The 54308-nt window shown below is 43.4% G+C and carries 72 protein-coding genes and 3 pseudogenes (1 of these 75 running past the window's edge); 12 read left to right on the top strand and 63 right to left on the bottom strand.

Annotated elements, in window-relative coordinates:
• Positions 1 to 305 precede the first annotated feature (305 nt).
• The 4 genes from artM to artP all read right to left on the bottom strand — a co-directional run bounded on the left by artM (position 306) and on the right by artP (position 3241).
• On the bottom strand, positions 306 to 974 hold the full coding sequence (gene artM / locus BCV39_RS18730) for an arginine ABC transporter permease ArtM (RefSeq protein ID WP_102431859.1): 669 nt from the start codon (positions 972 to 974) through the stop codon (positions 306 to 308).
• Complete coding sequence (artQ, locus tag BCV39_RS18735) at positions 971 to 1657, bottom strand: arginine ABC transporter permease ArtQ (RefSeq protein WP_017061822.1); 687 nt, start codon at positions 1655 to 1657, stop codon at positions 971 to 973. Before artQ ends, artM begins: the two co-directional genes overlap by 4 nt.
• A 3-nt stretch (positions 1658 to 1660) precedes the next feature.
• Entirely contained in the window at positions 1661 to 2392 is a 732-nt protein-coding gene (locus tag BCV39_RS18740; protein WP_102431858.1) for a lysine/arginine/ornithine ABC transporter substrate-binding protein, read from the bottom strand.
• 120 nt (positions 2393 to 2512) lie between these two features.
• Complete coding sequence (artP, locus tag BCV39_RS18745) at positions 2513 to 3241, bottom strand: arginine ABC transporter ATP-binding protein ArtP (RefSeq protein ID WP_048658777.1); 729 nt, start codon at positions 3239 to 3241, stop codon at positions 2513 to 2515.
• A gap of 597 nt (positions 3242 to 3838) precedes the next feature.
• Here artP and BCV39_RS18750 point away from each other — a divergent pair.
• Both BCV39_RS18750 and BCV39_RS18755 read left to right on the top strand, forming a co-directional pair.
• Complete coding sequence (locus BCV39_RS18750) at positions 3839 to 5662, top strand: ABC transporter ATP-binding protein/permease (RefSeq protein ID WP_102431857.1); 1824 nt, start codon at positions 3839 to 3841, stop codon at positions 5660 to 5662.
• A 180-nt stretch (positions 5663 to 5842) separates the two neighbouring features.
• The gene (locus BCV39_RS18755; RefSeq protein WP_048664989.1) at positions 5843 to 6307 is read left to right on the top strand and encodes an acyl-CoA thioesterase; all 465 of its coding nucleotides are present in this window, start codon (positions 5843 to 5845) and stop codon (positions 6305 to 6307) included.
• A 131-nt stretch (positions 6308 to 6438) separates the two neighbouring features.
• Here the strand turns inward: BCV39_RS18755 and BCV39_RS18760 are convergent, their stop codons facing one another.
• The gene (locus BCV39_RS18760) at positions 6439 to 8694 is read right to left on the bottom strand and encodes a peptidase U32 family protein (RefSeq protein ID WP_102431856.1); all 2256 of its coding nucleotides are present in this window, start codon (positions 8692 to 8694) and stop codon (positions 6439 to 6441) included.
• Between the two features lie 104 nt (positions 8695 to 8798).
• Between BCV39_RS18760 and BCV39_RS18765 the strand changes: the two genes are divergently transcribed.
• Complete coding sequence (locus BCV39_RS18765) at positions 8799 to 9461, top strand: glutathione S-transferase (protein WP_102431855.1); 663 nt, start codon at positions 8799 to 8801, stop codon at positions 9459 to 9461.
• A 179-nt stretch (positions 9462 to 9640) separates the two neighbouring features.
• On the opposite strand, the gene BCV39_RS18770 is transcribed toward BCV39_RS18765, so the two are convergent.
• From BCV39_RS18770 to BCV39_RS18780, 3 genes are read right to left on the bottom strand one after another with little or no spacing between them, the layout of a single operon-like run.
• A complete protein-coding gene (locus BCV39_RS18770) occupies positions 9641 to 10090 on the bottom strand; it encodes a GyrI-like domain-containing protein (protein ID WP_102431854.1) in 450 nt (149 codons plus the stop codon).
• Positions 10091 to 10150: 60 nt separating this feature from the next.
• Positions 10151 to 10384 carry a hypothetical protein gene (locus tag BCV39_RS18775; RefSeq protein ID WP_102266822.1) on the bottom strand — a complete coding sequence of 78 codons (234 nt, stop codon included), beginning with the start codon at positions 10382 to 10384 and terminating at the stop codon, positions 10151 to 10153.
• 8 nt (positions 10385 to 10392) lie between these two features.
• Positions 10393 to 10644, bottom strand: a complete 252-nt coding sequence (locus tag BCV39_RS18780) for a Rho-binding antiterminator (RefSeq protein ID WP_048658678.1) — start codon at positions 10642 to 10644, stop codon at positions 10393 to 10395.
• A 205-nt stretch (positions 10645 to 10849) separates the two neighbouring features.
• On the opposite strand from BCV39_RS18780, the gene BCV39_RS18785 reads away from it, so the two are divergent.
• Entirely contained in the window at positions 10850 to 11215 is a 366-nt protein-coding gene (locus BCV39_RS18785; protein WP_102431853.1) for a cytochrome c, read from the top strand.
• A 78-nt stretch (positions 11216 to 11293) separates the two neighbouring features.
• On the opposite strand, the gene catB is transcribed toward BCV39_RS18785, so the two are convergent.
• The 4 genes from catB to BCV39_RS18805 form a co-directional block, all read right to left on the bottom strand.
• Entirely contained in the window at positions 11294 to 11920 is a 627-nt protein-coding gene (gene catB, locus BCV39_RS18790) for a type B chloramphenicol O-acetyltransferase (protein ID WP_102431852.1), read from the bottom strand.
• Between the two features lie 105 nt (positions 11921 to 12025).
• Positions 12026 to 12757 (bottom strand): SDR family oxidoreductase, encoded by a 732-nt coding sequence (locus BCV39_RS18795; protein WP_102431851.1) that lies wholly within the window; start codon positions 12755 to 12757, stop codon positions 12026 to 12028.
• An 89-nt stretch (positions 12758 to 12846) separates the two neighbouring features.
• Positions 12847 to 13239, bottom strand: coding sequence for a nuclear transport factor 2 family protein (locus BCV39_RS18800; RefSeq protein ID WP_102431850.1), 393 nt, complete (start codon positions 13237 to 13239; stop codon positions 12847 to 12849).
• A 36-nt stretch (positions 13240 to 13275) separates the two neighbouring features.
• Positions 13276 to 13992, bottom strand: coding sequence for an HAD family hydrolase (locus tag BCV39_RS18805; RefSeq protein WP_102431849.1), 717 nt, complete (start codon positions 13990 to 13992; stop codon positions 13276 to 13278).
• A gap of 255 nt (positions 13993 to 14247) precedes the next feature.
• Between BCV39_RS18805 and BCV39_RS18810 the strand changes: the two genes are divergently transcribed.
• Complete coding sequence (locus tag BCV39_RS18810; protein ID WP_048658672.1) at positions 14248 to 14580, top strand: PBPRA1643 family SWIM/SEC-C metal-binding motif protein; 333 nt, start codon at positions 14248 to 14250, stop codon at positions 14578 to 14580.
• Between the two features lie 96 nt (positions 14581 to 14676).
• Here the strand turns inward: BCV39_RS18810 and BCV39_RS23400 are convergent, their stop codons facing one another.
• From BCV39_RS23400 to BCV39_RS23220, 37 genes and pseudogenes are all read right to left on the bottom strand, one after another.
• Positions 14677 to 14901 (bottom strand): hypothetical protein, encoded by a 225-nt coding sequence (locus tag BCV39_RS23400; protein ID WP_048658671.1) that lies wholly within the window; start codon positions 14899 to 14901, stop codon positions 14677 to 14679.
• A 134-nt stretch (positions 14902 to 15035) separates the two neighbouring features.
• On the bottom strand, positions 15036 to 15548 hold the full coding sequence (locus BCV39_RS18820) for an adenylate kinase (RefSeq protein WP_102431848.1): 513 nt from the start codon (positions 15546 to 15548) through the stop codon (positions 15036 to 15038).
• A gap of 261 nt (positions 15549 to 15809) precedes the next feature.
• Complete coding sequence (locus BCV39_RS18825; RefSeq protein WP_102431847.1) at positions 15810 to 16274, bottom strand: DUF302 domain-containing protein; 465 nt, start codon at positions 16272 to 16274, stop codon at positions 15810 to 15812.
• Between the two features lie 151 nt (positions 16275 to 16425).
• Entirely contained in the window at positions 16426 to 17430 is a 1005-nt protein-coding gene (locus tag BCV39_RS18830; RefSeq protein ID WP_102431846.1) for a S66 peptidase family protein, read from the bottom strand.
• Positions 17431 to 17533: 103 nt separating this feature from the next.
• Entirely contained in the window at positions 17534 to 17791 is a 258-nt protein-coding gene (locus tag BCV39_RS18835) for a hypothetical protein (protein ID WP_102431845.1), read from the bottom strand.
• A gap of 161 nt (positions 17792 to 17952) precedes the next feature.
• The gene (locus BCV39_RS18840; RefSeq protein WP_102431844.1) at positions 17953 to 18345 is read right to left on the bottom strand and encodes a hypothetical protein; all 393 of its coding nucleotides are present in this window, start codon (positions 18343 to 18345) and stop codon (positions 17953 to 17955) included.
• Between the two features lie 67 nt (positions 18346 to 18412).
• The gene (locus tag BCV39_RS18845; RefSeq protein WP_008217743.1) at positions 18413 to 18826 is read right to left on the bottom strand and encodes a GNAT family N-acetyltransferase; all 414 of its coding nucleotides are present in this window, start codon (positions 18824 to 18826) and stop codon (positions 18413 to 18415) included.
• A gap of 168 nt (positions 18827 to 18994) precedes the next feature.
• Positions 18995 to 19576, bottom strand: a complete 582-nt coding sequence (locus BCV39_RS18850) for an HD domain-containing protein (protein ID WP_102431843.1) — start codon at positions 19574 to 19576, stop codon at positions 18995 to 18997.
• A 44-nt stretch (positions 19577 to 19620) separates the two neighbouring features.
• A complete protein-coding gene (locus tag BCV39_RS18855; RefSeq protein WP_102431842.1) occupies positions 19621 to 20037 on the bottom strand; it encodes a VOC family protein in 417 nt (138 codons plus the stop codon).
• A gap of 93 nt (positions 20038 to 20130) precedes the next feature.
• On the bottom strand, positions 20131 to 20475 hold the full coding sequence (locus BCV39_RS18860; protein ID WP_102431841.1) for a hydroxylase: 345 nt from the start codon (positions 20473 to 20475) through the stop codon (positions 20131 to 20133).
• Positions 20476 to 20521: 46 nt separating this feature from the next.
• Entirely contained in the window at positions 20522 to 20995 is a 474-nt protein-coding gene (locus BCV39_RS18865; RefSeq protein ID WP_102431840.1) for a GNAT family N-acetyltransferase, read from the bottom strand.
• A gap of 10 nt (positions 20996 to 21005) precedes the next feature.
• The gene (locus tag BCV39_RS18870; RefSeq protein WP_102431839.1) at positions 21006 to 21398 is read right to left on the bottom strand and encodes a VOC family protein; all 393 of its coding nucleotides are present in this window, start codon (positions 21396 to 21398) and stop codon (positions 21006 to 21008) included.
• 27 nt (positions 21399 to 21425) lie between these two features.
• On the bottom strand, positions 21426 to 21965 hold the full coding sequence (locus tag BCV39_RS18875) for a GNAT family N-acetyltransferase (RefSeq protein ID WP_102431838.1): 540 nt from the start codon (positions 21963 to 21965) through the stop codon (positions 21426 to 21428).
• 122 nt (positions 21966 to 22087) lie between these two features.
• Complete coding sequence (locus tag BCV39_RS18880) at positions 22088 to 22444, bottom strand: hypothetical protein (RefSeq protein ID WP_102431837.1); 357 nt, start codon at positions 22442 to 22444, stop codon at positions 22088 to 22090.
• A 71-nt stretch (positions 22445 to 22515) separates the two neighbouring features.
• Positions 22516 to 22851: a 5-carboxymethyl-2-hydroxymuconate isomerase gene (locus BCV39_RS18885; RefSeq protein ID WP_102431836.1), complete on the bottom strand. Its 336-nt coding sequence runs from the start codon at positions 22849 to 22851 to the stop codon at positions 22516 to 22518.
• A gap of 63 nt (positions 22852 to 22914) precedes the next feature.
• A complete protein-coding gene (locus BCV39_RS18890; RefSeq protein ID WP_102431835.1) occupies positions 22915 to 23349 on the bottom strand; it encodes a GNAT family N-acetyltransferase in 435 nt (144 codons plus the stop codon).
• Between the two features lie 45 nt (positions 23350 to 23394).
• Positions 23395 to 23811: a GNAT family N-acetyltransferase gene (locus tag BCV39_RS18895; RefSeq protein WP_102431834.1), complete on the bottom strand. Its 417-nt coding sequence runs from the start codon at positions 23809 to 23811 to the stop codon at positions 23395 to 23397.
• 445 nt (positions 23812 to 24256) lie between these two features.
• Positions 24257 to 25012: a riboflavin synthase subunit alpha gene (locus BCV39_RS18905; protein WP_102431833.1), complete on the bottom strand. Its 756-nt coding sequence runs from the start codon at positions 25010 to 25012 to the stop codon at positions 24257 to 24259.
• 102 nt (positions 25013 to 25114) lie between these two features.
• The gene (locus BCV39_RS18910) at positions 25115 to 25546 is read right to left on the bottom strand and encodes an NUDIX domain-containing protein (protein WP_102431832.1); all 432 of its coding nucleotides are present in this window, start codon (positions 25544 to 25546) and stop codon (positions 25115 to 25117) included.
• Positions 25547 to 25551: 5 nt separating this feature from the next.
• On the bottom strand, positions 25552 to 26160 hold the full coding sequence (locus BCV39_RS18915; protein WP_102431862.1) for a pyridoxamine 5'-phosphate oxidase family protein: 609 nt from the start codon (positions 26158 to 26160) through the stop codon (positions 25552 to 25554).
• Between the two features lie 47 nt (positions 26161 to 26207).
• Positions 26208 to 26597, bottom strand: a complete 390-nt coding sequence (locus BCV39_RS18920; RefSeq protein WP_102431861.1) for an HIT family protein — start codon at positions 26595 to 26597, stop codon at positions 26208 to 26210.
• Positions 26598 to 26659: 62 nt separating this feature from the next.
• On the bottom strand, positions 26660 to 27145 hold the full coding sequence (locus tag BCV39_RS18925; protein WP_102431831.1) for a GNAT family N-acetyltransferase: 486 nt from the start codon (positions 27143 to 27145) through the stop codon (positions 26660 to 26662).
• 615 nt (positions 27146 to 27760) lie between these two features.
• The gene (locus BCV39_RS18930; protein ID WP_198591303.1) at positions 27761 to 28219 is read right to left on the bottom strand and encodes a GNAT family N-acetyltransferase; all 459 of its coding nucleotides are present in this window, start codon (positions 28217 to 28219) and stop codon (positions 27761 to 27763) included.
• A gap of 28 nt (positions 28220 to 28247) precedes the next feature.
• Positions 28248 to 28759: pseudogene (locus tag BCV39_RS18935) on the bottom strand (DinB family protein).
• 192 nt (positions 28760 to 28951) lie between these two features.
• The gene (locus BCV39_RS18940; protein WP_102431829.1) at positions 28952 to 29707 is read right to left on the bottom strand and encodes an isocitrate lyase/phosphoenolpyruvate mutase family protein; all 756 of its coding nucleotides are present in this window, start codon (positions 29705 to 29707) and stop codon (positions 28952 to 28954) included.
• Positions 29708 to 29932: 225 nt separating this feature from the next.
• Positions 29933 to 30202 (bottom strand): annotated as a pseudogene (locus BCV39_RS23405) (aldehyde-activating protein); the annotation flags it as partial.
• Between the two features lie 127 nt (positions 30203 to 30329).
• Positions 30330 to 30806 (bottom strand): hypothetical protein, encoded by a 477-nt coding sequence (locus tag BCV39_RS18950; RefSeq protein ID WP_102431828.1) that lies wholly within the window; start codon positions 30804 to 30806, stop codon positions 30330 to 30332.
• Positions 30807 to 30904: 98 nt separating this feature from the next.
• Positions 30905 to 31117, bottom strand: a pseudogene (locus tag BCV39_RS18955) (glutathione S-transferase N-terminal domain-containing protein); the annotation flags it as partial.
• 47 nt (positions 31118 to 31164) lie between these two features.
• The gene (locus tag BCV39_RS18960) at positions 31165 to 32010 is read right to left on the bottom strand and encodes an MBL fold metallo-hydrolase (RefSeq protein ID WP_102431827.1); all 846 of its coding nucleotides are present in this window, start codon (positions 32008 to 32010) and stop codon (positions 31165 to 31167) included.
• A gap of 18 nt (positions 32011 to 32028) precedes the next feature.
• Positions 32029 to 32517, bottom strand: a complete 489-nt coding sequence (locus BCV39_RS18965) for a GNAT family N-acetyltransferase (protein WP_083702743.1) — start codon at positions 32515 to 32517, stop codon at positions 32029 to 32031.
• A gap of 62 nt (positions 32518 to 32579) precedes the next feature.
• The gene (locus tag BCV39_RS18970; RefSeq protein ID WP_102431826.1) at positions 32580 to 33212 is read right to left on the bottom strand and encodes an RraA family protein; all 633 of its coding nucleotides are present in this window, start codon (positions 33210 to 33212) and stop codon (positions 32580 to 32582) included.
• Positions 33213 to 33214: 2 nt separating this feature from the next.
• Positions 33215 to 33628, bottom strand: a complete 414-nt coding sequence (locus BCV39_RS18975) for a GFA family protein (RefSeq protein ID WP_102431825.1) — start codon at positions 33626 to 33628, stop codon at positions 33215 to 33217.
• 76 nt (positions 33629 to 33704) lie between these two features.
• Entirely contained in the window at positions 33705 to 33839 is a 135-nt protein-coding gene (locus BCV39_RS23445; protein ID WP_102431824.1) for a hypothetical protein, read from the bottom strand.
• A gap of 264 nt (positions 33840 to 34103) precedes the next feature.
• A complete protein-coding gene (locus BCV39_RS18985) occupies positions 34104 to 34712 on the bottom strand; it encodes a sugar O-acetyltransferase (RefSeq protein ID WP_102431823.1) in 609 nt (202 codons plus the stop codon).
• Between the two features lie 96 nt (positions 34713 to 34808).
• Positions 34809 to 35183, bottom strand: coding sequence for a VOC family protein (locus tag BCV39_RS18990; RefSeq protein ID WP_102431822.1), 375 nt, complete (start codon positions 35181 to 35183; stop codon positions 34809 to 34811).
• Between the two features lie 78 nt (positions 35184 to 35261).
• Positions 35262 to 35978 (bottom strand): pseudouridine synthase, encoded by a 717-nt coding sequence (locus BCV39_RS18995; RefSeq protein ID WP_347230994.1) that lies wholly within the window; start codon positions 35976 to 35978, stop codon positions 35262 to 35264.
• Entirely contained in the window at positions 35960 to 36121 is a 162-nt protein-coding gene (locus BCV39_RS23220) for a hypothetical protein (protein ID WP_048664948.1), read from the bottom strand. The genes BCV39_RS18995 and BCV39_RS23220 overlap by 19 nt, the downstream gene beginning before the upstream one ends.
• Before the next feature lie 209 nt (positions 36122 to 36330).
• On the opposite strand from BCV39_RS23220, the gene BCV39_RS19000 reads away from it, so the two are divergent.
• Positions 36331 to 36732, top strand: a complete 402-nt coding sequence (locus tag BCV39_RS19000; protein ID WP_017065706.1) for a YkgJ family cysteine cluster protein — start codon at positions 36331 to 36333, stop codon at positions 36730 to 36732.
• A gap of 53 nt (positions 36733 to 36785) precedes the next feature.
• Here BCV39_RS19000 and BCV39_RS19005 read toward each other — a convergent pair whose 3' ends face one another.
• The 7 genes from BCV39_RS19005 to glpT all read right to left on the bottom strand — a co-directional run bounded on the left by BCV39_RS19005 (position 36786) and on the right by glpT (position 42705).
• Complete coding sequence (locus tag BCV39_RS19005) at positions 36786 to 37187, bottom strand: NUDIX domain-containing protein (protein ID WP_102431820.1); 402 nt, start codon at positions 37185 to 37187, stop codon at positions 36786 to 36788.
• A 228-nt stretch (positions 37188 to 37415) separates the two neighbouring features.
• Complete coding sequence (locus BCV39_RS19010; RefSeq protein ID WP_102431819.1) at positions 37416 to 37796, bottom strand: STAS/SEC14 domain-containing protein; 381 nt, start codon at positions 37794 to 37796, stop codon at positions 37416 to 37418.
• 112 nt (positions 37797 to 37908) lie between these two features.
• A complete protein-coding gene (locus tag BCV39_RS19015; RefSeq protein WP_102431818.1) occupies positions 37909 to 38421 on the bottom strand; it encodes an HAD family hydrolase in 513 nt (170 codons plus the stop codon).
• Positions 38422 to 38449: 28 nt separating this feature from the next.
• Positions 38450 to 39394, bottom strand: coding sequence for a D-2-hydroxyacid dehydrogenase family protein (locus BCV39_RS19020; RefSeq protein WP_102431817.1), 945 nt, complete (start codon positions 39392 to 39394; stop codon positions 38450 to 38452).
• A gap of 96 nt (positions 39395 to 39490) precedes the next feature.
• Positions 39491 to 39955 carry an ASCH domain-containing protein gene (locus BCV39_RS19025; protein WP_102431816.1) on the bottom strand — a complete coding sequence of 155 codons (465 nt, stop codon included), beginning with the start codon at positions 39953 to 39955 and terminating at the stop codon, positions 39491 to 39493.
• Positions 39956 to 40198: 243 nt separating this feature from the next.
• Positions 40199 to 41254 carry a glycerophosphodiester phosphodiesterase gene (gene glpQ, locus BCV39_RS19030; RefSeq protein WP_102431815.1) on the bottom strand — a complete coding sequence of 352 codons (1056 nt, stop codon included), beginning with the start codon at positions 41252 to 41254 and terminating at the stop codon, positions 40199 to 40201.
• 77 nt (positions 41255 to 41331) lie between these two features.
• Entirely contained in the window at positions 41332 to 42705 is a 1374-nt protein-coding gene (glpT, locus tag BCV39_RS19035) for a glycerol-3-phosphate transporter (protein ID WP_052878355.1), read from the bottom strand.
• Positions 42706 to 43260: 555 nt separating this feature from the next.
• Between glpT and BCV39_RS19040 the strand changes: the two genes are divergently transcribed.
• Positions 43261 to 43983 carry a membrane lipoprotein lipid attachment site-containing protein gene (locus BCV39_RS19040; RefSeq protein WP_102431814.1) on the top strand — a complete coding sequence of 241 codons (723 nt, stop codon included), beginning with the start codon at positions 43261 to 43263 and terminating at the stop codon, positions 43981 to 43983.
• A 178-nt stretch (positions 43984 to 44161) separates the two neighbouring features.
• On the top strand, positions 44162 to 44662 hold the full coding sequence (locus tag BCV39_RS19045; protein WP_102431813.1) for a hypothetical protein: 501 nt from the start codon (positions 44162 to 44164) through the stop codon (positions 44660 to 44662).
• A gap of 145 nt (positions 44663 to 44807) precedes the next feature.
• Here the strand turns inward: BCV39_RS19045 and BCV39_RS19050 are convergent, their stop codons facing one another.
• The 4 genes from BCV39_RS19050 to BCV39_RS19060 all read right to left on the bottom strand — a co-directional run bounded on the left by BCV39_RS19050 (position 44808) and on the right by BCV39_RS19060 (position 47092).
• Entirely contained in the window at positions 44808 to 45062 is a 255-nt protein-coding gene (locus BCV39_RS19050) for a DUF3297 family protein (protein WP_017059204.1), read from the bottom strand.
• Positions 45063 to 45303: 241 nt separating this feature from the next.
• The gene (locus BCV39_RS19055; protein ID WP_102431812.1) at positions 45304 to 45738 is read right to left on the bottom strand and encodes a GNAT family N-acetyltransferase; all 435 of its coding nucleotides are present in this window, start codon (positions 45736 to 45738) and stop codon (positions 45304 to 45306) included.
• Between the two features lie 65 nt (positions 45739 to 45803).
• Entirely contained in the window at positions 45804 to 45938 is a 135-nt protein-coding gene (locus tag BCV39_RS23450) for a hypothetical protein (RefSeq protein ID WP_017059202.1), read from the bottom strand.
• Positions 45939 to 45961: 23 nt separating this feature from the next.
• A complete protein-coding gene (locus tag BCV39_RS19060) occupies positions 45962 to 47092 on the bottom strand; it encodes a PcfJ domain-containing protein (protein ID WP_102431811.1) in 1131 nt (376 codons plus the stop codon).
• Positions 47093 to 47327: 235 nt separating this feature from the next.
• Between BCV39_RS19060 and BCV39_RS19065 the strand changes: the two genes are divergently transcribed.
• The 4 genes from BCV39_RS19065 (at position 47328) to BCV39_RS19080 (ending at position 51615) form a co-directional block, all read left to right on the top strand.
• A complete protein-coding gene (locus BCV39_RS19065) occupies positions 47328 to 47750 on the top strand; it encodes a universal stress protein (RefSeq protein ID WP_048658633.1) in 423 nt (140 codons plus the stop codon).
• 192 nt (positions 47751 to 47942) lie between these two features.
• Positions 47943 to 49319 (top strand): DASH family cryptochrome, encoded by a 1377-nt coding sequence (locus BCV39_RS19070; RefSeq protein WP_102431810.1) that lies wholly within the window; start codon positions 47943 to 47945, stop codon positions 49317 to 49319.
• On the top strand, positions 49316 to 50875 hold the full coding sequence (locus BCV39_RS19075) for a cryptochrome/photolyase family protein (RefSeq protein ID WP_102431809.1): 1560 nt from the start codon (positions 49316 to 49318) through the stop codon (positions 50873 to 50875). The genes BCV39_RS19070 and BCV39_RS19075 overlap by 4 nt, the downstream gene beginning before the upstream one ends.
• Positions 50875 to 51615, top strand: a complete 741-nt coding sequence (locus BCV39_RS19080; protein WP_102431808.1) for an SDR family oxidoreductase — start codon at positions 50875 to 50877, stop codon at positions 51613 to 51615. The genes BCV39_RS19075 and BCV39_RS19080 overlap by 1 nt, the downstream gene beginning before the upstream one ends.
• Before the next feature lie 150 nt (positions 51616 to 51765).
• Here BCV39_RS19080 and BCV39_RS19085 read toward each other — a convergent pair whose 3' ends face one another.
• The 3 genes from BCV39_RS19085 to BCV39_RS19095 all read right to left on the bottom strand — a co-directional run.
• Positions 51766 to 52650 carry a PA4780 family RIO1-like protein kinase gene (locus BCV39_RS19085; RefSeq protein WP_102431860.1) on the bottom strand — a complete coding sequence of 295 codons (885 nt, stop codon included), beginning with the start codon at positions 52648 to 52650 and terminating at the stop codon, positions 51766 to 51768.
• 161 nt (positions 52651 to 52811) lie between these two features.
• Positions 52812 to 52946 (bottom strand): DUF2256 domain-containing protein, encoded by a 135-nt coding sequence (locus BCV39_RS19090; RefSeq protein WP_080967357.1) that lies wholly within the window; start codon positions 52944 to 52946, stop codon positions 52812 to 52814.
• A gap of 240 nt (positions 52947 to 53186) precedes the next feature.
• On the bottom strand, positions 53187 to 54308 hold the 3' end of the coding sequence (locus BCV39_RS19095) for an AAA family ATPase (RefSeq protein WP_102431807.1). It continues 2595 nt past the right edge of the window; 1122 of the gene's 3717 nt are visible here — the last part of the coding sequence; its start codon lies off the right edge, out of view — the gene reads right to left on this strand; the stop codon is at positions 53187 to 53189.

Here is a 54308-nt window from a genome sequence, read left to right on the forward strand (position 1 = left end):
CGGCTTAGTTCAACAGCTATTAGACCGAAAAATTCTGCATTTAAATATAGAATCTTTCTATCTAGTTTCATATGCACGGCAATGTACCACGATTAATCACAGCATTTCAGTGACTTAAAACATAGATAAACCCATTGAATGACAAAATGCAGAATATTCCCATATAGTATGAATTTCGTAAAAACCCCGAATGGCTGGATATAAAAACAGTACTCGTGTACGTACCCCAAAAACAAAAAAGCCTGCCATTTATGAGAACATAAATGGCAGGCTTTATACGTTAGTTAAGCTTGTGAGTAGCTAGCTTACGCGGCTTCGAATGCGAGGGCTTTTTTCTCTACCTGACGGAAGATCAGCGTTAGTATGCCGTTCACTGCTAAGTAAAATGCGCCAGCAATGCCGAACACGGTGAGCGTGTCGTAGGTTTGGCCGTTGATACGCTGAGCGTAGCCCATCAAATCCATGATGGTGATGGTGCTTGCCAGTGACGTACCTTTGAAGACTAGAATCACTTCGTTCGAATAAGCTGGAACAGCACGGCGCAAAGCGTATGGCAGTAACACTTTAAGCGTTGCGATTTTGTCCATGCCTAGCGCGCGACATGCTTCCCACTGCCCTGCTGGAATCGCGTTGAACGCACCTCTGAACAGTAGCGTGCTGTATGCGGCGGTGTTCAAAGCTAATGCTAGCATCGCACAGAACCAAGGCTGGCTTAACCAAGCCCACATGAAGCTTTCACGAATCCAATCGAACTGACCCGGGCCGTAATACACCAAGAAGATCTGCACCAATAATGGTGTGCCAGTGAACAGCGTGATGATGCCGCGAGTGAACCAGTGAATGGCTGGTATTCTTAGGATTAGCGTAACCGTCATCAGCAATGACAAGATACAACCAACAAGCAGTGAAGCGCCTGTGAGTTGAATACTGGTCGCTAAGCCTTCAAGCATTTGAGAGAGGTATTGTTGATTCATGCCATTGCCCCTTTGTTACCCAAACCTTGAATAGAGAACTTACCATCAATCACTTTTACTAGTCTTTGTGTGATTAAAGTGATGACCAAGTAGATTGCTGCTGCTGTCGCGTACCAAGTAAATGCTTCGTGCGTTGCCGCTGATGTTAGTTGTGCTTGTTTCAGCAAATCTGTTACACCAATCAGCGAAACTAACGCTGTGTCTTTCAATAACACTAACCATTGGTTGGTTAATCCTGGCAGTGCGTGTCTTACCGCTTGAGGTAACACAATACGAAAGAATGCACGAGACTGAGAAATACCAAGCGCGCTTGCTGCTTCTCTCTGCCCTTTGCTTACTGCTTTCAAAGCACCACGCAAGGTTTGCGAAGCGTAAGAAGCAAAAATAAGTGACAGTGCAACAACACCAGATAAGAACGGGCTCACTTCTATGAAATCGCCAGTGATCATGAACAGAACTTGTGTCGAACCAAAGTAGATAAACAGTACGACCAGAATTTCTGGTAAACCACGAACAATCGTCACAAATGCAGTCGTTGGCCATTTGATTGCGATACGACGAGACATCTCACCACTTGCAAACAAAACTGCTAGAACCAATCCAACCAATAGGCTTACGAACGCAAGCTGAACAGTCATCCAGCTTGCTTCGACGAGCCCTAAAGAGTAACCCGTTAATTCCATAAATTACTTACCGAAGTACTTGTTGAAGATCTTGTCGTATTCGCCGTTCGCTTTCACTGCTGCCAGTGCAACGTTAAGCTGGTCTACAAGCTCTTGGTTGCTCTTGTTTACTGCGATACCAAAGCCGTTACCGAAGTACTCTTGGTTTGTTACTTGGCCGCCAACGTACGTTAGGTTGTCTTCTTTCTTGAACCATTCAGCTACAACAGCTGTGTCACCGAATACAGAATCGATACGACCGTTCTTCATGTCGATGAATGCATCTTGGTAGCTTGAGTAAGGTACTGCTGTTACGCCAGTCATTTGCTCAAGTAGGTAGCTCTGGTGAGTCGAACCATTTTGAACACCAACACGCTTGCCTTCTAGAGCGGCTTGGTCTGCTACTTTGCCTTCGAAAGAGATGAATGCTGCAGAGTTATCGTAGTAAGCGTTAGAGAAGTTTACTTGTTGAAGACGCGCTTCAGTGATGTCCATTGCTGAGATAGCGGCATCGTAACGTTTGAATTTAAGTGCAGGGATCAAGCTATCGAACGCTTGGTTGTGGAAAGTACATGTCGCTTTCATCTCTTCACAAAGTGCGTTTGCTAGATCTACATCAAAACCTTGGATTTGGTTGTTCTCATCCATGTATTCGAATGGTGCGTAAGTTGCTTCCATTGCGAATTTGATTTCTTCTTGAGCTGCTGCGTTGAAAGAAGCAAGGCCGATAAGTGAAGCTAGTAGAATCTTTTTCATTTTGTTACTCCGAATACTGTGTAATAGCGGCCTGTGGCCATTCTTATAATTTGATTGTTTTAATTGATGTTGTGTTTAGCTAAATCTAGTGAGTCAACTTTCTTTTAATAACTGACTTACTTAATGAGTAAGATACTCAGCAAACTCTGGAGTCTGCGGGTTAATAAATGCGTCGTTGGTACCGTGTTCCACGATGTAACCCTTCTCAAGGTAAAGAACATGGCTTGCAATCTTCTTGGCGAAATCAACTTCGTGAGTCACAACAACCTGAGTGATCCCAGTGCCGCTTAGCTCTTTGATGATACTAACAACTTGGTTGGTGATCTCTGGGTCGAGTGCTGCCGTTGGTTCGTCGAACAGCAATACATCTGGCTTCATCATAAGAGCACGAGCAATCGCAACACGTTGTTGCTGACCACCAGACAGTTGAAGTGGCCAAGCGTCTGCTTTGTCAGCAAGTTGAAGTGTCTTTAGTACTTCTTGAGCTTGCTTAATCGCTTCTTGCTTATCCAAACCCGCCACTTTGGTTGGTGCTTCAATCAAGTTCTCCATCACCGTCATGTGTGGCCATAAGTTGTATTGCTGGAACACCATGCCGACTTTACGACGAAGTTTAAGCCCTTGCTTCTCTTGGATTTGGCTTGAAAAGTCGAATTGCTCGTTCGCAATGTCTAACTCGCCGTTGTCCGCGATTTCTAGCAGGTTCAATACACGCAGTAATGAACTCTTGCCCGCGCCGCTTGGGCCAAGCAATACCAAGGTTTCGCCACTCTCACAGTCGAAACTGATGTCGTGAAGAACTTGGGTATCACCGTATGATTTGTTGATGCTCTTTACTTGAATACTCATGCCACAATACTGCATTAATTGTCATTTGTTGGTTATTCTATTCAATCCGAGGTTTTATGCAAGAAAAATGTATAAAAAACTACTTTGTTGAATTTTTGTAACAAACATTGCACAAAAAACAGTCGCTATAACTGGTCTTACAACCAAAAATTGCAAGTCATTGATAAAGTTAATATCGAGACAAAAAGCAATCGTTTCGCTATCAATTTATAAATCATCGTTCGATTGGTAACTTATGAGTGCACTCTCCTATAAACGCCAATTTACTTGCATAAAAATTAGGGGTAAATCCCCTGCTTTGGTATCGAGCTGACTGAATCAGAATGCTTAGTTTTCCTTTCAGGTCGTTTCGAATTATTCATTTAGAGGTGAGGAAATATTGGAAATTGAGTTTCCTAGGGAGCGTCACAGCGCAATAAATGCTTTAATGGGTTCTATTCTCAATAGCAATTACTTCCCAGCGAACAACGCGCAGTACAGGCAATAAGTCATAAACCATAAGCAATAAGTAATAAGTAATAAGTAATAAGTAATAAACCATAAGCAATAAGTAATAAGCCATCTATTTTTAAAGCGACAACACATTAAGGCAGTCATATGCAAAACGATGTCTCTTCTACGCTCGACTCAAACCAGCGACAGACTCAAAAGAATCCCGATGCCAAACCTGAGAAAAAAAGCCTCAGTATTTTGTTTGAGCTCAGTAAATTCATTAAGCCTTATAAAGGTCGTGTTATTGCAGCGTTGATCGCGTTGATCTTCACGGCAAGCTTAACCCTTTCCGTCGGACACGGTATTCGTCTTCTCATCGACCAAGGTTTCAGCCAACAATCACTCTCAGATTTAGGCAGCGCGATTCAATTCATCATGGTCGTGGTCGTGTTAATCTCGATTGGTACTTTCTTCCGCTTCTATTTGGTTTCTTCTGTTGGGGAACGTGTGAGTGCGGACATTCGCTTATCGGTTTTCAATCATGTCGTGACGCTGCATCCGAGTTACTTCGAAACCAATGGCAGTGGCGACATCATGTCGCGCATCACAACGGACACCACTCTGCTTCAAAGCATCATTGGTTCATCTTTCTCTATGGCGATGCGCAGCGCGTTGATGTGTGTTGGTGCAATCATCATGCTGTTTGCTACCAATATTAAGCTGACGTTGATTGTATTGGCCTCGGTGCCGTTTATCTTGATTCCTATTCTTGTCTACGGGCGTCGTGTAAGAGCCCTATCTCGCCAAAGCCAAGATTCAATGTCTGATGTGGGTTCTTATGCAGGTGAAGCGATTGAACACATTAAAACTGTGCAAAGCTACAGCAGAGAAGAGCAAGAGAAATCGTCATTCGCGGTAGAAGTTGAAAAGGCTTATGAGATTGGTCGCCAGCGAGTAAAACAACGCGCGATTCTTATCTCTGGCGTTATCGTGATTGTATTTAGTGCTATTGCAGGCATGCTTTGGGTTGGCGGCAGTGATGTCATCAACGGCACTATGTCAGCAGGTGATTTAGCCGCGTTTGTGTTCTACGCAATCATGGTTGCTTCGTCATTAGGTACGATCTCTGAAGTGATGGGCGAACTGCAACGTGCGGCAGGTGCGACCGAGCGATTAATCGAGATCCTACAAGTTGAAAGCCATATTGTTGCACCAGTTGCGAATCCAACTTCGCTTGCTAACGTAACGCCAGAAGTCGCATTTGATGATGTGACCTTCTGTTACCCATCAAGACCGGACCAGCCCGCAACAAGCAACCTCACGCTCACTGCCCATGAAGGCAAAGTATTGGCATTGGTTGGCCCATCTGGCGCAGGTAAAACCACCCTATTCGAGCTGCTGCAACGTTTCTACGACCCACAAGTGGGTAAAGTGACGTTAGGCGGCGTTGAACTAAATCAGTTTGATCCTAACGAGCTAAGAAAGCAGATGGCATTGGTGCCGCAGCAACCTGCTCTGTTCAGTAATGATGTGTTCCATAACATTCGCTACGGCAACCCGCAGGCAACAGACGAGCAAGTTATCGAAGCGGCTAAGAAAGCACACGCGCACGAGTTTATTCAGAACCTACCAGATGGCTACAACAGCTTTCTTGGTGAGCGTGGTGTAAGGCTTTCTGGTGGACAGAGACAGCGTATTGCTATCGCTCGTGCCATCTTGAAAGATCCGAATATTCTATTGTTGGATGAAGCAACCAGTGCACTAGACAGTGAAAGTGAGCATCACGTACAACAAGCGTTAGAAGAGTTAATGCGTGGCAGAACGACGATCATTATCGCCCATCGATTATCAACAATTAAACACGCCGACCAGATTGCGGTGCTCGATAAAGGACAGCTAGTAGACATCGGCGACCACCAGTCTCTCATCAATAGCTGCGAATTGTACCAACGCTTGGTTGAGCTGCAATTCAAACACCTTAGTGCCTAACCATTGCGTGCAGGTGTAACTAAGTGACTGACATTGTGTGGTTTCGAGCTTCAAAAACTTGAATCACACGTGTTGCAGTTTTGTTAATTTGGCGGTAGGGTTTTTATTCCAATAACAACTTATCCCGATGAAGGGTAAGTCGATAACGTTAATTACACAGATAAGCATAAGAGAGTTCGCATGGAAGCACTATTATCTGACTACCCGGTAGTAACAGAAATCCCTGTCGCTTGGGGAGAAATGGACGCACTCAATCACGTTAACAACGCCGTATATTTTCGCTATTTCGAAACCGCTCGCTTAGATTTTTTCAAACACGTCGAGCTAATGGAAGAGATGGCGATTACCAAAGTTGGTCCTGTTCTAGGTGACACTTACTGTAAGTATTTCCGCCCAGTCACGTATCCAGATACCTTGATGGTTGGCTCACGTGTTACCGACATTCAAGATGACCGGTTCACTATGGAATACGCGATTGTCAGTAAGGCTCAGCAGAAACTGACGACCATCGGCACCGCAACTATCGTGATGTTTGATTTTGCTTCAAACCAAAAAGCCCTGCTCTCGTTACGCTTAACCAATGAAATCGAAAAGATGAACACGTTGAAAAGCCCATGCTTCAAACAAGAAGCCGTGACAGAATAACGTATTCGCTGATTGAGAAAGACTCAGAAAGTTTCAGACATTAAAAAGGCCACTCGATTGAGTGGCCTTGTGTTTATTGGTTCAAAGTGTTTATAAGCAGTTACACGTTTAAGCGTTATAAACCTTGAACCCTATAGACCTTGGACGTATTGAGCGTTAGTTCTAACTTCAACCATCTGCTCTAGGTTCTGTTGTGAACCTTCAACGCCGTTAAGTAGCGCTTCGAAATGCTTGATAAGCTCGACTTTATCTTTCACTTCTTTAGAACCTGCACCGATGTTGGTTAGGTCAATGAAGAACTCGTCGAACAGACCAGAGAAATCTGTCACTGCGTCATGGTTCAAGAACTGCTCGTGGTTGTAAATGCTTGGGTAGCCACCCTTCTGTTTATCAACCGCGAAAGAGATGCCTTTCACGTTGGTAATCGTGGTTGCTTTCTCACACTTCAACATACAACCCGCTTCAATACTTGGCTTGTTACAACCCACTGTTCTTTGGAAGAAACACTGACGGCTAGTCATCATCAAGATTGGGTGGTAAATGCTGTAGAACAGTTTGAAGTTCTCTGGGCGACGAATATGACGAATCTGACCTTTGTTGATCTCGTTCGAAATGAATGCGCCAGCACAGTTAAGCTCTTCTTTCAAAGTAACCAGTGCGTGAGAGTTGGTTGTGTTCATGAACGGGCCTGCAACCCACTCAATTCCCATCTCATAAGCTTTGTAAGCAATACCCGTGTTGTTAGTCACGATGCGAGCTGGCTTGATCTCTTCTAGAATACGAACCGCTTCGTCGTAATCTTTACCGATCAATACCGCTGGGAACCAAGGAATCAAACGTGGGTTTGCTGCCAAGATGTCGATGTATTTGTTACAACGCTTCTTGAAGCTTTCTGGCAGTTTGAAGTAAACATCCGCGTCAGTCACATCACATAGGTGTAAGTCTTCAACGTCAGCGATAAGCATCGACATAGTCGGCTTCTCGTTCACTTTAGGGTGTTGAGGCAGTGCAGACACTTCAACGTGCTTAATCACTTCCACAGAACCGTTCAGAATGAAGTCGATCTCGTCTTTCAGATCCGAAACCTCTTTAAGAGGAATCAGCAAGCCCGCATCCACTTCACTGAAGTCGTGGCTCTCTAGTGTGTGAACCGCACTCTTCACGTTTTTGAATCGCTTCTCAAGTAGCTCTTGAGTAATAGCCTTCTCTTCAACCGCTTTCAATAGCGATTTAGATTGAAGGGTAAAGTTCTCTTTTGGCGTGTTCACAGTCACCGTAAATGGTTGACCCACTTTTGCACTGAACGACAGGGCTACTGGTGTCTTACGAATATCAAGGAACTCGATCTTGTCACGCATTTCGTTACCAAGAACGTCTTTCGCTTGGTGAAGTTCGTTGGTCACTTCTTGAATTTGTACTACTGAGATTTCGTTGTTCTGCTCCGTCGCTTTCTCAACAGCGTAGTTCATGCTGTTGTCGCGCGGGTTATCGATGAACATGTCTTTCGTTAGGTTGCCCTTTAGGAAAGAGTTGGTGAAATCACGGTTGAATACTTTGTGCAGGTTCGAATCGTCTTCGATCAACAAACCACTTTCTACAAAGCTATCAATCTGTTTACGCCATGTGTCTACCACGGTGTAAACGTAGTGTGCGCCTTTAATACGGCCTTCTACTTTCAGTGAGTCGACTTTCGCGTCAACCAATTCAGGTAGGTCGTAGTATGCTGAGTTATCTTTCAGGTTGAGTGGGAACTTGTTGCCTGCATTGGTGATTTCGTATTCATCACGACACGCTTGGCTGCAACGACCACGGTTACCTGAGTTACCCACACTTACTGAGCTTGAGTAACATTGACCAGAGAATGCGATACACAGAGCGCCGTGTACGAACACTTCGGTTAGTACATCGTGATCGTGTGCCACTTCCGTCAGCATCTTGATTTCAGGCAGGTTCAACTCACGAGACAAGTTAACGCGCGTCGCGCCAATCTTAGACAAGAACTTAATCTGGCCTTCGTTGTGCGTAGTTAACTGAGTCGACGCGTGAACGTCTAACGATGGGAAATGCTTCTTAACCAGGTTGAATAAACCCAAGTCTTGAACAATGATGCCATCGACTTTGGTGTTCACAAGCTGGTTCAGCAGTTTGGTGATGCTCTTAGTCTCGTGCTCCAGTAGCACAACGTTAAGAGTCAGGAACACTTCACAGCCGTATTCATGAGCAAGGCGAATCACACCATTCAATTCGTCTAACGATAGGTTAGAGGCTCTGTTACGAGCGTTGAATGTGTCTAAACCACAATAAACTGCATTAGCACCCGCTACGATGGCGGCTTTTATCGCTTCTACATCGCCACCTGGGGCTAATAACTCAATTTTTCTGCTCATTTTTGAAGTCGCTCACTTACTTATAATTTTTAAGCCGCGTATTCTACCCACATCACGATCTCTTTACCACCGTACAACACTTTTCAAACTAAATGACCTCAATAATGCCGAACGAATCCGATCTACCTATCCTTTATTCTTTGCGCCGTTGCCCTTATGCAATGCGCGGACGAATGGGCATCGCACTATCACAGCAAAAAGTGTTACTTCGAGAAATCATTACCAAAGACAAGCCTAGCGAACTATTAGCCAGTTCGCCAAAAGGGACAGTACCGGTATTGGTGTTACCCAACGGACAAGTCATTGAACAAAGCTTGGATGTGATGAACTGGGCACTTCAACAGAACGATCCTCAAGATCTTCTGCGTTCAAGTGAGCCAATACTTAGCGAACAAGTGCAGCAACTCATTAAAACCAACGATGAAGAATTTATTAGCTATTTAGAAAAGTATCGTGCATCGGTTCGTTACCGAAACATCGATGTTGAACAACGCCGACAAGCCTGCGAAACCTTCATTAGTCAGCTGGAAGCGCGACTCACCGATCAGCCCTACTTTTTTGGAGAAACCCCAAGCTTGGCCGATTTTGCGGTGATGCCTTTTGTCAGCCAGTTTGTGCGAGTCGAAAAGAAGTGGTTTGTGAAATCGGAATATCAAAACGTAGGACGTTGGTTAAGAGCGCATCTCGAAAGTAAGCTCTACACCCAAGTGATGAAGCAATACCCTTTGTGGAATGAAACCAAGCACGATTGTCTTTTTGGTGGATAATGGTAATTCAAGGATAGAGAAAGCGTAGTAATCAAGGTAAGTACGTGACACTGTATCTTCTTTGTAATGAGCAGATATTCAAAGGCTTAACTGGGTTTCCGTTGTCTCTTTACCGGTAACTACTGTCTCTTAACTAGCGACCACAGTCTAAGCTAAGCCTTTTGTTCATTTTAAACCAATCACTTAATCGCAATCGAAATCTCGACTTCAGTTTCACCTTTGTAGAATTCGAAATCTGTTGTGTAAGCTCGAACATGTGGGCAGTCTGCTGCGTTGAAATACGCCCACACTTCACCCCATAGGTCGATCACAGCTTGCGGTAATTCACCCTCAGCAGAAAACGTTAAGTACTTGCCTGCTTCGATATTGGTTTCAACTAGATTATCTAAACTATTATCGGTAAGCGCATTGGTACACGCGATAACATCAAACTCGCCCGTAAAATCTGACTCGTAGTTGGTGTAAACGCCGTATACCTTTGAGTCTGGGGTCAGCTTAGGAAAAGCTTGTTCGAAAAAGCCTTGCCACAATTGCCCAATTTGCGCCTTAGCCGGATCAACCTCATCGGTATTGTTGGTTCTTACCGAAAAACCATATGCTTTTATCGCTTCTAATATTTGTTCTTTCACTCTTCTATTTCCTAAGCCATTTTCTTAAACCAGAAGGTTCAGTACGCGTTGAATCGAATTCTAATCTTGAATCTCTTTGTGTCCGCACTTTTCACACACAACATGACGAGAAAACTCATCCATAGAGGCGATAAAAGGCCCCAAAAACCACCCTTTAATTACGCCTGCGATAAATTCATGTCGCTTTTGGTTTGGCTTGCCTGCAAATGCACTTTCCTTTCTAACCAAAACAACAACGTGTTGCGTGCGTTCACGACAAGATGTGCAGTAGCCTTGTTCTATTGAATTATTCATATGTCACCCTATGACGTTTTGAAAGATATTTGCTTAAAATGAGGGTTGTCGACACACACTTCTAATTCGATAATTTCAGTCAACACAACAAGTTGTTCTCGACCTTCAACACTTAGCTTGATGCACTCTTCTCGGTCTTGGTTACGCTTAGTATCTAAAGCAACACCTTCAACCCATTCACCAGAATTCAAAGTCAGCTTAATTGGGTACCGGTGCATACACACAATTTCAATATAATCGTAATCACTGCAACTAATCATAATGCCTCCCATTCATCCATCACGCTAATGCGGCACGCTGTACTATGCAAACTGTTTATAATCAATCATTTACCTAGATCACATTGCTTACCTTTAATCACATAAGCGAATTTAAGTTAAGTTTAGTCTCGCTGTAGTCATTCACGTTTCTTTTACTCACGCTTATTTATTCTTGCACCGTTAAATAACAATCGAGAATAAAACAATGAAATACATCAACCAGTTACACGTGTTAGCTTTGTTGGGTTTAGTCGCTTCAATGATGGCGTTTAGTGCGAGTGCTGCCTCAGAAGTCGATGCGAGCCACTTCGCCAACGGCAAGACAAAATATCGACAGCTTTGTCAGGTGTGTCATGGCGACAAAGGTCACGGAGACGGGCCTACAGCCGCTTCATTGCCACACAAGCCCGCTAACATCGCTAATAAATTGAGCGGCTTTTTTACCAGTCCAAGTTCTTTGGCGGATGACATTTTAGAAGGCGATGTAGAGCAAGGCATGCCAGCGTGGCAAGGTGTGATCACAAAGCAAGATGCTCTGGATATTCTGACGTACGTAGAAGCAATTCAGTAAGTTTTCACTTGTTTGAGTATTCTTGTATAAACATCATGTGGGAATATATTTTCACGCGAAGCTATATCGGGAAGGCGACTACTTGAGCGCCTTCCAGTATTGGTAAAGTCCGCCGATATCTGAAGAACACATCAGCGACATTGCACCTTTGATTTGCTCTTCGCTCCATTCCCACCATTTCATTTCTAGTAGCTGTGTAATTTCCGCTTCGCTAAAGCGGTATCGAATGTGGCGTGCTGGGTTCGAACCGACAATCGAGTATGGTGCAACGTCTTTAGTCACAACCGCTCGACTTGCAATGATAGCCCCATCACCGACCTTAACACCGCTCATAATCATGGCCTCTGTGCCAATCCACACATCGTTACCAATCACAGTGTCGCCTGAGCGTTCAAAGCCGTCTATCGCACCTTCAAACTTCTCATCCTCTTGATAGAAAAACGGGAATGTACTCACCCACTGGTTTTGATGCCCTTGGTTGCCCGCCATCATGAACACGGCACCAGAGCCAATCGAGCAATAACTGCCGATGATTAACTTATCGATGTCTGTTCTATCAGGTAAAAGATATCGCGCACAATCATCAAAGCTGTGGTTGTGGTAATAACCTGAGTAATAGCTGTGTTCGCCCACAATGATGTTTGGGTTAGTCAATTGTTCTTTGAGTGACTTGCCAACAAACGGGCTTTCAAAATAGTTTTTCATGTTTGTACTCTTAGTTTCGTTCTTTTAGTTAGGTACTTTTGTTGCGTGGTTCTTCACAAGCGTTTTTTAGAGCCTACGTTCTCTTAATTTTAGAGCCCCTAAGCCCTATCGACCGCCCGCAATATCAATAAATGAGCCAGTGACATATGAAGCTTCATCTGATAACAACCAAGCGATAGAGTTCGCGACTTCTTCTGGTGTGCCACCTCGTTGTAACGGTAGCTGCGAAGCTAGTCTGTCTACGCGATCAGGCTCTCCGCCGTCTGCGTGCATCTCAGTATAAATACAACCTGGCCTTACGCCATTCACTCGGATGTTACGCGCTGCAAGCTCAAGTGATAGTCCTTTGGTCAGTGAATCCATCGCACCTTTCGATGCTGCGTAATCCACATACTCAAACGGTGCGCCTGTGCGAGAAGCGGCAGACGATACATTCACAATCGACCCTGCACCATCGGCTTGTTTGATAAAGGCTTTACTGCATAAGAAACAGCTTGAGACATTCGATTTCATGACCTTTTCAAAGCGATCAATCTCGATGTCTTCTAGTGCAGATTGGGTAAATAAGATGCCAGCGTTATTGACCAAGTGGGTAATTGGCCCAAGCTTATGACGGGCAATTTCGAACAGGGACTTTACGTCAGATTCTACCGACACATCGGCACGCACACAGATAGCAGTACCGCCCTGATCGCGTATCTCATTCACCAGTTCATCAGCTCTTGATTCATTGTGTATGAAATTGACACACACCGCATAGCCTTGTTTTGCTAATAGCTTCGATGTAGCGGCACCAATGCCTCGGCTTCCGCCTGTAACGATTACGATCTTGTTCATGAAATCTCCTAACTAGCTGACTTTTATTTATCTGATTGTTGTTATGCACATACTCTATTGTGAGCTTCGTGTTATTGCATTTGGCCTTGTTACTTAAGTGATTTAGGGCTCGCTATCTGAACCCACTTTGCACGCCACGCTTGTGCAGCAAAGCCATCTGGCCAAAACTCAGTTTGCTTTTGGATTAAACCATCAACAACCGTGTGAAAGGTAATCACGCGATCGTTTAATACGCTGTCCGTCACTGATACATCGGTCACGACGGTATCACCTTCGCAAACAATCGAGTTCAGCTCAAACTTCCAAATCCCATTCGCTGGGTATTCAGAGTTGATCGCTGTGAAGTTATCACGCCCTACCGTCAATTCAGACGACTGAGGCCAATAACCTTGAAAATCTTCCGCTAGCCATTCGGCCGCTTTGGCAAAGTCGTTGGTGCGCATTGCATCCCAAAAACCTAATACCACGTCTTTTGATGTCATTATTCTTCCTTAAATTATCAAGTCCGTTAAAAGCGATTAAGCATATTTACCAATGATCGTTAAAAGATCATCGACATTATTAGCAATGTAATCGGGTTTGGTTTGCCAGTTTTCGGGTTCAGAGCGGCTATAACCCGCTGCTACCGCAATGACTTTTGCTTTATCGCCAAGTGCAGCTTCGATATTGCGTGCAAACTGTGTGTCCGCTTCATGATCGCCGATATACATCAAACAGAGTTCATCGGTTTGCGCTTTATCAAAGATATTTTTAACACACTTGATACCACCGAATGGATGCGGTTTTTGGTTGCCATTTGATACGTCGTCATAACCGACAACCGATTTAAACAAATCACCAATGCCATAACTGTCGAGTACACCACGAATATTCAATTGAGAGTTTTGAGAGCAAATACCATGAGGAAGATGGGCGAACTGGCTAATCACCACTTCCATTCCATCAAACAGCGCGACTGGCGTTTGATTTTTCTCTTGATGCTCGGCCCACATTCCACCCGCTATCAACATTTCGTCATGTGATAACCCGTAATAATCGACATATAAGGCTTGCCAGTTTTTAGCGCCGTGGTTGGCTTCATGATAAAGCGCTTCACTCAACAAGTATTTGGGTAAATTATCACCTGACAAGTGTGGAGCAACCGCAGAGATTATATCTTTGGTAATCGCGATATTTTTGGGAACAGAATTGACTAAGGTTCCATCATAATCCCATAGAATGGCATCTAATTTCATACACTATCTCTTTGTTTAAATTAACAATTTGAATTTATCATTCAAAAGCGTATTAAGGGAAATCTTATTGTCTTGAATTTCAAAATTTATCTAATCAGAGCAAAGCTAGATAACAATCCGTTGCTCGCGAGCAAAAACCAAACAGCCTTTACTCACATCACTGCTTTATCAATTGCAATATATGCGTATAATCCCCGCTCCATTGCGCTATCGCCATTAAAAATAGCGCCTTTCAACATTTTTAATGAGTACCCAATGTCGAAACTATTTTTCAAAGGCCGTATCGAAACAAGACAGAACCACGTTCTTGCAGGCTACAACGTAAACCGCGATGTGAAAGCGGGTACTGAAGAATCTCCAATTGCTGTAATGGTTCAAACTGACGCACGTAAAGCAGAAGTCGAAGCACTAGCTGCTGAAAATACTATCTTCGTTACCGTTACAGTAAACGCGGACAAAGAAGAGAACACCATCGAGCTTGATACTCTACTAAACAAGCCAAAAACGATGACGTTTGAAAAGACCCCTAACCGTAATGATCCATGCTCTTGCGGTAGCGGTAAGAAATACAAGAAGTGTTGCGCATAAGGCTTCTCACTAAAACTACCAATAGCGCGATGAATTAAGTAATACCTAACGGGAAGATCATTGAAGTCTTCCCGTTTTTATTTGTATAAGCCAAACTCAATCTAAGTTGTCTGGTGTACGTAAATTGGTTCCACACTTTGTACATTTATAGTCACCGTTTCCGCCACTTGAAGATAGCGACGATAAAATCATTCCAAGCAACCCTGGCTTCTTTTCATGTTGTGGCGCTTTTTCGGCTTGGTTACTGAACATAGTGTACTTGTGGAGTGTCAGTTCCTTACAGTTACAGCAGAACGCTCTCGTCTTCTCACTTCCATACATAATATCTATCGCCTTAATTCAAAGCACAAACCACATATATGACAAATATGCCACACGTTGAATTAAATCTAAACATATTCATGAAGTTATGAGCAAACCAAAACGTTGAAAGCAACGCGCGGCATTAATGACCATTACACGTGTCGATGAACAAAGTTATTCAATTCACTCACGCTTCTGATTATGTGAACCTCTTTCACTTTTGCGTGAAATTCTAATCGCGCTCTAAAGTCATCATTCCAAAATTTTGGGCAGAGTTTTAGTGTCTTATAACTTTGTATCGTACCTTTTATAACTGAACTTCCATCAGGCCAGCCTTCAGGTTTAACGAACATCCCTTTTAGCATTCGCTTTGTGACGAACCAGTAACTAATGGGATAAGAAAGGTCGATATAAACCAAAGTATCAGCGGCATCTAAACGTGCGTTGAATGAACCTAATGGGCCAAATCCATCAATGATCCAGCTTTCTGACTTAAGTATACTCTCATGGGCCTGCTCGAATACTTCACGTTCAACAAACTCTCCACTGGCCTTATAAACAATAGAGTCCAACTGGTGAAGCTCTATACCTGTAGCTAGCGCTAACGCTTTGCTGACTGTGGACTTTCCACTCCCAGGCTTGCCAAAAACCGCGATCTTTTTCATATGACTTCCTCTCTATTCAGATAAAACCCATAAGACAGATACAAAAAACCCACCTTACGGGTGGGTTCGATAAACAAAACGCATCAACAATCCCACCATTCCTATGGAATGATGATAATTCGTTGGTTAGATGGCGCTAAATTCAGTTTCATAAAACTACTTTTATATATTGTTGCTTAATTGTCAACACAATGACTAATGAGCGATATCATCGTCATATCGCACCCACTAATAGTCTTAATGAGTGCTTATTGGTCTTGGTTATTTAGCTTTCTTTTTCGCCACTGCCGCTTCCGATAGCTTGCTTAATACGCCCGATATTTTCTTAACTAACTCGTCACAGCCATTGATCGCGTGACGTTCTACCAAGTAATTAGGATCGTTGTAAGATAACCATACTTTCTTACTAGAATCTTCAGTGACTAACACCTTCTGCGGTAAATCTATCGCGACTTCTTGAGCACATTGCATTAATGGTGTCCCTACTTTCGGGTTACCAAAGATGATGACTTCCGTTGGTCTCAATTCAAGATCGACCTTACTCGCGTTTTTCTGATGGTCGATTCTCGCAAACAAGGTCAAACCTTTGCTCTTGGCGATTTCTTCAAAGCGGTCAGCAGTCTCTTTCACTGAGTAATTACTTTGGTATTTAATCAAACCATCAGAAGCCGCAGCTGAAAATGATGCCGAGAGTAAAATGGCGCATAGTGGTAGTAATTTTTTCATCGTCACCTCTGAGATTTAACCTAATCAAACTTACATTCATAGCGCCACCTCTAAAATCAGCGACGTAACCCATGTCAGTATAGACGCGTTTCCATTCTCAGTTTGCAGAGAGGATCACTTTTCTAATGCGTCTTATTATCATCAGTTTAGGTTAACTCGACGCTAACCATTGGCTTTGAAGCTTGAATGTTTGGTCATTAAAATCAATAGTACCTTGCACACCTAGTGGCGTGACTAGCATAGGATGAGTGTGGCAACTGTCGAAGCCATATAGGATCGGGACATTATTACCATTCAGTACTTCAACAAGTACATCGAGTGGTGTTCGCCCTGTCCCTTTGTCATCAAACAGTTCATGTTTGCCGAGTACAATAGCGCCTACTTTATCGAATACTCCGCAAGCCAATAAGTGTGCGAATGAACGCTCGACCGCTTCAATGCCTTTTAGTGAATCTTCAATAAGAAGAATGTCGCCAGACTGAATTTCTGGCATGTATTCACTGCCCCAAATCCCCGCCATCGTACTCAAGTTGCCACCAATCACGCGACCGCTGACTTGACCTCTTCCCATGAAGTGCCATTCGTTATTGTAAACTGGCTTTGCAGAGTTTTGAGTTTCCCAATCGTATTTAATGTCCGTCCAACTCTCAGGCATCGTGTACTGATGTTGGCTCGAATCCGAACATAAGATGTCAGTAAACGATTGGAAGGTTTCGTCGACTAACGGTGGGAGCTCACCAAATGACGCGACGAGTGCCGGGCCATAGAAAGTCACCAATCCGGTTTTAGCGTAGATGCCTAACAGTAATGCTGTGGCATCTGAATAGCCGACGATGATCTTAGGGTTGTTTCTAAGGGCATCATAATCGATGTATGGCAACAGTGAATTGCTGTTGTTACCACCAATGGTCGACATAATGCAGCGCACGTCAGGATCTCGAATGAGCTGATTGAGTTCTTCAGCTCGCGCTTGAATGGAACCAGAACGATACCCTTCTGACTCTCCAGTTAACGAACCTTCAACTAGAATGAAGCCCTGCTTTTCCAAATAACGTTTAGCACGAGCAAATCGATTAGGTGCAAAGACAGTTGCGGGCGATGACGGTGAGAAAAATCCGATTTTGTCACCGATATTTAAAGCTTTTGGGTATATCACTCGTTTGTCCTCCATAACAAAAAGGAAACTGCAGAATGAGCCTTTTTAGCTGAAGTTTTAGATGCTAAAAATTAGGTGTCGAATGAAACCAAATCCAATAATATCAATGCCATGACTTGGTGCCGCACTTCTCACACAGATATTGATATTCTTGGTCTATGAAAAAGCCAGGCGTGTCTTTGTCGTCTTTAAAGAGCAGGTTTACGATATACTCCACCAACATCCCTATTTTCCACTGCCTTGCTTCTGATTCCGCTTGCTCCTTTTGCTCCTCAACAGAGCTGCTCATAGCAAGGTGTGGAGTCATTGAGTTACAGTTTTCACAGTAGTATGGGTGTTTAATGTACTTACTATCAATCATTTATATAAACCAATACGCATTTATAAAGTTGATTGCATAGTAACAATCTAACGTTGGATTATCTAACTTATTATATTGATCGGCGTCTCATGTATGTAGTTACGCTGCACAATGCAACGATAATGCCATGGCTAATGTGTCAACTTGCTAAAGAAGGTTAACTATAAATCGAGCTTCTTAACGGTGACGGAGTATGTCCACACATCAGTCTCGCCATCACCAAAACTCATACTCGCTTCACCACCCTCATGCTTGAGCACAAAATCTGGCATCTCACTGTAGCTTGATCCACTATCATTAGTGCATGACATCGTGGCCGATAGAAGAATCGTATCGTCGTCATGTTGAGAGAGCGTTCCAGTATACGAACACTCATCAACGCTCGTGGTAAGCGTCTGGCCAAGGTAATCAAACTTAACCGATGGAAAGTCGCGCTTTAGGGATTGCTCTTCAACTGCAACGGTCATTTCATAACTACTGCTTGGTAATTCACTGTCAGCGAATACACTGCTTGATAGGCCAAGCAGCGATAACGCCAAGATTCTATTTTTCATTAATTGATGTGTTCCTTTTAAACTTGAGGCTCTTTGCATAACGCCATGGTAGAGCCACGAGTTTTTATTACATACGCTTGGGTGGAAACTTCTTTGTCATGCCTTGGCTAGAAGGAGATACAAGCTTATAACCGAGTTTCTCATAAAACACCGGTTCATCAGCAATCATGGAAACATACGACCCTTCCAGTGCAACAGAAGATAGGTAATTGTCGATGTATTCCATCACTTTTCTGCCCAAGCCCTGCCCTTGATAAATTGGATCGACGGCGACATCAACCACTTCAAAATTACACGCACCATCGCCAACGACACGCCCCATCGCAATGAGTTGATCACCATCTCGAATAGAAATGCCGTATAAACTATTTGGTAAAGCGATTGTGGCTGCTTTCAGTGACTTCGGTGATAATTTTGCTTTCACCCGCATCTCACAAAACTCGGCTGGATTTGGGACTTTTTCTTCGTATTTGAACGCCATTTTTACTGCTCCTTTTGATGAGCAGTGAGAATACACACGATAACTGTATAAATAAACAGTATCTCAGTATTTTGATGAGAATGTCACAATCGAAAGGCCATATAGGAACCCAAAAGGCGGGGGTGATGTCATTCCTTGTCCATCACCCTTGGCAAGCTAAATTTGAATTTACTTCAATAATCCTCGGTCGGCAGCCGCTTCAAGTTGAACTTCTAGTTCGCTCCACAGTGCCTTGCTGCCTTTAGAAATACGGTCACCGTTAAATGTCAGTACCTTATCTTTGGATATATTGTGCTTCCTCCAGCTATGACCGCCACCATGGATGTTATGAAGTAAAGGGGGAACTCTATCGATCGCTTTACCGAACCTTGCTTCCGGTGACTCACCCGCTTCAAATTCTAGCCATAACTCCAAATATTCGGATCTTAGATGGCTCGGCAATGACTCAAGTAAACGCTCGACACAGTTTCTCTCTTTAAGTTTGTTTTCTTCTGTTTCACTGGCATAGATGATCGTGTCACCTGCATCGATTTCACCGAGATCGTGTATCAGCAACATCTTCATCACTCGGGTTATATCGATCTCTTCATTCGCATAGTCTTTCAACATCAGAGCACTCAAACAGACATGCCAGCTATGCTCAGCGGAGTTTTCATAGCGATCCAGACCAACTGGCTTCGTTTGTCTATGAACATCCTTCAACTTTTCCACTTCAGCCATGAATTCCAAAATGCCTTTGATTTCTTCCACGATACGCTCCTTAACTTGAATTGATGTTTTAGTGATGCACAGGCTTATCGATTCGCCATTGGGTGATCTGGATTTAATTGCAGAAGATCCCATAGGTTTCCATAAAGGTCTTCGAATACCGCTACTGTGCCGTAGCCTTGCTCTTTCGGCTCTCGAACGAATTTGATTCCAAGAGACACCATACGTTCATAGTCACGCCAAAAATCATCAGTATTTAGGAATAGGAATACACGTCCACCAGCTTGATTACCGATAAAATCCAGTTGCTCGGGCTTGGATGCTCTCGCCAATAGTAGGCTTACACCGTGTGAATTAGGTGGAGCAACAACAACCCAACGCTTATCTTCTTCTGGTAAGTAGGTATCTTCGATAAGTTCAAACTTGAGTTTGTTTACGTAGAAATCTAGGGCTTCATCGTAGTCTTTTACGACAAGTGCAATATGGACAATATTCTGTTTCATAACATACCTTGTTGAGGGGATAGGATGTAATTGACATGTTCCCTCCTTAGAACAAATGCCGCTTTATATTTTACCTTTTGGTAAAAAGGCCAGCTACAGCTGCCAAAAACCGAGCTCAACACCACTTTGAATGACAATGGCACACATTCCGTGACGTGGTAACTCCATTGGTGGAACGGCAACTTCAGCACCCAACTTTTCAGCTGCGTTTACTGCGGCTTCAATGTCTTTCACCAACGTGTAATGGCGAACGACTGGCTCCTCAGTTTCACGGAGTGGTCCCCTCACACCAATCACTCCACCATTAGAGAGCTTAGCGGTACGAGCACCACCTAAGTTCACATCCACATCACTAAACTTCACATCGTAGATCTGCGCGTAAGTTGCACAAACCGTATCTACTTCAGAGGTAACAATTTCAAGATATTGAACTTTCATGGCCTTTCCTTTGATTCCCAGTTGCCTTTTGATAAACAGATTTAAGTTAAGCGTCAATGGCTCCGCGCATAATGAACTGTGGGCCAGCGGCACCGCCTAAGTACTGTTCATTGGTATCTTCAAAACCACCTTTAACATAGCAGTTATAAGCTGCGGGATTTTTACAATTAACCGTTAAGTAAATCCAATCATACCCTTCGTAATTGGCTGCTAGATACGGAAATAGAGCTTTCACCGCGCCAGTACCTAGCCCCTTTCCTTGTTGGTTGTTATCAAGCGCAAACGCCCTTAAGCCGATACTACCTTCAGGGCAAAATTTGTAGCCAGCTGGGTAAGCAACATCCAGCTTAAAGAAGCCCACCACCTCACTGCCATCTTTGATAATATGTAGATGCGTGGTCTCGCTGCCGTCTAATAGAAAGTCCGCTGCTGTTCCTGCGAATTTAACCTGCTCATCTGCGAGCTGAATTTCGTTAACTTGCTCAATATGAGCATCATTAAGCCTTTCGATAGTGATCATTGTTATTCCTTTATTCGCTATCTAGTCGTGTCTCATTACAAGCGATATTTTTACGAATGCCTCGTAAACCAATCAGATTTCCAAAAGGGTCCTCGACTTGGCACATCGTTAATCCGCCCTCGATCTCCATTGGACCTCTGTATAACTGAGCCCCAATTAACTGAAAATGCAAAAGTGACTTGTCAAAATCCTCTGTAGACCAATAAAGGACTGTTCCCTTTTTGCCAGAGCCAACTTTCTCATCCGCTTGTACAATCTCAATAGAAAAACCATTGATATCTAGAGTTGTAAAGTCAGAAGACGGATGATAGGTCGCGACAGACTCAGGAAAGGCCGCTTGATACCAACTGAGCCCCTGCTCTACGTTTGGGACATAAATCAGAATTGCTATTGGTCTGCTCAAGTTAGTCTCCTGATTGACTTGGATCTTTTACCCTTTCGTCTCCAACGTCATTGTTAGTTCAGACACCGACTGACCATCAATTCGATAGTAGTCTTCCATTTCGCCGACAACCGTAAACCCTGTTCTCAAATAAAGATTTTTAGCCGGAAGGTTGTTTGACAACACGTTGAGGTCTAGCCAATCAATCGCTTCGTTCTCTCGGCAGTATTGAGTCGCCACATTCATTAGCTTGGAGCCTAAGCCTTGCTTTCTCACGCTGCTGTCGACACCCATACCAAGTAACACACGGTGAGAGCAGTAATTGCCATTATGATAGCGCAAGTCGATATGGCCACGAATAGCACCATTCGAATCTTTAGCTAACCAAATTTTTCGCCAGCCGTTCGCTCCAAACTCAAACTTAAACCCATCAGAAAAGCGAGCCTTGTGTGCTTCCGACATTTTACAATCGGACTTTGATACTGGTTGGAATAGCGGTGTTTCTTCTAATGCGATTTCTGACAACTGTGTATCCAGATACACGAACAGACTCTCTAAGTCAGAGTGTTTTGCTTCTACTATTTTCATTACTACTCCTATTCCAACTTCGCCTTAAATGGCTGAAATATTTTATCGCGTTACTCATTGAATATCGTTAATGCCAAAACTAAAGAATCAACATCAATTCAAGACAGTGCTTCACTGGTCAATTAAAACTCGTCACAGGTATCGCGAGAGCTCCTATCTGGAAAATCGAAATTAAGATTATTATCGTCTTCCAAGATAAACAGAACACGCCCATTTTCAACGCCCGTTTCATTTCTATCAGAACATCCAAGGAATAGCTCCCAGTCGAACGCATATTCAAGACGATACTGGTTATGATTCACATGTTGCACGCTTTTTATTTTGATTCCGTTGGCCACATGTGCCATATCATCAATGTACGACAAGTCTGGAACCAGTTTTTCCTCAAATTTACTCTTATTGTCAGCTAAAAAATCGGCCAGCTCAGAGCATAATTCTGGGCCATGAACCAAAGGTTGAGATTTATGGATAAATAACATTTCCCAATATTCCTGTAGCGAGTTGGAGTGAACGTACAAAGATCAGCCGTATAAATGCGACGTCCAGCCTGTTAGACAACGACCTTTCTATAACTATTTCTGTCCATATCAACCACCTCAACGGTGATCGATGCTCTACTAAGGGACAAAGACAGCAATTGCGTCATCACTGTCTCAGATAGCATTGCTTTGTCTGTGTCACTTCGACCAGACAATATACGCACAGTCACATGGATAAAATCTTCTTTTTCTGTACCCGTTTGGTAGCTCTCATAAGCGATACTTCGGACTTTTATGTCTCGCCCATAGGCTTCGAATAACTCTGAGTTAAGTGCTCCTAAAAACACTTTATTGTTCAGTTGCTCGGCATTAATCGTCGACGAGTGTTCGATAATACAATGAGGCAAATCTTGCTCCTTTGGTTAACCTGATTTTAGTTATGTGCTGCTTTTGCTGACAAAATAGAACCGTTAGGCGTTACTGTTACTCGAGCTATTAAACGAGTACATCCGCACTTCATCACGTGGAAACCAGCCTAACTTTTCATAGAATTTCTGAGCGTTAATATTATCGTTATACACGAATAAATGTGTCTTGGGGACACCTACCCCAGCCAATGCGTTAACCGCTTCAGTTACTAGTTGGCAACCTAGATTTTGTCCTCTAAATTCAGTACTTACCGCTAGATGCTGCAAATAGCCACGACGGCCATCCGTCCCTACTAACACCGCACCAACCACGCCTTGTTTAGACTCCGCAACGAAGCTCAAGCCAGGGTTGCGCTCGAGATAAGTCGAAATGCTCTGTTTTGAATCTGCATCGCGAATACTCATACCTTCGGTTTCGCACCATAGGTTAATCACAGAATCATAATCGGCGATGTACATCTCTCGAATATTAATCACTTCACTTTCCTTGCGTCTGTTTGTGTTCATCCTTGCCCTATATGATTACTCTGTTAGCGACTTGGTGAGGAACGCTAATGATGAGTCTAGAGGGTAATTCTCAAGCACCATTTGGCATTGGTAGCCATGCTTCTCATAAAAAGGTTTGGCCTGAAAACTTAACGTGTCGACCAGTGATGACGTACAGCCTTGGGACTGTGCGTACTCTTCTAATCGTTGCAGTAACTGGCTGCCTACCTGCTTTCCTCGCATTGAGTCATCGACCCAAAGAAACTTGATTAATAGCCAGTTTCCCCAAAGATCCGCAATAACACCACCGACCTTAACATCCCCTTCCATGGCGTAATAACCGACTTGAGATTTAGGTATGCCTTCAAGAAACGGCGTATTGTGCTTGATTAGGCCTGCGCGAACTTCGCTGATGTCACTATCTGATGGCTCGGTATCTAATGTGTATTCCATTTGCTGAGAATTCCTAGTCTGTCGAGTTGTATCAAAATAACTGGTTCATTAATGAAACTTCTGTCGGGGCAGCAAGCCAACCTTCAAATTTTTTGGCGACATCTTGTGTATAGGGTTCTTGATGATGGCTGTGGAGATCTACCTTGTTCTTCCATTCTTCGTAAAGGTAAAGGTATCAACCACACTCTGAAGCATGCAATTCAAACTGGATACAACCTAATTCATTTCTAGTCGCGTCTAACATACCAAGTAACTCCGACTTGGTTGATTAAAAATACTCTTGCTTTGGCGTAATCTTAGCCATCACAAAAAGATGTTTATCTGACATTCGGTCTCCGTTTGTATTTAGGTGAAATGGCAGCGATTTTCTAGATGATATTGTAAAAGCGATGCTGCGTGTTGCTTACCCATTGTTTCAATTTGAGTACGTGCCGTTTCTAACATCTCAATAGATCACCTTTTTAGAGTGCCAATCCGCATTAGTTTGTTCGTTTGAACAACCCAATATATTAGGCTCATAACCCAATGCATCTAGATCGACACCTTGCTCTGACAGTAACTTCTCAAATAAAGGCAATAATGGACCTAAGTTTTCATTTAAAGTATCACGCACCGTGTCGACAACAACTTGAGTACCACGCTCGATTTCGATATTGACGAAGTTACCTACTGATTTCGATGAGAAGGCGGTCATTCGACGGGTTTCTGGGATCAGCCAAACCTCAAACCACCCTTCGACTTTATTAACGTCAGAAACGGTTAAGCTTGCCCCATTGATTGCAATATAACCTTTTGGGAATACATATCTTTTCCACTCATCAGGAAGAGCTAAGCGCACGCAGTAGTTATCTTCAATTTCGGATATTTGGATAATCGCGACATTAAAATCAACGTGACCAGAAAGTGGGTGACCGCCAATTTCAGCACCGTCTCTTGCCGCCCTCTCAGCATTCACTGATTGACCGACTTCATAATTGCTTAACGTAGTAATTAATAGGCTTTGCAACATGACGTCAAACTTTACTCGAACATCTGACAGCAACTCAGTAACGGTTAAACACACGCCATCAATTGCGATACTGGCACCAATTTCCAAATCGTGACAAGAGCCTGTTGGAAACTCTATGACGAACGTTCTTATTCCATTGTTATCGCTGACTTCAGCAATGTTAGCAACGGTTTGTACAATACCTGTAAACATATCTTCCCTGTTATTGTGTTTAGTTTTGGCACAAAGTGACGTTTGACTAATACCCAACGCCACTAACCTAAATGAAAAGTCTGTTACTCAACACAGAACGGCTTACGCACAAAGCTTGGGTTGGTTAATCTCAGGCTTTATGTTTTTTGTAAGCGCGGTGTCATTCAATTGTTGAGTGATTAAGTAAGTTATTGGTGTGCAATTTTCGGGGAGCTCATCACGGTCAAACCAACGCAACTCTTGGCATAAATGGGGCTCAGCATTCTGTATATCGCCAGCCCATTCATGGCATAGGTAGAAATAGTGACAAATGGGTAGCTCCGGGTCAGAGACAATCGCGAACAATGTTAAGTTCCCAGCGTCAACCGCAACCTCTTCTCGCGCTTCTCGTTCTGCTGCACTCCGAGGCAACTCCCCTTGCTCTACTCTTCCGGAAGGAAATCCCCAGTATTGATCGAACGCTTCTGTGTTTTGACGAAAACCGAGCAGAAACTTAGAGCCCGACATAAAGATAATTTGAACTACATTCTTCATGAGTATCACAGTGTCGATTGGTAATATTTGACCATATCGTCTTGATTGATCGCTGGGTCTTCTAGGTTTTGTTGATCTTTCATGATCTGTGCCAGTGAAGGCAGAATAGAACGCTCCACTTTAAACGTATCAGACCAAAGCTTGCCTCTCATTACCGCCTTAGCACAATGAAAGTACATAGACTCTACAGCGATCTTAATCACGACTTTTGGGGCTTTCTTCCCGTCAGGGCAAGCAGCAAGCAAATTTGGATCGGTATGGATGCTAGCTTTACCTTTAAGACGTACCACTTCATCAATCCCATTAACCATCAGCAGTAATCCAACTTCAGGGTTATTGATGATGTTTTTTAAACCATCAATTCGATTGTTTCCCGAGCTATCCGGTATTAGGACCGTAGACTCATCGACAACCTTAATAAAACCGGGCTCGCCGCCTTTTGGAGACAAATCCCCAAAGCCTTGCGAGTCTGTCGTCCCCAACACCGCGAAATGACAATGATTGATCAAAGTAATCGCATGGGCATCCAGTGCTGGAAGTACTTTATTTTTAGCCCTTTTACTCGGCTCGGCATAAAGTTCATTTAATTGTTCTAATGTTTTTATTTCACTCATTGTTAAGCCTTTTCGTGCACTTTTGTGCATCTAATTTTTACTATAAATTACAAGTGTTTTAATGACTCGTGCAGTTGCTCTATACTTTGAATACCGAGTTCACTACTCAGCCAACCGAACTGGTCGCCCTCAAATCTTGGAAAGATATGTAGGTGGTAATGAGACAACTCATTAAAGTCACCGTTATTTTGTAAGAATGAAATACCATCAGGTTTAAACGCCTCTTCAATACGTCTATACACCTGCCTAGCGACAGAATGAATTTCGGTAAGAACACCTTCTGGTAGATCGATATAGTTGGCGTACGGATGTGTGGGACAAATCAAAATATGCCCAAAATTAATAGGATTGTGGTCTGCAAAAGCAATCACGTTATCGGATTCATAAACGATGACGGCTTCTATTTCACGACTAACAACTTTTTCGACTATCGTCATTTTAAGCCTCATGAATTCAGTTTTAACGGTAACTTTCTTAAGGGACCAGAAGTCGATCTCTATTACCTTTTAAGCGATTTATACATGATATAGCTGCTCACTGCCCCTAATTGAGGATGCTTATAGGCCTTGGGAATCGATCCGATAATACTAAAGCCAAGCCTTTCCCAAAGCTTTATTGCCGTTTTGTTTGTCGACACAACACTGTTGAATTGCATCGCCTCAAAGCCTAAATCAATGGCGACTTGTTGAGAGTGTTCACACAAAGACCGCGCGATTCCCTGCCCCCTTGCCTCTTCGGAAACCATGTAACCACAGTTACAAATATGACCGCTTGGACCCATTGCATTAGGCTTTATATAGTACGAGCCTAAAACAACATCGTTTTCGGTATAGACATAAGTTTTTGATGGCTGTTCACACCAAACCGAAAAGGCTTGTTTCATCGTCATTTCTGGATCAAATGCATAGGTTTCTTGTGCTTGAATCACTGCCGAAAACGTAGGCCAAAATGACTCAAAGTCAGATTTAGACATTTCCCTAATCATGAATTTCCTCCAAAACCAAATTTATGGCAACACGGATTCTACTACCGCCAAGTTGACACATTGATGTGGTACTTATTTATCGGAGGCGCCCTGTTAATAATTAGTATGTTACGAAAGGAGATCACAGCAGCACAAGGTCAAAACTGGGTGGTTAAAAGAAGTTATAAACCTTCGCTAACTGGCTAATATATTTCCGTAACGTACTGACTACCATAGCAAATATGCCACCAGCCCGGATAGATGCGGAAGTGCGTAGTGATACACATTATTAACAAAGAGCTGCTATTGATAAAACGTTTTTATGAGCCAGTTTGAGGTAAGCCAGCCACTAACAAGTTCCAACAGCAGATTATCTTGATACCTCTTCCTCACTGAAAGTCGCTAATAAGTTCTGTCGATTCGAATAAAGGGCTAACTGGAAGGGTGAACACTATTGTCCCTAGAGTACCGAAATACTTCCAAGCCACTTTCTACAAATACGTTATAATGTGATGACCGATGTACCCATTGGTACCTGATATCAAAACTCTCATTCGTTCCCTCAATTAAATGCCAAGCCTTAGATTTCAAGTGCTAGTCATTATTCTTGCGAAAGAGCTCACATAACATGTGCGGTTAAAAATACCCAGGCAGTGTCTCTTTGAACGCCCTACCATCACTCGTAATGTACATGCAGTCAGAACCTCCAATCACTGTAAACCCTAACCGCCTATAAAACGTTTTGTCGATATCACTATGTAAGAACAACACCGTATTATTTTGATTCTGGAGTAACTCATTCTTTATCATGTTAATTAACCTTGAAGCATAGCCTTTGCCTCTTAGCTCTGGAGGTGTAGCAACGGAACCAAGCCCGCAGCTGCCATCTACAAGACCAAACACTCCTTGATAAACAATCAAGGAAGATAAGATTTTTTGATGTTCAATGAGCACATACCAAGTTCCCTTCTGATACTTATCATTTTTATTACAACAAGCTAGATACTCATCGACTGATGCGGAACCTCCCCATACATCAAAGCCCATAAGATAAATATCATCTAACTCATGAGTGTCTGCAGTTCTTAAAGTCATCATATTGAATTCCCAAATTTACTTATTGCTATTTTTCTTTCAACACCGCGCTACCTCTGCGTGTCGGCTCCGCGAGATGAAGGTAACGGGTAAATGTGTCCTTTGGGCGTTCTAAATTGTTTTCAGCTAACACTTTAGAAGCCATGCCTCTGTGGTTATTACCGTGTGTGAGTAAGTGGAGAAGGACTTCTTCAACAGACATTGTCCCTATATCACCATCTACGAAGTTAAACTGAATGACTTTGTCTAACTCATCTTTTGAGGCTGACATTGCATACTGAACTAACCTAGTATCGTTATGAGCCATTCGCTCTCGCAGCTCTGAAAAGGAAGGAGTTTCAACCGTATTATCAGCAGTGTATTTTTCCGGTTCTCCTAGGATTCGGCTTGTAAATAGACTATCCACTACGGTCGTATGATTCAGAATTCTTACGAAAAATATGCCATCGTTTTCCGGCAGTTTGAGAATTGTCTCGCTCCAAAATCGAGTAACTGACTATTTGCCCATTTTTTGTATTCAAATGCCTTAGCAAACTGCATTTATTTATCCTTTTTTGTTTGATTGACTCCCGTGTATTAAGAGCTCCCTACCCTTTGAAATCAGTCGAATCAACTATATAGTTTTGAAGTTCCAACTCTTATCCGAACACGGGAACGGGGCCACACTTGGTTTGATGTCAAGTGCTATAGTTTAAAGTTCCGATCACTTGCACCCTATTCAGGGTTGCGGTATCAAAACAATGTTCTAAATGATTGCTCACGTTTTATGGTTATCAGGTTCTTTTGCAATGAGGAAAGCATCGCTTCATACAAGAAATTACCCATGCTGATGCGCTTCACGCCAAGAGCCTCTAACTCTTTAAAATTTGGTAATTCAGGAACACACATGACATTTATGGGCAGCAACGTGCTATCTACAACGGCTTTGATATCATCGGTTCCTTTGATACATGGAAGAAAAACTCCATCAGCACCTGCTTGCTGATAGGCTTGGATTCTCTTGATGCTCTCCTTTAGAGGCTCTTTTACATTCATTAAAAATGTGTCAATGCGGACATTAATGAATACTTTTAGGTTGGCTTTGTTGAGCATACTTTTAACTTTTCTCAACGTTTGCGAGAACATCATCAAATCACAAAGTCGCCTCTCACGATTATCGACTGCGCTATCTTCTATATTGATTCCGACCACGCCAGCATTCACCAACTCAGTAATATTTTCATAAATTGCCTGCGGCGTATTTCCGTAACCTGATTCAATATCCACGCTCAGAGGTAGATCTGTTGCCTGTGCAATAGCTTTTACCGCCGATAGTATCTCTTCAAATTCGATATTTTCACCGTCATCAAGCCCGTGACTGCGTGCAATCGCTGCACTCGATGTCCCAATCGCTAAAAAGCCGGTTTGCTCTGCAATTAAGGCGCTTGCTACATCCCAAACATTACAAATAACGAGTGGTTTTGATGCGGTATGCATTGTCTTAAACATGTCTGATACTCCTTAAAGTGTTTTGGTTTCAGACATAGGCTAGCAACAGGCAAAACAAAGAACTCGCCAGTTTCGGAAGTGAATAGTAAATATTTACCCCAGACTCTTTATATACCGAACAACAATAAGGCCATCGAACATGCCCATCAGGTGGGTTGCTTAAACCAAACCACACACGTAGTAGATTTTAGCCATAATTCCTCGTCGGCTTGTGTTATTGGGTAACTAGTAGGAAGCACCATTAATCTTACGAACAGGAATACGCGAGATAACTTCATTTTCAGCCATTTTCATATTTACTGCCAAAATATCTGCGGAGCATTTCTCTGTCGTTACATAGTGCGTCAAACATCCACATTAGTTACAACGGTGAAACTCTACTTCTTTGTCTCCCCAACAGTAAAAATCAGCAAGTTCAATCATATTGATTTGAACTTGCTCGGGAGAAAAGTACGCCCAAGCTGCAGCATAACGACGATAAATAGAACAGTCGCACTACCAACCTCCTGCACAACTAAAATGTGTTACGGGAATTAAACGAAATGCGGCATTAAGTGGAGAGCACAGCCGTCACAGATAGGCTTTAGACACTAAAACGAACGCACAGTGTAGATGACACGCGTTAAGAATCAGCCTCAAGTTTTTTGTTGTGCTTTTTTTCATATCTATCGATAGCAAATACAAACTGTGCAATACAAATACACAGATAAACCAAAGTTATTCCACCAAACGCTCTACCACTAAGCCACTTCGTAGAACCATAAATAGAATAGCCATTTTTTATGATATTACTTACCTCTATAGGCTCTCTCTCGCTTGAGACGTGTTTTGGATTAAATAGAACTCCGACTTTTCGATTATAATATATTTCTCCCTCTTTAAATGTTGATGAAAGGTTTTTATCAACTCTGAACCTGGTCGGCATATCATCTAAAGTAAAAATAGATTCGCATATACGGCGCCGAGATCTATTCTCGCAATAGGCTGACTCAATATTGATAACACCGACATGATGTGTGAATGAGGACAAATCACTATCCAATAAAGACATCCCATAAAAACACAAATAGAGTAATGCAAATAGTACGACTTCCTTCATAAAACACCTAACCAAGTAAGCTAAAACTGACTCAACACCACACTCTACTGCAGCTAAAAAACGACGCGTTAGTGGTCATTCTGAGCCCATGCCATGTTCAGGTACTCAATGATTGCCATCGATTCAGAATAAATCAGACCATCAACAGAAAGTGCCGGGACATAACCAAACGGGTTAATATCGAGGTATGTTGTCGTTAGTTCATTAGAGCTAACTTCAATTCTATCGTAAGCTATTTGCTTGAAATTAAGCACCCACTCTACCCGTTCAGAGCTATTCGAGCCCTTTGCGCTATATAACAAAATTGCCATACCCCCTCCTTCAAAATGACATTTGATTGGAACCAGCTTGAGAGTGACTACACACTTATACAGCTACCTGTTGGAATCGCCTCCAGGCGTTCTCCCAATACTTCTTTTAACAACTTATACGCTTTTTTTCCGGTGCAATGCCCCGTGTAGAGCTTACCAATTGGATACTCTGATAACGCAAGTCCAAGGTCTTTAATGTTTTGCTTTGTGCCACCAATACTATTGAACAATGGTAACCCCACTAGATGGAAGCCCCCGACAACGGCTTTTATTCTCTCTCCTGGGAACAGAGTAACCGCTGTATCAATCATATTGAGAACGCCACTATGCGCACAACCAGTAAATATAACTAAACCGTCCGGCTCTTTAATCACTAACAGTAATTCATGATCGAATGAGTCCTGCTTCCATTTGTCCTGGGATTTTGTATAAAGGTACTGATTCCCGTTTGGCTTTTCGTATTTATCGCTGATATCAGTAATGATAAATACATTACGCGTAATCTCTGTCGTCTTATTCACGAATTTCAAGCGACCATTACTATTTTTCAGTAAATCCGGATTAATACCGACATTATTTTTAAAACCATAAGCGCGGAAGTAGTAGCTACGCTCATCACTGCGTTTCAAAAACACTTTGGCTTTAGAGTTATGAGCAACAAAATCGGCAGCACCATTACAATGGTCATGGTGCCTGTGTGATATGACGGCGAGGTCTACATCTTTGATATCAATCCCCAGTAACGGGGCGTTTTGACAAAACGTATCGCCACTTCCCATATCGAACAAGATCTTTAGCGATTCAGTTTCAATATGCAGTGATAGTCCGCGCTCAACGGCTAAATCTTTCCTATTATCCAGTCGAGAGTTATCAACCAGCGTCGTTATTTTCATAGTTCTCTTTTTATGTGATCACGAATCGTACATTGCCCAACGGAAATAAGGTCTTTGACCATCCATTCGCTCAACCTCTGCACCCAACCTTTTGTAGAAATCATGCGCTTTCTTATTGTGCGGACTTGCCGTCCATGAGATGTGAGAGGCGGACGATGACTTCGCTTGTGACTTTAAAGCCAACATAAGTTCACGGCCATACCCTTTTGATCTTTGATTTCCTGTAACCAATAGGTCGTCAAGCCAGATTGATGGCTCTCCACTGAAGGATGAATATCGATAGTGATACAGTGCGAAGCCAAAAGGCTCACTATTCCGTTCCAATATTAAAGCATGGGCAAATGCGTAATCACCGAATAGTGTGCGTTCGATTTTCTCTATAGTTGTCGAGATCTCACCGCTAAACCCTTTCATACTTCGGTCAAAGTCAGCTTTTTGTTCAATAAACTCTAACAAGATACTTGAATCTTCTTTCGTCGCAATCCGTACGATCACTCTCTTCTCCATGGGTTAATTTATTCGTTATTGTCTAACGCTTATTAATAGGTAAATATGCCGCGCATTACGAATCAGCTTACAGTGCTCTCAGTTTTTTGTTTCGCAGACGTTATTGCTTGGGCTATTTTGGCCCTATGGTTTATTTCCCACTCAGCGAGTGTTAATGACGCCTCTTTACTTGCTTTCTGTGAAGCCATTAAAAACACTTCGTCTTTCCTTGATTTAGGAATAACCGCAATCCCCTCTACATCAGCAACAATGATATCTCCCGTAGAGACCTTTGCTCCCCCGCAAGAGATTGGAGCACCCAATTCAGAATAGACATCTTTCTTTCCCGGTACTGGATGAACACCTTTCGCAAAAACTGGAAACTTCATATCTGAAATTTCACTCAAATCTCGAATGACACCATCAATAATAAAGCCTTTGATACCTCGACTCTTAGCGACTGCACATACATTACCGCCAGCTACTGCATATTCGCTATCAACTGCATCCACTACAATGATGGAACCTTCTGGTGCTTCATATATGGCTGAATGAAGCATTAAATTATCACCAGACGTTAACTGGACAGTAAACGCTTCTCCACAAATTCGCGGCATTCCCTGCCAAAGAGGACCAATACTAAAATTAATAAAGTGTTCGTTACTTAGTATGTTTCCGTAATCGGTTGTCGCTAGTTTAGAAAAATCTGGCTTCATATTTACTCTCCACTTTCAAAGTGGGCAAATACTTCTGCACCAGTCATATTTTGTGTTTCATTTTTAAATTCGTAGTATTCGGGCTTTTCATCGATGAATATCTGATGAGTTAACTTGTAGTCATCCCCAGGCATCAATAAACCGACAGGAAGATGATATTGATTATTTGGCACTAAAAAGTAAAACAAGTGCGTACCACATTTACCGCAGAATCCTCTTTCCGCCCAATCTGATGACTTATATCTCACTACATTTGATTCACCTGATATTTTAACTGAGTCAGCGCAATCAATGACTAACATCGGACCGCCAGACCAATTTCTACACATACTACAATGACAAGCCCCCAATTCATTACTGGCGTATTCTACTTCCAACTCAACCGAGCCACATAGGCACTTTCCTTTAGCTTTCATGAATCCTCCAATCTTTGCAATGTGTGTAAATGAATAGCGGATAAAGCTGTTTATACCGTTGACTTAATAAGAGAGGCTATTTTTTGTTTCCCTTCTCCGACAGATACGCGGCATACTTTTTAGAAATCCACTTATGGATATGAAGCCCTGTTTTACGAACAAGATACCAATCTATCGCAATTAGAATCACCAAACCGATTACAGTTCCCATTGTAAAACCTCCATACTCATTGAAATGTCACTCTAGCAAATGGGTAAGAAAACCTGCGAACTTACACAGGCTATGAATCCGAGTTCTCGTTCTTTACCTAACCCTGTATAAACACTGAGACATTACAGCTATCAAACAGAAAAATTCTGCACTTAAACCTAGAATAATTCTGTCTAGTTTCTAAGATAGGCAAGCAATATGCAACTAAGCCGTTGCATAACAATGGCTTATGTCACAGCTAATTTCAGGCGTGTGAAAAATCGCTTACTTTAGTTCATCAGGAATGCGGCGATCTTTGTGGTAATACTCTCGGTCGCGTTCGTTGATTTCGCGAACCACACGGCATGGGTTGCCGACTGCGACGACATTGGCTGGGATGCCTTTGGTGACGATGCTCCCTGCGCCTATTACTGAGTTTTCACCAATGGTGACACCGGGAAGCACGACGGTGTGCGCGCCAAGCCATACGTTGTTGCCAATACGAACGGGAATATTGAACTGCGCTGCTTTTAGCCTGAGTTCTGGGCTGATGGGATGTGTGCCAGTGGCAATGGTCACGTTCGGCGCAATCATCACGTTGTCGCCGATGAATACGTCTGTGTCGTCAACCAGAGTTAGATTGAAGTTCACGTATACGTTATTGCCTAGGTGCGTGTGACGCCCCCAGTTCGCATGTAATGGTGGTTCAATGTAGCAGCCCTCACCGACTTCGGCGAACAACTGCTTCATGATCTGCTGGCGTTTATCACCTTCGCTCGGGCGAGTGTGGTTGAAGTCGTATAGCACTTCTAAGCATTGAGTTTGCTCAGCAACCAAATCAACGTCGTCACAGTAGTAAACGTCTTGGCTCTGCATTTTAGCCTTTATATCCATGTTTGAACCTATTTGATCATTGCCTTATGTCGGCATAAATAAAGAAACAGATGGATAATTTGAAGTTTTCACTGGCCTTAATGCAAGTTGGATGAATTAACGCGGCCTAATGTTTTCAGCCACACGCCACAACACACCACTTGGGTCAGTGATACAAAACTCAAGCATTCCCCAAGGCTGTTCAACAACCTCGGAAATGCTAACTTCAAATTCCGACACTACATTAGAGTTTTGGATGTGTTGATACCAACTTTTTACGTCTTCAACCAGCAAGTGCATCATGTAATTGTGACAGTGCTCAGGTTCATAAAAATTTTGCAGAAGGAACGCACAACCGCCGTGACGTAGATAGGCGATATCGTGAAATTCAGACATCACTTCGAAGCCGATTGACTGGTAAAAACGCTTGGATAAATCGAAGTCTTTCGCGGGTACGAAAGACTTAATTTCTGAGACTTTTAGGTTTTCCATCCTACATCCTTATAGTACTGATACTCCGGTGCTGACACCCTTAACGCTTTAAGTGGTTACGGCGCTTATTCAGAGCTCTTATTCAGAGCCTTGTTGAAATGAGTCGACTTCGGCTTTAGTTAGATAACGCCACTGGCCTGCTTCAACATCTAAACGAACATCACCAATCTGTTCACGGTGTAGGCCAACAACTCGATTCCCTACCGCAGCAAACATTCGTTTTACTTGATGAAACTTACCTTCTGTAATGGTCAACAGCACTTCTTTACTGTTAATCACTTCAAGCTCTGCCGGACGCGTCAGTTTTTGCTCGCCCTGCAATTGCATGCCCGCTTTGAACTTGTCAGCGACATCGTCTCTGATATCTCGTGACAATGTCACGCGATACACCTTCTTACACGACTTGGTTGGCAGCGTGATGTTGAATGACCAGCGCCCATCATCGGTAATCAATACTAATCCTGTGGTGTCGGCATCTAAGCGCCCTGCGATGTGCAGTTCTGATGCTTTGTCTATCTCGATGTAGTTGAACAATGAAGGATAAACTTCGTCGATGTTAGAGCAGATAGTACCCGCAGGCTTGTGCATTAAAAGGTATCGAAATTCACGTAACTTAAGCGGCGTGCCATTTAACAAGATAATGTTTCTTTCATGAACCTGAGTCGATTCATCGGTGACTGTTTCACTGTTTACGTTCACTTCGCCATTATGGATGCGTTCAATCGCTTCAGGCTTGGTTAGGTCAGTGCTTTTACATAGGTATTTATCAAGGCGCATTAATCGTCGGCACCACATTTAGCACAAGGCTTGTAAGTTCGTTCACCTTGCTCGATAACCACATAGCCACCAACACACTTGTCACATAGCGCCAACTTTGGGTAAGCGTCTTTCTGTTTCTTTGCGTTGATGTTGCCTTCGGTGGTGTATACGGTTCTCATTTTGATGCCTTTGCTTGAATTACGTGAGAGACGCAAATTGTATCACTGTTTACAGCCTTGATTGGAGTGGTGGTGCATAGATAAATTGATTTTGAGTGCCGCTATTCCAAGTTCCCGCCCCGTAACGGCTTAACCATGAACAACAAAGTCAACGTGCCACGCCTATCAGTGGTAAAATGATAAAAGCTCACCAACTTATGAAGTCGATAATGAAAGATTGTAATCAATGCGGAAAATGCTGTATCAAATACGGAGATGGCGACCTTGCCGCGACTCAAGAAGAGATCGATTTGTGGGAGCTGTTCAACCCAGACATCTTTGAATATGTTCGAGGAAGCGAGATTTGGTTTGACCCTGAATCTGGCGAACGTTTAACTCGCTGCCCTTTTCTGGAGCTGGTTCCGACGAAAGACACCAAGGCTCAAGCCAAGTACACATGTAGCATTTACTTAGACCGACCAGAAGATTGCCGACACTACCCAAGCCTAATTAACGAGATGGTACGAGATGAGTGTGAAATGATTGAGGTGGTGGATTTACAAGACACGAAGAAAGCTCAAAGGAAACTCGACCTGTTGATGAAAGACAGCCGCCCTTCAAGCTATTCGTAAGCGATGATCTTTTGAAGATCAATTTTCAGCATTAGCTAATATCAGCCAAAACCTTAAGCCAAATACTGGTTCGCTTCTAACCAATCAAGCGCAACCAGTGCTGCCAGTGAACATACCGCTCTGTCGTTGCCATCAACAAACTTAAGTTCTTCGATTTCAGCCTCTGGAGACAGTTCGCCAGTATAATCAGCAAGGTAACAAGTCAATTGCACCGATACACCTTCCGCTTTACCATCAGCTTGACCTGTAAACGTCTCGACGTATTTGATGGAATCAGGCACTAAATCGACTGAGATCTCTTCCTTGATTTCGCGAAGCAATGCTTGCTCATCACTTTCGCCAGCTTCACGCTTACCACCCGGTAGGTAGAACAGTTCTTTGCCTTTGGATCTCACCATCAACAGCTTGCCGTCTTTGATGAATATCCAAGCCAGCTTATCAATTACCTTATGCATGTCGTTAGACCTTATTTCTGTTTTAGTTCTCGTTATTACTGAATCTAGCCACACCATTAACCGCGACCAAACAAAGCCTGGATATGTTACACGCTGGGATGAATATACTCTATTGAATCGATTAGGAAATATCATATCCAAAACAAAAAATGACAGCTTTCGAGACAATGCTCGTCAACTGTCATTAGCGTTGTTTACGGATTGCTCTCGAGCTGTCCGCAGATGGAATCAATCGACTAGCCACTTAAGCGCAGAGTCATGGTCTTCGAATGACTTGATCTCACCAGACACAAACCAGCTCCCTACTTTTGAAGCGAATTCTTGCCAGCTTTTATCACCATAAATCGCGATTTTGTCTATCTTCGAATTGAGCTCTAATCCCAGTTTGAAATCATCCCAAGCAGCACGTAACTCCCAACCCGTTAAGGTAGAGATGTCGACCAGCATCTTGAGTTTAGATGAATCGAGTTCTTCTAGCGTGGTATTTAGAATTGGCATCATTGCTTGGTAGTCATCGTGTGTGAGTTTGCCTTTCGCTTTGAACACAACGATGGTTTCACCGCTAACACGTTCAATTCCGACCGATATTCCGTGACGTTCGATACGCATAACTTAGCCCTCATAGTGGAAACTAGAGTTAGCTTAGAGGATTAAACAACAAAGAGATGAGAGATTGGCGTCAAAACAGACAAGCGCTTTATCTGAACTTAATATCAGAGAATTAATCGCGCTTCTCCAACAGTTCGCTTAGGCTTTGAACTTGCACGATACGTGGATGCTGTGACTTAAGCTCAACTCCTTCCGTGTTCAACCACACCGCTTTCAAACCCGCTTCAAGTGCTGGGTAAATGTCTTTCTCTAAGGTGTCGCCAACCATGGTGATATCTTGTGGTGCAACACCAAGTTTGGAAATGATGGCAGGATAAAAGCCCGACTCGAACTTAGAAAAGCCAATGCTCGCCTTACAAAAGTAACCCAAGATATATTGAGATAGACCAACGCGCTCAAAGGCACTAATGATGTCGTCTTTACTGGAATCACCAGCATTGGTGGCAACATAGACTTGGTGAGTTTTCGATAGCTCAGCCAGTAATGCACGAGCACCACTCACTTCTTGTACGGTTTCCCAGTCGCACATCTTTCCTTGTGCGTCTGTGAAATCGACCATCAGCGTATTGCCCCAGTCGAACAAGACTATTTCTGTTAATTCGATTGGCTTTGTCGTCTTGTTCATCTTGCCTCCTGCATTGGTCATAACTCTTCTACAAGCTATCTTTTTGATAGGACAGAATGTTGTCGAAGGCGATATCAAAGTAGAGTTCGTAGCTATTTTGTTCAACATAGCCCAAATGTGGAGTCGCTGTGACGTTTGGTAGGGACAGTAGCGGTTCGGAGTCTGTTGTTACTGGCTCACAATCGAACACATCAATAGCCGCTGTTTTGGTCGGTACCTCGCGTAGTTCATGATACAGAGCCATCGGTTCGACTAACTCCGCGCGGCTGATGTTCACAAGCAGTGAGTCAGGCTTCATCAAGCTAAGGTCGTGTGCTGTAACACATCCTCTGGTGACACCATTCAAACGCAAATGCAAAGAAAGCACATCAACTTCTCGGAAGAAGTCTTGTTTGGTTGTTGCTGCTTCAAAACCATCTGCTTGCGCTTGATCACGTGAAGCTTGGCTACCCCACACTACGACAGACATCCCAAATGCTTGGGCATATAGTGCAATGCATTTGCCGATTTTTCCGTAGCCCCAAATACCTAGCTTTAAGCCCTTCAAAGTTCGACCTAACCCTAGCGAGCCAGAATCTTGCCACTGGTTTTGCTTAAGGTTTGAAGCGTAATTGGGAATGTGGCGCGATGCAGCCATAATCAACGCCCAGCATAATTCAGAGGGTGCGACTGGCGAGCCTCGGCCTTCTAACACGGTAACACCAAATCGTTCGCACATTTGCGGGTCGATATGGTTACTCACTTTGCCCGTCTGGCTAATCAGCTTGAGGTTTGGGAGCTGCGATAACAAAGATTCGGTGATCTCAGTTCTTTCACGAATGAGCACAATGGCTTCAAACGAGACCAACTTAGCGACGAGATCTTGCTCTGAGTATGTCTCGGTAAATACCGTGACATCGTGTTGTTCGAGTTTTTTGAAGCAATCGAGGTCTTTAACGACGTTCTGGTAGTCATCCAATATCGCTATTTTCACATCACTCTCCTTGTGATTGTTAGTTATCTTGTATTGGTCAAATGAAGGCTAAAGTGCCATGCCTTCCGATTCAACACATCACGAGCGGGGACTTCACTATTGATAAACCACTTTGAAGCGTTCTAATACGAGTAACATGTCTTCACTTGGTGAGATCTTGAGCTCTTCACATTCACGAGAGAAGAAGTTCCAGTGCGCTTCTCGCCACCATTCAAGTGTTTTATCACCCTCGCCTTCGGCGGCAGCAAACTCAGCAGTAACTTCGTTGTATTTGCACTGTGAGACTGAAGTGATCTCTACAATGCAAACCGGTTTGCCATACCAATCGGTGACGACTTGTAAATGCCCTACGACAGGCATCACTTCTCCTTCATGGCTGTACCAATATTCAAGGCTGCAAGACGCCTGTTTTTCACCCTTGAGGATTAACTGTGCGCAGAGATTGGCGTTGTATTCATCAGCACAGTAATAGTCGGCACTGAAAGAGGTGTATTGCGAAGCAACGTCTGCTGGCAATGTGTTGAGGTAGCTATCAAGATAAGCTTTGCTTCTTTCTTCCATGATCTTTCCAAATTCAATATTAGGTTGAGCCGATAAACACTTATAGATTAAGCATCTGGCTGCATTGGGAGTAACCTATCAAGTCAGGTTATCGCTGTAAACCGAGTGAATATCAAAATGTGGGCTGAGAAAGAAGAATATGGATTGGATTTTAAGGCTGATACAGAAAGAGCTAAAAGCGTCTTTAGGCTGTGCTTTTAGCTCTGAATATCTCGTTATTAGTCGCTCGTAATTGGCAGGATACTAACGGTTCAAGAAGTCGACCGCTTTGTCTGGGAAGTCGGTAAACACACCATCGACTTTGACTTGGTTGTAGAAGACATCCAACATGCCATCAAAGTTATCAGCATAAGCTGGGATTCTTCCTGGGTCGGCACGGAACGTGTACGGGTGAACATCTAAGCCCGCGTCTTTTGCTGACTTCATTAACGGTTTAATAATGATGTTATCTTTGGTCGATGCATCGTCTACCAACATTGGCTTCCAAGGACCAATTCCTTCCGCATAAGTCGCCACTTTTTCCATGCCACCAGCTTCAAACATCCAGTCGTAACTGTAAGGCGTTGCTTTGTCACCTTGGTACGTCATGGTTTCATTCCAATCTGTATAGGCCATCAACTGAACGAGCTTAAGATCCATTTCCATCGCAGGCATGAGCTCATCGTTAATACGTTTAAGTTCATTGGCGTCGAAACACTGCAAATACACTTTGTCGCCTTTCGATAGGTAACCATATTGATGCAAGGTCGCAAGTACCGCTTTGGAGATGTCTTTGCCTTCGTGACGATGGAACCAAGGTGCTTTGATTTCTGGGTAGATACCCACGTTATAACCAAGGGTCTTATTCAAGCCTTGGATCAGCTCGATTTCTTCAGCAAAGGTAGCGACACGGAAATCAGACTGCCACATTGGGAAGCGCGTTGGGTACCCTGCTACTCTATTACCTTGTTCATCTAAGTTAAAGCCTTCGGTCACCTTTAATGATTTGATCTCAGCGAGCGTAAAATCAATCGCGTAATAGCGGCCATCTGTACGAGCGCGTGTTGGAAAGCGGTCCGCGACATCGGTGACTCGGTCTAGATAGTGATCATGCAAAACCACCAATTGGTCGTCTTTGGTCATCACGACATCTTGTTCGATGTAGTCAGGTTTCATCGCATAAGCGAGCGCTTTAGCGGGCAATGTGTGTTCAGGCAAATAACCAGAAGCACCGCGATGCGCAATCACTAAAGGATCGGCGAATACATTTGCAGATAAGCTTAGTGCTAATAAGGTCAGAGACAGTGACGTTGTTTTCATTATTGTTTTCCTTGATAAAACAGAAGCAGGATATACCTGCCTCTGTTGTTATTTATAGATGTGATTCAGTAAATACACTACTGAGCTAGCGCTTCTTTCTCTCGTTCGAGATCTTTTTGTTTATGGTGCGCACGCTCACCTAAGAAGGCGTAAAGCAGACAGATGATTGAAGCCACACAAGCGCCGACCAAAATAATGAAGCCGCCATCCCAACCGTAATGGTCAACCATAAAGCCGAGTATTGCGTTCGCAGCAACCGCGCCACCTAAGTAACCAAACAAACCTGTTAGACCAGCAGCTGTACCCGCCGCTTTCTTAGGTGCAAGTTCCAGTGCATACAAGCCGATCAGCATTACAGGGCCATAGATAAGGAAACCAATCGCAACCAATGCCAACATATCAACCGTTGGGTTACCCGCTGGATTTAACCAATATACCAACACAGCGACTGTCACTAGCACCATGAACAAGATACCTGCAGGTGCGCGTCGGCCTTTGAATAACTTATCTGAAATCCAACCACACAATAAGGTGCCAGGAATACCAGCCCACTCATACAGGAAGTAAGCCCATGATGATTTATCTACTGAGAAGTCTTTTGCTTCTTTTAAATAAACCGGAGCCCAATCGAGTACGCCATAACGGATAAGGTAAACAAACGCGTTAGCAATCGCGATTGACCACAACAGCTTGTTAGAGAAAACGTACTTGAAGAAGATCTCTTTCGCCGTCATTTCTTTCTCATGAGACGTATCGTAGTCGTCTGGGTAATCGTCTTTGTGTTCTTCAATCGGTGGTAACCCACAAGATTGAGGCGTATCTCTTACGGTAAACCAAACAAAGATAGCAACGAGAGTGGCAAAAAATGCAGGAACATAAAAAGCGGTTCGCCAATCGTCGTTAAAAGCCCACAGCCCCAACAAGAACATTGGACCAATCAAACCGCCACCCACGTTGTGAGCAACGTTCCATACCGACACGATCTCACCACGTTCTTTACGTGACCACCAGTGAACCATGGTTCGCCCACAAGCTGGCCAACCCATACCTTGGAACCAACCATTCAAGAACAGCAGAATAAACATCGCAGTGATGCTGCCTGTTGCCCAAGGCATAAAGCCAAAGCAGAACATCACCAGTGCCGACATTAACAAGCCACCGCTGAGGAAGTAACGAGGATTAGACCGGTCAGAAACACTGCCCATTAAGAACTTAGATAAGCCGTAAGCGATAGATACCGCCGCTAATGCAACCCCTAGCTCTCCGCGGCTAAAACCTTGTTCAATGAGATAAGGCATCGCCAAACTAAAGTTTTTACGGACTAAGTAGTACCCCGCATAGCCAACGAAGATGCCGAGAAACAGCTGCCATCGTAGTCGTGTGTAGGTGCTATCGATCTTATCTGATGACAAGCGATCGATATGCGCCATAGGTTTGAATATTCCAAACATAGGAACCTCATAATTATTGGGCGAAGGAAGAATTAAAATGCTCGAACGAAAAAATTTAGCGCTCATTCGAAATCAAGGGAATTGTATGTGCTTCAGGATTAATTTCTGTGATAGAGGTAGTTATTAACAAAAAATAACTTTAAATACAGCATATTAGTTTCATTTAATTAGACTGCGCTTCATATTTTCGTTTGCGTTGTTCTTAAGAACAGAGCGCGCTTGTACAGAAAACAACCTTTCGAGTGAGCAAATATCGAACCTTTCAAACGAGAATATGCAATTAAGCTAAATGATTATGAACATAACCAACCTATTCGCACCTAATTAGTGTGAATAGATAATTGGCACATTGCCATTTGCAATGCATGAAATCAACAATACATAGCAGAACGTGATGTGTTGTATTCTTCTTCGTTTATTTATCGAACTGACTCGATTGTTTATTGTATGTCTCAAGCGATGCAGCAATGTCTATACGCAAAGCGTGTAACCATCACCTAATAGTGAGGTTAGTCAGTGAGCATCTTACGAATTAAACAAACGATAGGAAATATCATGAACAAATCACTTATCGCACTCGTTCTTGCAGCTGTCTTAGCAGGTTGTTCATCTAGCGGTGGTTCAGAACCAGCACAACCTCAATTTGATGGTGATTATGGTTTCGAAAATATCGATCCAGGTTTTGGACTAGACGATTCAGATAACGATGACGGTTATGAGAACCCTGAATCAGACCCTGGTTATGGTACCGATGCCCCAACTTTAAGAGACAAAATCGCTCAAGCAGATTTAGGTTTTGTTCATATCCCTGAGTTGGGAGACATTCCTTTCTTTAACCGAGATGACAGCGATGCGCATGTCTCAGCCGTTCGCGAGCAGGTTAGCGACGAGCATACTCTCTACAGCATCTACGTGGATGATAAACGTGTTGGTGAAATCATCATTCGTGACAACTATGTCACGGTTAGCTCTGGAGACAAGATGATCTCAGGCAAAAAAGATTCCGTCACTTATGCCGACGATGATTACACATTTTGGACGGTTCGCGATACTAACGATAACGTAATTGGTGACTTTAAGCGTCTCGACGATGGTGTTTGGGTGTTCCGTGAAGAGATGAATCGAGAGACATTTGTGGTTAAGTATCACGACGGTCAGTGGAACTTCATCCCAGTCGCTGATATTAAGAACAAGGTAAAAGATAACTTACCTTCGCAAGCAGAAGTTACCAAAGTTCGTGCAAAGATGCAGGTCAATAAGCTACGTACTTTGAAGTAACAATTACCCCCATTCCCATATCAAATAGGCATCCTCAAACCTAAGAGGATGCCGCTCAAAGCACCCACAAAGAATACATAACTAAAAAGCTCAAGGAAGATCCGGACTAGGTTACTAATTTACTGGCATTCAATACTTTGAATTCGCCGATATTTTGTATACACAAGCGAGAGATCCAATGACCATCAAAAAGCTTCCCCTTCTGACATTAACCGCTGTCTTGCTGTTCACTGTGGCTAACGCTCAAGCCTATGAACAAAACCAAGAAGAAACTGCGATTACATTTGGTCTATCGGCTGAACGTGGGTGGAGAGATTGGTCTGCTTCTTACATCAAATATCGCGGCCCGGGAAGCATAGGTTATGGCATTGAGTTTACCCGATCAGCTTATAACGAAGATGAAGGCTCGTACGAATACAAACAACGCGATAACGAATATCAGTTTCACGCCCCTATTGGTATCACCGAAAACTTATACATCACCCCAGGTTACGGGATTAAGCGTACCCACACGGACGTAACTTTAGATAGCCGTGAGTTCTCTGATAGCTCAACCAAACAAGTGGGTGGCTTAGATGCAACCTACATTATGGACAGTGGCTTTGTTGTGACCGCAGGTTTCGATAAAGCAGAAGGTGAAGACTTGGAGCTCTCAATTGGTGCAGGTATCGCTTGGTAACAGTAATAGCCCAATGGATTTGAAAAACAAAAAGGGTCTAGATTTCTCTAGACCCTTTTAGGTAATAACGCTTGGTGGTTTTGTATTGACTAATTAGACCAACATTAGCTAATTACACGAAGTATTAGCTCACCACACGAAATGATTATGCGTCGATGTAAAAAGCTTCTACAGTGCCTTTTAGAGTAATAAGCATTGGCTGACCAAAACGATCTAGCGCTTTTGGAGAAGGGATCTTAACCCAACCTTCGCTGATGCAGTATTCTTCAACATCAGTACGCTCTTTACCATTTAGACGAATGCCAATTGGGTATTCGAAACACTCAGCAACGTGGTGTGGGCTGCGTGGGTTACCTGCAAGATGATCTGGTAAAGCTGGTCTTGAATTAGTATCGCTCATGTTCATTACCTGTATGTACGTAAATAAAAAAAGTGCGTCATTCTAGTCAATATAGGCTTTGTGCTCAACAACTGCTGCAATAAATCGTCGTGATCGTTTTAATCGACAGCGAGTTGTTTGATTTAAAGGCGATATATGCATAATTTCAAACGAAAATTTAACAGAGTTATGAGGTGTGGATACAGCGAGCACTTCATTACTTGAAAAGCAGATACCACACAAGTAGGTTTTTATTGTGAGCCTATTGATTAAGCTCAATACTCATCACTTTATGGTTTGGCTCTGATTCGATGTCGACAACTGACCAACCTAGCCCTTGATAAAGTCCCATGATATTGGTGTACGCGTAGAGTTGAGTTTGCACTGTAGAAGATACTTGTCTGACACCACGATTAATCAATTCACTGGCAATACCTTGGCCGCGCCATTGAGGGGCAACAAACACGGCGTTGATCCAAACCACGTCCCGAACTTGATGAGGTTCCTGAAAATAGGAATACGCCAAACCACCAATGACCACATTATCGCGAAGTGCTGTGATTACCGGAGGGAGATTTACGTTTTCTTCATAGGTGTCTTTAAACTTGAAATCCGACCATTCGCTTTGAAATAAGTCTTCTAATTCACTCCAATAAGGAGAGCTTTCATCGCAATTTCTAAAGATTACTTTCTGCATTTTTCCTTCCTTTGACAGGGGTGATTTGGCCATCCTAGCCTTGGTTTATATCAGAGTCGATAAAGCTACTCTTCTTCGTCATAGTCGTCTGCAGGGTCTTGATTAATCTCTTCGCCGCATCCTAAGCACTCACCTTGTAGATCCGTAGGCATCACAATAATCAAACCACAATGCGGGCAAAGATCGCCTTGTTGAAACATCCTGTATTCCTTCTACTTCATGGCTATTGCTTAGGATACTGTTGCTTACTCGCTTCTAACCAGTCGTGAATAACTTGGCGAGCGGATTCCGACGGCGGTGCATTTCGTTTTCCGCAGATTTGGTCGATTTCAAACGGAAATGCTTTGCTCGGAACGCGGCGTAAACCTATGGTTAAACGTTGAGGTTTGAGCATGCGGAACACCACATAACGATCGCTCATGATTCGATTGTGATACACGCCAATACAGTGCTTCTGCTCTATACCTTCATGTTCAAGGTCGTAATAATCCGTGAGAGGATGAATGTTGTCATTACCTAACAAAGGAACGGGATAAGGGATGTCTCTATCCATTGGGCGATTACCCTCCAAACGACGCAATTGACGTTGCTCCGTCCAGCGGTCATGAAGCTGTTCAAACATCGCAAAAGAGTTCTGACTAGTAATAGCGCGCAGAGGATCATCCATCTCTAAGTCTTGCCCTAGCAATATCGCATCTTGGAACATTGCCATCTTAGACGGTGCATTAAGTCTGCCCTCTTCCACCATTGCAATCCCTAGTCGACTGCCGGTTAGAAATGGATGAACTTGGTCCAAACGTAGGGCTGTGTATCCAACTTTTGAGTAATGCTTAAACTTAAGAACTCGTCTTTGCAGCGGTTCGAGAATACGAACAATGTGGTCAAGCTCATCACCAACATTGTAATGCAATTCTAGCTTGTCGATGAATTTGAGTGTCGCTTTACTGCTGTCTAAGCCCAACTTAGCAAGGATCTTCTTTTGCCCTAAGCGACTTAGTGCCAATGCTTTCTGATTATCGACGCTGTATTTCATGCAGATCAACGCCAGAATAACAGGCCTTAGTTCAAGTAGCTGTGCAGCCTCGTATGTGTTCGCAGCTAACCACAACATTTGGTATTGATACTCTGGAAAGTCGTCGGTGATTTCACGATAACGAGCAGGCAAGGATTCTAACCAGCGACCATTCACATCAAACTGCTCAACGAGGTTTAGGCTAAGCCCAATGCCCCCATCAAGTGGTCGTCTACCATCTTCGAACACATGAAAGCCGACGAGTTTTTGAGACCAATCTCGGATCTCAATATCGTAGTCGAAACCTAATGTTCGAGTGGGAATGGTTAGTAGTGCTGTCATTGATGCCTCTTCGTAATTGGCGCATTGAACTATCAAGCCTATCTAAGAGCATAAGCTAACGCATCAACCACTATATCAACCTTTTGTAAATTTCTTATCAATCAAAGCGATATAAATACGATAGTGCTTAGAAGAACATTGAATGATAATTTTACGCAATATGAGATCTCTTCGATATCATTTGCTCTAACAAAAACTATGCTTGTTACATAACTCACAACAAGAGGCTTTAATTATGGATTACCGACATATTCTGGTCGCACTTGAACTGTCTGACGACACCAAGATTCTCATTGATAGAGCGACTTTCTTCGCAGACAAGCTCGAGGCTGGCATTTCGTTTGTTTATATCGATGGTACACATGGAGAAATTTACCCAGAACTCGTTGACATTCAAGCAAATGATGGTGATTTACCGATCAATGAAGATGCCGTTAAGCATTTGAAAGAGTTTGAGGCCTACGCCAAGCACCCAATCAAGCACATTTTCGTGGGAACCGGCGATTTGAACGATAAGCTCAAAAATGTCATCGAAGCAAACGGCATCGACCTATTGCTATGTGGTCATCACCATGATTTCTGGCATAAGCTCATATCCCATTCTAAACAGATCATCGATACTTCCCCTATCGATATTCTCGTTATTCCTATGGAATAGAAGCTGCAGTTCGAAACTCAAAAATAGCCTGCATTGCCAACCTCTATCGGTATTATTGGTTGGCTTGATACCCTCTTAAACTCCCTTATCCTGGCCGAAACCTGCTATTACCCACTCAGAGTGTTCATTTGTGATCTTGTCAGCCTATCAACTCGTAAGCGTCTAATAATTAACAAAACACGAGTGTAGGCAATGAAAAAGATTGGTCTCTATCTTTTTACCAACGACTTAAGAATTAACGACAACACACTACTTAATCAAGCAAGCCAGATCGTCGATGAGCTTGTTTGTGTCGCTGTCGAACCAGTTCTGTCTCACTATTCTTCACAATTCGCTCAAGAAGAACAATATGGCGCTCCCCGCGCGGCTTTCATTTCACAGTCGATAAGCGACCTTGCAATTAACCTCAGCACGTTAGAACAAACACTTATCGTCCTAACACAAGGCCGAGACCACAGCGATAACGTAAAAGACTCGCTAATCGAAATGATCTCTGAACTAAACGTGACTCACTTATTTGCGAATGCTCACTGTGGCTATGACGAGCAAAAGCTAATGCAGTCAACGCTGACTGACTGCCCCAACTTAACTGCGATTCAATCTCATAACTCGCCTCTGTTTGAACTCGATGACTTCCCTTTCACGTTAGAAAAATTCCCCCGTTCGTTTACCAAATTCAGAAAACTCATTGAGCCTCTGGCTATAGATACACAAAGTTTGACCATAACCAATTTACCACCGGCACCAGACCTAACAAAAATGTCACACTGTAACTCCAAAGAAACCCTTTTCAAGATTGGCAACGTGGCACGAAACCACAGCCTCAAAGGCGGTGAAACATCGGGATTACTGCATCTCGAACACTACTTCTCACAGGATTACGCGAGCTGCTATAAACAGACAAGAAATGCACTGGACGGTATCGAAAACTCGACCAAGTTTTCACCGTGGCTCGCATTAGGTTGTGTCTCACCTAAAACAATATGCAGACGCCTCACGCGATTTGAGTCGCATCATGGGCCCAACGATTCAACCTATTGGATCTATTTCGAGCTGTTGTGGCGTGAGTATTTTTATTGGAAGAGCATGTCGTTGAAGGCTTCTCTATTTACGGGCTCATACACAAAACCCGTTACAGCAGAAAATATCACTCAATCAGCAAGCCTTAATTTTGCCAAATGGAAGAGCGGTAACACCAACTATCCGATTGTCGATGCATGTATGCGCCAACTTAATGCTACGGGCTACATGTCCAATCGCGGAAGGCAGTTAGCCGCAAGCTGTTTGATTTACGAGTTGGGCGTCGACTGGCAACATGGCGCAGCCTATTTCGAAAGCCAACTTGTCGACTATGACGTGGCGTCAAACTGGGGAAATTGGGCGTATATCGCAGGGGCTCTCAATAAACCAGCCCACAACAATCAAAATAACAACCATACACAGCCTAAATCCCGCCATTTTGATTTAGCCAAGCAAACTGAAATGTACGACCCAGACCATGCCTTCATTAATCAATGGACAGGCAGTAACGCAGTCTCAACAAGCCTCACAAACCAGGACGCATTATGAAATTTAAAACGGTAAGACTTGTATTAGGAGACCAACTAAACATAGAGCATTCATGGTTTCGACAGGTTGATGATGGCGTTGTTTACATGATTGCTGAGCTAAAACAAGAAACGGATTACGTCGCATCTCATATTCAAAAAGTGGCCGCATTTTTCTGTGCGATGGGTTACTTCGCTGACGAGCTGAGACAACAAGGCCATCAAGTACTTCACTTGACCTTAGATGACACAGCCCAATTTGAAAACCTAGATACACTTCTAAAGCACTATGTACACGAATTCGGCGCAGAGAAGTTTGAATATCAAAGGCCAGATGAATATCGCCTCTTAGAGCAGATGAACAAGCTCAAACTCACCAATTCAGCCAAAGGCTGTTGTGATACTGAACACTTCCTCTTTCCATTCGAAGAGATCGAACAACAGTTTCCGAAAGATAAGCGCATCATGATGGAACACTTCTATCGCCGAATGAGAAAGCGTTTCGACATTTTGCTAGAAGACGGAAAGCCCGTTGGTGGCAAATGGAATTACGACGCGAGCAATCGAAAGAAGCTCAGGAAGCAAGACATTGAAAAACTGCCTCAACCTCTGATGTTTACCAATGACATAACCGACATTTTGCAGCGAATAGAACGCCACCACGTACAAACCATTGGTCAAGTCGGCAACCAATTATTATGGCCAGTTAACCGCGCACAAAGTTTGTCTCTGCTCGCTCATTTCTGCCAAGTCTGCTTACCGTTATTTGGGCACTTTCAAGATGCGATGACTACAGAACACGACTCTAGGTGGAGCTTGTATCACAGTCGTATTTCGTTCTCATTGAATAGCAAGATGCTCAACCCTAGAGAAGTCATTGATGCGGCACTCTCAGCTTATCACGCCTCTTCAAAGCAAGGCGCTACCACTATCGATATCGCACAGGTCGAAGGATTCATCCGTCAAATATTGGGGTGGCGAGAGTACATACGCGCCGTCTATTGGGCGAATATGCCTGCTTACGCCAACAAAAACCATTACTCAGCAAACAACAACCTGCCTCACTACTTTTGGGACGGACAGACCAAGATGAACTGCATGAAGCATGCGATTGATCAATCCCTTGAATTTGCTTACGCGCACCACATCCAAAGGTTAATGATCACTGGCAACTTCTGCTTAATCACAGGCATAGATCCTGACCAAGTCGACAGTTGGTACCTCGGCATATACGTCGATGCGATAGAATGGGTTGAAATGCCAAATACGCGAGGTATGGCACTGTTTGCGGATGGCGGGATCGTCGGAACCAAACCATACTCTGCCAGCGGTTCCTATATCAATCGCATGAGTGACTACTGCAAAGGCTGTCATTACCAAATAAAAGAGCGCAGTGGAGAGCAATCCTGCCCTTTCAATAGTTTGTATTGGCGCTTTATGAACCAACATCGCGATGAGTTAAACCGAAACCCACGCATGGGCATGCTATATCGCTCTTGGGACAATATGGACGAGCAAGAGCAACAAGCAATACTCGATACTGCAGAACAACGAATAACAAACTTGGAGAATTTATAATGGTTGAGCAACTCAGACTACACATATTGGTGGTTGGCGGAAGCGGCGGTATCGGCTTTGCTGTGGTTAAACACCTATTATCTGAGCTGTCTCGGTTTGATTTTCTTGATGTGCATGTAGACGCGACTTTCCACTCTCAACAGCCGGAACTTGAAAACAGTCGCTTGAACTGGCACAAAGTTGACGCCACCAAAGAAGCTGGTATCAAACGTTTGAGTTCTGAGTTTGAACAACTTGATTGGTTGATAAACTGCGTGGGTATGCTTCACACTCCAGACCTTGGTCCGGAAAAGAACCTGGCGTCCATTGACCCTGAGTTTTTCCTGAAAAACATCTCAGTGAATACTCTGCCCAGCTTATTATTGGCAAAGTACTTCACACCTGTTCTTAAAACGAGCGACAATCCAAAGTTTGCCGTGGTTTCCGCAAAGGTCGGGAGCATTTCAGATAACCGATTAGGCGGCTGGTATAGCTATCGTTCGTCGAAAGCGGCGCTCAATATGTTTATCAAAACCATGTCGATTGAATGGCAACGCACCATTAAGAAAGGCACGGTGTTGGCGCTACACCCAGGCACAACAGATACAGCTCTGTCGAAGCCTTTCCAGACTAATGTCCCTGAAGGTAAGCTGTTTGAGTCGAGCTATGTCGCCCATCAATTGGTCGATATCATTCGCACTGCCACACCAGACAAAAGCGGGCACTTCTACGCTTACGATGGTGAACAGTTAAGTTGGTAGAAACCAATACCACTCGTCGTCTTTGATAAGTGCTAAAAAAGAAAACCCAACAGAGTGTTGCTCTATTGGGTTATTTTTTAGAAAGAACGCATAAATTTTTTCAGGCGTTATGACTGCTATTTAACTAAAGCTCTAAGCCGATCATCACGATTACTCAGCCCAATTGAACTTGCTGTCGTCGACGCCTTCTTTCTCTTCTTTAGCTCGCTCGCGTCGGTGTTGTTCTTCAACTCGCGCAGCGTCTATCTCTTGCATAATGGCTTCAATATCGGCCAAATCGTCCGTTTCCGTAAACTCGCCTGTTAGCTTGCTGTCTGGCTTTAGGTCGCCTTTCTCGTAAAGCGCCCACATTTCCTTGGCATACTCGGTTTTCGCCAATTCAGGAGCAAACTGAGCGTAATAATCACGGATATTATTGATGTCACGAGCCAACATCCACTCGGCATTATTGTTAGCGGAAGCATCAACGGCTTGCGGTAAATCGATAATTACCGGGCCGTATTCATCCACCAATACGTTGAACTCAGACAAGTCACCATGGATCAAACCAACACACAGCATTTTAACCACATAGGTCATCATCACGGCGTGATCTTCGATCGCTTGCTCTGCTGACATAACGACATCGTTCAAACGTGGGGCAACATAGCCTTCGTCATCAGTGACCAACTCCATAAGCAGCACGCCATCAAAGCAACCATAAGGCACAGGTACACGAACGCCCGCTTCTGCCAGTTTATACAAGGCATCCACTTCAGCGCTTTGCCAAACCTTTTCTTGTTGCTCACGGCCAAAACCAGAACCTTTTTCCATCGCTCTAGCACGGCGGCTGTTTCGGACTTTTCGGCCTTCACGATACGCAGTCGCTTTTTTGAAACTACGTTGGCTAATTTCCTTATATACCTTGGCACAACGGATCGTATCGCCGCAGCGCACAATGTACACCGATGCTTCTTTGCCACTCATGAGTTGGCTTGTCACCTCGTCGACCAAACCATCGTCAACTAAAGGCTGTATTCTTTTAGGTATCTTCATGCCGCCTTTATACATCACTTATCTTACAGATAGAAATATTAACTTAAGAAATGAATGACCAAACGATTAAAGGAACATCAAAATGATAACAAAGGAAGGAAATATCGGTTTACCGGACTTGGCTGATAGAGAATAGTTTGATGTATTCGAGTGTATGAAGACTAAGACTTGTTGCGACGACAACGTTCCGAACAGTAAATAACACCGTCCCAACAACGCTGCCACTTTTTACGCCATGCAAAAGGCTTTTGGCAAACGGGACATGTCTTGGTCGGTAAATGAGGCTTCTTGTGCATGGTCGTTTCCTTTTGGATGAGTCCACTTCCTGCGTTTACTGGAGATTCCCTATTACGCTCGTTTCTCATTTTAGGGAGTGACGGCTACTTTTTGAACGCTCCTGACTTTAAGGAGTGGCGGCGGAATGATTGATAACAGCCCCCGACTCCGTCATCCTCGAGAAGGAGGAACGACTGAGTCGGGGGATCTGCTTCATCTAGCTCTGTTTCTATTTCTGCACTGATGAATATAGCAAGAACCTAAGCGACAACCTTGTACTGCTTCTCCATCTCACTCACACCTAAGCCAGAGTGTTTTGTCACTTTAAGCTGAACGGGCACTCGCTCCTTCAGTGCTTCAACGTGGCTAATAACACCAATCATCTTTCCAGACGCATTCAGGTTATCGAGAGCGTTTAGGGCAATGTCCAATGTGTCACTATCAAGGGTGCCGAAACCTTCATCCAAGAACAAAGAATCAATACTGGTTTTGTAGCTGACAAGATCAGAAAGCGCTAATGCCAACGCTAAACTCACCAAGAAGCTTTCGCCACCTGATAACGTCTTCGTGTCACGCATCACATCGCCCTGCCATGTGTCCAGCACTTGCAGTTCTAACCCATCGTCGGCTTTACGTTTAAGTTCGTAACGACCATGCAAACGCTGCAACTGCTTATTCGCAAGGTACACCAAATTTTCCAGCGTTAGACCTTGGGCAAACTTACGGAATTTGTCGCCGTTCTTAGAACCAATAAGCGAGTTAAGACGTGAGATATCATCAAACTCGACTTGTTGCTCATCGATTTGCTTGAACAGATCTTGCTGATTGCTGCGGTTCTGGCTATCAGTTTCAAGATTGGCAGAAATCGCGCCGATCTTTGTTGCATGACTTTGTTGTGCGTTTTGGCATGCAGTCGTCGCAAGTTCAACTTGTTGTTGGTCTTGCTCTTGCCATGTTTTAGCATTTTCGTGGTTTTGTAGCTCCACCTCCGTCGCCTTGACAGTGTTCAACCTAGCTTGTGCACTGACAATCGCTTCATCTATAGACTTCTTCAGGCTTTGAAGTTGAGTTCTAACCTCTTCGTCTAATAATGCTGCTTCAAAATCAGCCTCTCCTTCAAATGGGCTAGTTTTCAGCGCTTCTAACCAAGCATTCGATACTTGTGTGTGATTTGACTGCTTGCTGGTCAGCTCTTCAGAGAAGCTGGTGTGTTTAGTTTGCTCGGTTCGATGTTCAAGTTCGCAACGGTTAAGCACCAACTGAGCGGCATCAAATACACTAACCGCTTCAGTGACTTTTTGCTTCATCGCATTACTGGTGGTTTGAATGTCTTTGTCACCAAATAACTTTGTTCTTTCAGCAGTTACACGAGTGAGCTCTGA

Source organism: Vibrio sp. 10N.286.55.E10, from assembly GCF_002872555.1.
GTDB lineage: Bacteria > Pseudomonadota > Gammaproteobacteria > Enterobacterales > Vibrionaceae > Vibrio > Vibrio crassostreae.

Bases quoted from the DNA above. Each gene is read 5' to 3' on its own strand.
- artM (WP_102431859.1), bottom strand. From the start codon at position 974: ATGAATCAACAATACCTCTCTCAAATGCTTGAAGGCTTAGCGACCAGT.
- artQ (WP_017061822.1), bottom strand. From the start codon at position 1,657: ATGGAATTAACGGGTTACTCTTTAGGGCTCGTCGAAGCAAGCTGGATG.
- BCV39_RS18740 (WP_102431858.1), bottom strand. From the start codon at position 2,392: ATGAAAAAGATTCTACTAGCTTCACTTATCGGCCTTGCTTCTTTCAAC.
- artP (WP_048658777.1), bottom strand. From the start codon at position 3,241: ATGAGTATTCAAGTAAAGAGCATCAACAAATCATACGGTGATACCCAA.
- BCV39_RS18750 (WP_102431857.1), top strand. From the start codon at position 3,839: ATGCAAAACGATGTCTCTTCTACGCTCGACTCAAACCAGCGACAGACT.
- BCV39_RS18755 (WP_048664989.1), top strand. From the start codon at position 5,843: ATGGAAGCACTATTATCTGACTACCCGGTAGTAACAGAAATCCCTGTC.
- BCV39_RS18760 (WP_102431856.1), bottom strand. From the start codon at position 8,694: ATGAGCAGAAAAATTGAGTTATTAGCCCCAGGTGGCGATGTAGAAGCG.
- BCV39_RS18765 (WP_102431855.1), top strand. From the start codon at position 8,799: ATGCCGAACGAATCCGATCTACCTATCCTTTATTCTTTGCGCCGTTGC.
- BCV39_RS18775 (WP_102266822.1), bottom strand. From the start codon at position 10,384: ATGAATAATTCAATAGAACAAGGCTACTGCACATCTTGTCGTGAACGC.
- BCV39_RS18780 (WP_048658678.1), bottom strand. From the start codon at position 10,644: ATGATTAGTTGCAGTGATTACGATTATATTGAAATTGTGTGTATGCAC.
- BCV39_RS18785 (WP_102431853.1), top strand. From the start codon at position 10,850: ATGAAATACATCAACCAGTTACACGTGTTAGCTTTGTTGGGTTTAGTC.
- catB (WP_102431852.1), bottom strand. From the start codon at position 11,920: ATGAAAAACTATTTTGAAAGCCCGTTTGTTGGCAAGTCACTCAAAGAA.
- BCV39_RS18795 (WP_102431851.1), bottom strand. From the start codon at position 12,757: ATGAACAAGATCGTAATCGTTACAGGCGGAAGCCGAGGCATTGGTGCC.
- BCV39_RS18800 (WP_102431850.1), bottom strand. From the start codon at position 13,239: ATGACATCAAAAGACGTGGTATTAGGTTTTTGGGATGCAATGCGCACC.
- BCV39_RS18805 (WP_102431849.1), bottom strand. From the start codon at position 13,992: ATGAAATTAGATGCCATTCTATGGGATTATGATGGAACCTTAGTCAAT.
- BCV39_RS18810 (WP_048658672.1), top strand. From the start codon at position 14,248: ATGTCGAAACTATTTTTCAAAGGCCGTATCGAAACAAGACAGAACCAC.
- BCV39_RS23400 (WP_048658671.1), bottom strand. From the start codon at position 14,901: ATGTATGGAAGTGAGAAGACGAGAGCGTTCTGCTGTAACTGTAAGGAA.
- BCV39_RS18820 (WP_102431848.1), bottom strand. From the start codon at position 15,548: ATGAAAAAGATCGCGGTTTTTGGCAAGCCTGGGAGTGGAAAGTCCACA.
- BCV39_RS18825 (WP_102431847.1), bottom strand. From the start codon at position 16,274: ATGAAAAAATTACTACCACTATGCGCCATTTTACTCTCGGCATCATTT.
- BCV39_RS18835 (WP_102431845.1), bottom strand. From the start codon at position 17,791: ATGATTGATAGTAAGTACATTAAACACCCATACTACTGTGAAAACTGT.
- BCV39_RS18840 (WP_102431844.1), bottom strand. From the start codon at position 18,345: ATGAAAAATAGAATCTTGGCGTTATCGCTGCTTGGCCTATCAAGCAGT.
- BCV39_RS18845 (WP_008217743.1), bottom strand. From the start codon at position 18,826: ATGGCGTTCAAATACGAAGAAAAAGTCCCAAATCCAGCCGAGTTTTGT.
- BCV39_RS18855 (WP_102431842.1), bottom strand. From the start codon at position 20,037: ATGAAACAGAATATTGTCCATATTGCACTTGTCGTAAAAGACTACGAT.
- BCV39_RS18860 (WP_102431841.1), bottom strand. From the start codon at position 20,475: ATGAAAGTTCAATATCTTGAAATTGTTACCTCTGAAGTAGATACGGTT.
- BCV39_RS18865 (WP_102431840.1), bottom strand. From the start codon at position 20,995: ATGATCACTATCGAAAGGCTTAATGATGCTCATATTGAGCAAGTTAAC.
- BCV39_RS18875 (WP_102431838.1), bottom strand. From the start codon at position 21,965: ATGAAAATAGTAGAAGCAAAACACTCTGACTTAGAGAGTCTGTTCGTG.
- BCV39_RS18880 (WP_102431837.1), bottom strand. From the start codon at position 22,444: ATGTTATTTATCCATAAATCTCAACCTTTGGTTCATGGCCCAGAATTA.
- BCV39_RS18895 (WP_102431834.1), bottom strand. From the start codon at position 23,811: ATGGAATACACATTAGATACCGAGCCATCAGATAGTGACATCAGCGAA.
- BCV39_RS18905 (WP_102431833.1), bottom strand. From the start codon at position 25,012: ATGTTTACAGGTATTGTACAAACCGTTGCTAACATTGCTGAAGTCAGC.
- BCV39_RS18910 (WP_102431832.1), bottom strand. From the start codon at position 25,546: ATGAAGAATGTAGTTCAAATTATCTTTATGTCGGGCTCTAAGTTTCTG.
- BCV39_RS18915 (WP_102431862.1), bottom strand. From the start codon at position 26,160: ATGAGTGAAATAAAAACATTAGAACAATTAAATGAACTTTATGCCGAG.
- BCV39_RS18920 (WP_102431861.1), bottom strand. From the start codon at position 26,597: ATGACGATAGTCGAAAAAGTTGTTAGTCGTGAAATAGAAGCCGTCATC.
- BCV39_RS18925 (WP_102431831.1), bottom strand. From the start codon at position 27,145: ATGATTAGGGAAATGTCTAAATCTGACTTTGAGTCATTTTGGCCTACG.
- BCV39_RS18930 (WP_198591303.1), bottom strand. From the start codon at position 28,219: ATGACTTTAAGAACTGCAGACACTCATGAGTTAGATGATATTTATCTT.
- BCV39_RS18940 (WP_102431829.1), bottom strand. From the start codon at position 29,707: ATGTTTAAGACAATGCATACCGCATCAAAACCACTCGTTATTTGTAAT.
- BCV39_RS18950 (WP_102431828.1), bottom strand. From the start codon at position 30,806: ATGAAGGAAGTCGTACTATTTGCATTACTCTATTTGTGTTTTTATGGG.
- BCV39_RS18960 (WP_102431827.1), bottom strand. From the start codon at position 32,010: ATGAAAATAACGACGCTGGTTGATAACTCTCGACTGGATAATAGGAAA.
- BCV39_RS18965 (WP_083702743.1), bottom strand. From the start codon at position 32,517: ATGGAGAAGAGAGTGATCGTACGGATTGCGACGAAAGAAGATTCAAGT.
- BCV39_RS18970 (WP_102431826.1), bottom strand. From the start codon at position 33,212: ATGAAGCCAGATTTTTCTAAACTAGCGACAACCGATTACGGAAACATA.
- BCV39_RS18975 (WP_102431825.1), bottom strand. From the start codon at position 33,628: ATGAAAGCTAAAGGAAAGTGCCTATGTGGCTCGGTTGAGTTGGAAGTA.
- BCV39_RS23445 (WP_102431824.1), bottom strand. From the start codon at position 33,839: ATGGGAACTGTAATCGGTTTGGTGATTCTAATTGCGATAGATTGGTAT.
- BCV39_RS18985 (WP_102431823.1), bottom strand. From the start codon at position 34,712: ATGGATATAAAGGCTAAAATGCAGAGCCAAGACGTTTACTACTGTGAC.
- BCV39_RS18990 (WP_102431822.1), bottom strand. From the start codon at position 35,183: ATGGAAAACCTAAAAGTCTCAGAAATTAAGTCTTTCGTACCCGCGAAA.
- BCV39_RS18995 (WP_347230994.1), bottom strand. From the start codon at position 35,978: ATGTGGTGCCGACGATTAATGCGCCTTGATAAATACCTATGTAAAAGC.
- BCV39_RS23220 (WP_048664948.1), bottom strand. From the start codon at position 36,121: ATGAGAACCGTATACACCACCGAAGGCAACATCAACGCAAAGAAACAG.
- BCV39_RS19000 (WP_017065706.1), top strand. From the start codon at position 36,331: ATGAAAGATTGTAATCAATGCGGAAAATGCTGTATCAAATACGGAGAT.
- BCV39_RS19005 (WP_102431820.1), bottom strand. From the start codon at position 37,187: ATGCATAAGGTAATTGATAAGCTGGCTTGGATATTCATCAAAGACGGC.
- BCV39_RS19010 (WP_102431819.1), bottom strand. From the start codon at position 37,796: ATGCGTATCGAACGTCACGGAATATCGGTCGGAATTGAACGTGTTAGC.
- BCV39_RS19015 (WP_102431818.1), bottom strand. From the start codon at position 38,421: ATGAACAAGACGACAAAGCCAATCGAATTAACAGAAATAGTCTTGTTC.
- BCV39_RS19025 (WP_102431816.1), bottom strand. From the start codon at position 39,955: ATGGAAGAAAGAAGCAAAGCTTATCTTGATAGCTACCTCAACACATTG.
- glpQ (WP_102431815.1), bottom strand. From the start codon at position 41,254: ATGAAAACAACGTCACTGTCTCTGACCTTATTAGCACTAAGCTTATCT.
- glpT (WP_052878355.1), bottom strand. From the start codon at position 42,705: ATGTTTGGAATATTCAAACCTATGGCGCATATCGATCGCTTGTCATCA.
- BCV39_RS19040 (WP_102431814.1), top strand. From the start codon at position 43,261: ATGAACAAATCACTTATCGCACTCGTTCTTGCAGCTGTCTTAGCAGGT.
- BCV39_RS19045 (WP_102431813.1), top strand. From the start codon at position 44,162: ATGACCATCAAAAAGCTTCCCCTTCTGACATTAACCGCTGTCTTGCTG.
- BCV39_RS19050 (WP_017059204.1), bottom strand. From the start codon at position 45,062: ATGAGCGATACTAATTCAAGACCAGCTTTACCAGATCATCTTGCAGGT.
- BCV39_RS19055 (WP_102431812.1), bottom strand. From the start codon at position 45,738: ATGCAGAAAGTAATCTTTAGAAATTGCGATGAAAGCTCTCCTTATTGG.
- BCV39_RS23450 (WP_017059202.1), bottom strand. From the start codon at position 45,938: ATGTTTCAACAAGGCGATCTTTGCCCGCATTGTGGTTTGATTATTGTG.
- BCV39_RS19060 (WP_102431811.1), bottom strand. From the start codon at position 47,092: ATGACAGCACTACTAACCATTCCCACTCGAACATTAGGTTTCGACTAC.
- BCV39_RS19065 (WP_048658633.1), top strand. From the start codon at position 47,328: ATGGATTACCGACATATTCTGGTCGCACTTGAACTGTCTGACGACACC.
- BCV39_RS19070 (WP_102431810.1), top strand. From the start codon at position 47,943: ATGAAAAAGATTGGTCTCTATCTTTTTACCAACGACTTAAGAATTAAC.
- BCV39_RS19075 (WP_102431809.1), top strand. From the start codon at position 49,316: ATGAAATTTAAAACGGTAAGACTTGTATTAGGAGACCAACTAAACATA.
- BCV39_RS19080 (WP_102431808.1), top strand. From the start codon at position 50,875: ATGGTTGAGCAACTCAGACTACACATATTGGTGGTTGGCGGAAGCGGC.
- BCV39_RS19085 (WP_102431860.1), bottom strand. From the start codon at position 52,650: ATGAAGATACCTAAAAGAATACAGCCTTTAGTTGACGATGGTTTGGTC.
- BCV39_RS19090 (WP_080967357.1), bottom strand. From the start codon at position 52,946: ATGCACAAGAAGCCTCATTTACCGACCAAGACATGTCCCGTTTGCCAA.